Annotated in this window: 48 protein-coding genes and 2 pseudogenes (2 of these 50 cut by a window edge); 20 read left to right on the forward strand and 30 right to left on the reverse strand. The window is 74.2% G+C overall.

The features are described 5' to 3' along the window. Both HD595_RS05725 and HD595_RS05730 read left to right on the forward strand, forming a co-directional pair. Window positions 1–1,058, forward strand: the 3' portion of a protein-coding gene (locus HD595_RS05725) for an NAD(P)/FAD-dependent oxidoreductase (protein WP_253766295.1). Its footprint begins 592 nt before the window's first position; only the last 1,058 of its 1,650 coding nucleotides appear in the window; the start codon falls outside the window, past its left edge; it ends in the stop codon at window positions 1,056–1,058. Next, entirely contained in the window at window positions 1,055–2,494 is a 1,440-nt protein-coding gene (locus HD595_RS05730; RefSeq protein ID WP_253766297.1) for an ATP-binding protein, read from the forward strand. The genes HD595_RS05725 and HD595_RS05730 overlap by 4 nt, the downstream gene beginning before the upstream one ends. Window positions 2,495–2,519: 25 nt before the next feature. Here HD595_RS05730 and HD595_RS05735 read toward each other — a convergent pair whose 3' ends face one another. Continuing rightward, the gene (locus HD595_RS05735; RefSeq protein WP_253766299.1) at window positions 2,520–3,506 is read right to left on the reverse strand and encodes an Lrp/AsnC family transcriptional regulator; all 987 of its coding nucleotides are present in this window, start codon (window positions 3,504–3,506) and stop codon (window positions 2,520–2,522) included. 125 nt (window positions 3,507–3,631) lie between these two features. On the opposite strand from HD595_RS05735, the gene HD595_RS05740 reads away from it, so the two are divergent. The 5 genes from HD595_RS05740 to HD595_RS05760 all read left to right on the forward strand — a co-directional run bounded on the left by HD595_RS05740 (window position 3,632) and on the right by HD595_RS05760 (window position 9,201). Continuing rightward, the gene (locus HD595_RS05740; RefSeq protein ID WP_420540691.1) at window positions 3,632–5,146 is read left to right on the forward strand and encodes an AbgT family transporter; all 1,515 of its coding nucleotides are present in this window, start codon (window positions 3,632–3,634) and stop codon (window positions 5,144–5,146) included. 59 nt (window positions 5,147–5,205) lie between these two features. Continuing rightward, on the forward strand, window positions 5,206–6,300 hold the full coding sequence (locus HD595_RS05745; RefSeq protein ID WP_253781069.1) for a M20 family metallopeptidase: 1,095 nt from the start codon (window positions 5,206–5,208) through the stop codon (window positions 6,298–6,300). Window positions 6,301–6,390: 90 nt separating this feature from the next. After that, window positions 6,391–7,446 carry an LLM class flavin-dependent oxidoreductase gene (locus HD595_RS05750; RefSeq protein WP_253766301.1) on the forward strand — a complete coding sequence of 352 codons (1,056 nt, stop codon included), beginning with the start codon at window positions 6,391–6,393 and terminating at the stop codon, window positions 7,444–7,446. 50 nt (window positions 7,447–7,496) lie between these two features. Continuing rightward, entirely contained in the window at window positions 7,497–8,999 is a 1,503-nt protein-coding gene (locus tag HD595_RS05755; protein WP_253766303.1) for an AMP-binding protein, read from the forward strand. Between the two features lie 58 nt (window positions 9,000–9,057). Next, the gene (locus HD595_RS05760; RefSeq protein ID WP_253766305.1) at window positions 9,058–9,201 is read left to right on the forward strand and encodes a hypothetical protein; all 144 of its coding nucleotides are present in this window, start codon (window positions 9,058–9,060) and stop codon (window positions 9,199–9,201) included. Between the two features lie 63 nt (window positions 9,202–9,264). Here HD595_RS05760 and HD595_RS05765 read toward each other — a convergent pair whose 3' ends face one another. Together HD595_RS05765 and HD595_RS05770 are read right to left on the reverse strand one after the other, a co-directional pair. Then, complete coding sequence (locus tag HD595_RS05765; protein ID WP_253766307.1) at window positions 9,265–9,453, reverse strand: DUF8189 domain-containing protein; 189 nt, start codon at window positions 9,451–9,453, stop codon at window positions 9,265–9,267. A gap of 94 nt (window positions 9,454–9,547) precedes the next feature. Continuing rightward, window positions 9,548–10,459 (reverse strand): cyclase family protein, encoded by a 912-nt coding sequence (locus HD595_RS05770; RefSeq protein ID WP_253766309.1) that lies wholly within the window; start codon window positions 10,457–10,459, stop codon window positions 9,548–9,550. Window positions 10,460–10,498: 39 nt separating this feature from the next. Between HD595_RS05770 and HD595_RS05775 the strand changes: the two genes are divergently transcribed. Beyond that, window positions 10,499–11,797, forward strand: coding sequence for a serine hydrolase domain-containing protein (locus HD595_RS05775; RefSeq protein WP_253766311.1), 1,299 nt, complete (start codon window positions 10,499–10,501; stop codon window positions 11,795–11,797). A gap of 47 nt (window positions 11,798–11,844) precedes the next feature. Here HD595_RS05775 and HD595_RS05780 read toward each other — a convergent pair whose 3' ends face one another. Both HD595_RS05780 and HD595_RS05785 read right to left on the reverse strand, forming a co-directional pair. Beyond that, the gene (locus tag HD595_RS05780; protein ID WP_253781071.1) at window positions 11,845–12,594 is read right to left on the reverse strand and encodes an SDR family NAD(P)-dependent oxidoreductase; all 750 of its coding nucleotides are present in this window, start codon (window positions 12,592–12,594) and stop codon (window positions 11,845–11,847) included. 128 nt (window positions 12,595–12,722) lie between these two features. Further along, a complete protein-coding gene (locus HD595_RS05785) occupies window positions 12,723–13,364 on the reverse strand; it encodes a cysteine hydrolase family protein (RefSeq protein WP_253766313.1) in 642 nt (213 codons plus the stop codon). Between the two features lie 249 nt (window positions 13,365–13,613). Here HD595_RS05785 and HD595_RS05790 point away from each other — a divergent pair, with 249 nt between their 5' ends. Beyond that, the gene (locus tag HD595_RS05790) at window positions 13,614–15,590 is read left to right on the forward strand and encodes a serine/threonine-protein kinase (RefSeq protein ID WP_253766315.1); all 1,977 of its coding nucleotides are present in this window, start codon (window positions 13,614–13,616) and stop codon (window positions 15,588–15,590) included. 224 nt (window positions 15,591–15,814) lie between these two features. Here HD595_RS05790 and HD595_RS05795 read toward each other — a convergent pair whose 3' ends face one another. Next, window positions 15,815–17,353 (reverse strand): aldehyde dehydrogenase (NADP(+)), encoded by a 1,539-nt coding sequence (locus tag HD595_RS05795; protein WP_253766317.1) that lies wholly within the window; start codon window positions 17,351–17,353, stop codon window positions 15,815–15,817. A 34-nt stretch (window positions 17,354–17,387) separates the two neighbouring features. After that, on the reverse strand, window positions 17,388–18,923 hold the full coding sequence (locus HD595_RS46620) for an FAD/NAD(P)-dependent oxidoreductase (protein ID WP_253766319.1): 1,536 nt from the start codon (window positions 18,921–18,923) through the stop codon (window positions 17,388–17,390). Window positions 18,924–18,933: 10 nt separating this feature from the next. Between HD595_RS46620 and HD595_RS05805 the strand changes: the two are divergent. Further along, a pseudogene (locus tag HD595_RS05805) lies at window positions 18,934–19,050 on the forward strand (pentapeptide repeat-containing protein); the annotation flags it as partial. Between the two features lie 120 nt (window positions 19,051–19,170). Here the strand turns inward: HD595_RS05805 and HD595_RS05810 are convergent. From HD595_RS05810 to HD595_RS05870, 13 genes and pseudogenes are all read right to left on the reverse strand, one after another. Next, window positions 19,171–19,329: pseudogene (locus HD595_RS05810) on the reverse strand (2Fe-2S iron-sulfur cluster-binding protein); the annotation flags it as partial. A gap of 8 nt (window positions 19,330–19,337) precedes the next feature. Continuing rightward, window positions 19,338–20,540, reverse strand: a complete 1,203-nt coding sequence (locus HD595_RS05815; RefSeq protein ID WP_253766321.1) for an NAD(P)/FAD-dependent oxidoreductase — start codon at window positions 20,538–20,540, stop codon at window positions 19,338–19,340. After that, complete coding sequence (locus HD595_RS05820; RefSeq protein WP_253766323.1) at window positions 20,537–21,220, reverse strand: GntR family transcriptional regulator; 684 nt, start codon at window positions 21,218–21,220, stop codon at window positions 20,537–20,539. The genes HD595_RS05815 and HD595_RS05820 overlap by 4 nt, the downstream gene beginning before the upstream one ends. Continuing rightward, window positions 21,217–22,170, reverse strand: a complete 954-nt coding sequence (locus HD595_RS05825; protein ID WP_420540751.1) for a proline racemase family protein — start codon at window positions 22,168–22,170, stop codon at window positions 21,217–21,219. Before HD595_RS05825 ends, HD595_RS05820 begins: the two co-directional genes overlap by 4 nt. A gap of 44 nt (window positions 22,171–22,214) precedes the next feature. Further along, window positions 22,215–23,120: a dihydrodipicolinate synthase family protein gene (locus HD595_RS05830; RefSeq protein ID WP_253766327.1), complete on the reverse strand. Its 906-nt coding sequence runs from the start codon at window positions 23,118–23,120 to the stop codon at window positions 22,215–22,217. 35 nt (window positions 23,121–23,155) lie between these two features. Beyond that, window positions 23,156–24,508, reverse strand: a complete 1,353-nt coding sequence (locus tag HD595_RS05835; protein ID WP_253766329.1) for an aminopeptidase P family protein — start codon at window positions 24,506–24,508, stop codon at window positions 23,156–23,158. Further along, window positions 24,501–25,793 carry an alpha/beta fold hydrolase gene (locus HD595_RS05840; RefSeq protein ID WP_253766331.1) on the reverse strand — a complete coding sequence of 431 codons (1,293 nt, stop codon included), beginning with the start codon at window positions 25,791–25,793 and terminating at the stop codon, window positions 24,501–24,503. The genes HD595_RS05835 and HD595_RS05840 overlap by 8 nt, the downstream gene beginning before the upstream one ends. After that, the gene (locus HD595_RS05845; RefSeq protein WP_308211106.1) at window positions 25,790–26,611 is read right to left on the reverse strand and encodes an ABC transporter ATP-binding protein; all 822 of its coding nucleotides are present in this window, start codon (window positions 26,609–26,611) and stop codon (window positions 25,790–25,792) included. Before HD595_RS05845 ends, HD595_RS05840 begins: the two co-directional genes overlap by 4 nt. Continuing rightward, window positions 26,608–27,408, reverse strand: coding sequence for an ABC transporter ATP-binding protein (locus tag HD595_RS05850; RefSeq protein ID WP_253766333.1), 801 nt, complete (start codon window positions 27,406–27,408; stop codon window positions 26,608–26,610). The genes HD595_RS05845 and HD595_RS05850 overlap by 4 nt, the downstream gene beginning before the upstream one ends. Next, window positions 27,405–28,394, reverse strand: a complete 990-nt coding sequence (locus HD595_RS05855) for an ABC transporter permease (RefSeq protein ID WP_253766335.1) — start codon at window positions 28,392–28,394, stop codon at window positions 27,405–27,407. The genes HD595_RS05850 and HD595_RS05855 overlap by 4 nt, the downstream gene beginning before the upstream one ends. Continuing rightward, on the reverse strand, window positions 28,394–29,350 hold the full coding sequence (locus tag HD595_RS05860; RefSeq protein WP_253766337.1) for an ABC transporter permease: 957 nt from the start codon (window positions 29,348–29,350) through the stop codon (window positions 28,394–28,396). The genes HD595_RS05855 and HD595_RS05860 overlap by 1 nt, the downstream gene beginning before the upstream one ends. A 7-nt stretch (window positions 29,351–29,357) precedes the next feature. After that, window positions 29,358–31,043, reverse strand: a complete 1,686-nt coding sequence (locus HD595_RS05865) for an ABC transporter substrate-binding protein (protein ID WP_253766339.1) — start codon at window positions 31,041–31,043, stop codon at window positions 29,358–29,360. A gap of 50 nt (window positions 31,044–31,093) precedes the next feature. Further along, entirely contained in the window at window positions 31,094–32,992 is a 1,899-nt protein-coding gene (locus HD595_RS05870) for a glycoside hydrolase family 127 protein (RefSeq protein ID WP_253766341.1), read from the reverse strand. Between the two features lie 355 nt (window positions 32,993–33,347). Between HD595_RS05870 and HD595_RS05875 the strand changes: the two genes are divergently transcribed. The 5 genes from HD595_RS05875 (at window position 33,348) to HD595_RS05895 (ending at window position 38,676) form a co-directional block, all read left to right on the forward strand. Then, window positions 33,348–33,710, forward strand: coding sequence for a Zn-ribbon domain-containing OB-fold protein (locus tag HD595_RS05875; protein WP_253766343.1), 363 nt, complete (start codon window positions 33,348–33,350; stop codon window positions 33,708–33,710). Then, complete coding sequence (locus HD595_RS05880) at window positions 33,707–34,042, forward strand: VOC family protein (RefSeq protein ID WP_253766345.1); 336 nt, start codon at window positions 33,707–33,709, stop codon at window positions 34,040–34,042. Before HD595_RS05875 ends, HD595_RS05880 begins: the two co-directional genes overlap by 4 nt. A 164-nt stretch (window positions 34,043–34,206) precedes the next feature. After that, complete coding sequence (locus HD595_RS05885; RefSeq protein ID WP_253766347.1) at window positions 34,207–35,766, forward strand: class I adenylate-forming enzyme family protein; 1,560 nt, start codon at window positions 34,207–34,209, stop codon at window positions 35,764–35,766. Window positions 35,767–35,769: 3 nt separating this feature from the next. Beyond that, window positions 35,770–37,875: an acetate--CoA ligase family protein gene (locus tag HD595_RS05890; RefSeq protein WP_253766349.1), complete on the forward strand. Its 2,106-nt coding sequence runs from the start codon at window positions 35,770–35,772 to the stop codon at window positions 37,873–37,875. Between the two features lie 51 nt (window positions 37,876–37,926). Further along, window positions 37,927–38,676, forward strand: a complete 750-nt coding sequence (locus HD595_RS05895; protein WP_253766351.1) for a glucose 1-dehydrogenase — start codon at window positions 37,927–37,929, stop codon at window positions 38,674–38,676. A 70-nt stretch (window positions 38,677–38,746) separates the two neighbouring features. Here the strand turns inward: HD595_RS05895 and HD595_RS05900 are convergent, their stop codons facing one another. Both HD595_RS05900 and pdxR read right to left on the reverse strand, forming a co-directional pair. Further along, window positions 38,747–39,379, reverse strand: coding sequence for a PaaI family thioesterase (locus tag HD595_RS05900; RefSeq protein WP_253766353.1), 633 nt, complete (start codon window positions 39,377–39,379; stop codon window positions 38,747–38,749). A 22-nt stretch (window positions 39,380–39,401) separates the two neighbouring features. Then, window positions 39,402–40,856 (reverse strand): MocR-like pyridoxine biosynthesis transcription factor PdxR, encoded by a 1,455-nt coding sequence (gene pdxR / locus HD595_RS05905; protein WP_253766354.1) that lies wholly within the window; start codon window positions 40,854–40,856, stop codon window positions 39,402–39,404. A 58-nt stretch (window positions 40,857–40,914) separates the two neighbouring features. Here pdxR and HD595_RS05910 point away from each other — a divergent pair, with 58 nt between their 5' ends. The 3 genes from HD595_RS05910 (at window position 40,915) to HD595_RS05920 (ending at window position 46,159) form a co-directional block, all read left to right on the forward strand. Then, window positions 40,915–41,367 (forward strand): carboxymuconolactone decarboxylase family protein, encoded by a 453-nt coding sequence (locus HD595_RS05910; protein WP_253766356.1) that lies wholly within the window; start codon window positions 40,915–40,917, stop codon window positions 41,365–41,367. An 83-nt stretch (window positions 41,368–41,450) separates the two neighbouring features. After that, window positions 41,451–42,686 (forward strand): MFS transporter, encoded by a 1,236-nt coding sequence (locus tag HD595_RS05915; protein ID WP_253766358.1) that lies wholly within the window; start codon window positions 41,451–41,453, stop codon window positions 42,684–42,686. A 308-nt stretch (window positions 42,687–42,994) separates the two neighbouring features. Further along, window positions 42,995–46,159 (forward strand): CHAP domain-containing protein, encoded by a 3,165-nt coding sequence (locus tag HD595_RS05920; protein WP_253766360.1) that lies wholly within the window; start codon window positions 42,995–42,997, stop codon window positions 46,157–46,159. Window positions 46,160–46,274: 115 nt separating this feature from the next. Here HD595_RS05920 and HD595_RS05925 read toward each other — a convergent pair whose 3' ends face one another. The 5 genes from HD595_RS05925 to HD595_RS05945 all read right to left on the reverse strand — a co-directional run bounded on the left by HD595_RS05925 (window position 46,275) and on the right by HD595_RS05945 (window position 51,075). Beyond that, window positions 46,275–47,120: a TIGR03619 family F420-dependent LLM class oxidoreductase gene (locus HD595_RS05925; protein ID WP_253766362.1), complete on the reverse strand. Its 846-nt coding sequence runs from the start codon at window positions 47,118–47,120 to the stop codon at window positions 46,275–46,277. Continuing rightward, the gene (locus tag HD595_RS05930) at window positions 47,117–48,130 is read right to left on the reverse strand and encodes an acyl-CoA dehydrogenase family protein (RefSeq protein ID WP_253766364.1); all 1,014 of its coding nucleotides are present in this window, start codon (window positions 48,128–48,130) and stop codon (window positions 47,117–47,119) included. The genes HD595_RS05925 and HD595_RS05930 overlap by 4 nt, the downstream gene beginning before the upstream one ends. Before the next feature lie 67 nt (window positions 48,131–48,197). Next, on the reverse strand, window positions 48,198–49,298 hold the full coding sequence (locus tag HD595_RS05935) for an acyl-CoA dehydrogenase family protein (RefSeq protein WP_253766366.1): 1,101 nt from the start codon (window positions 49,296–49,298) through the stop codon (window positions 48,198–48,200). A 62-nt stretch (window positions 49,299–49,360) separates the two neighbouring features. Beyond that, window positions 49,361–50,362, reverse strand: coding sequence for an alpha/beta hydrolase (locus HD595_RS05940; RefSeq protein ID WP_253766368.1), 1,002 nt, complete (start codon window positions 50,360–50,362; stop codon window positions 49,361–49,363). Window positions 50,363–50,418: 56 nt separating this feature from the next. Continuing rightward, on the reverse strand, window positions 50,419–51,075 hold the full coding sequence (locus HD595_RS05945) for a type 1 glutamine amidotransferase domain-containing protein (protein ID WP_253766370.1): 657 nt from the start codon (window positions 51,073–51,075) through the stop codon (window positions 50,419–50,421). A 71-nt stretch (window positions 51,076–51,146) separates the two neighbouring features. Here HD595_RS05945 and HD595_RS05950 point away from each other — a divergent pair, with 71 nt between their 5' ends. After that, a complete protein-coding gene (locus HD595_RS05950; protein WP_253766371.1) occupies window positions 51,147–52,010 on the forward strand; it encodes a LysR family transcriptional regulator in 864 nt (287 codons plus the stop codon). A gap of 59 nt (window positions 52,011–52,069) precedes the next feature. Here the strand turns inward: HD595_RS05950 and HD595_RS05955 are convergent, their stop codons facing one another. From HD595_RS05955 to HD595_RS05965, 3 genes are read right to left on the reverse strand one after another with little or no spacing between them, the layout of a single operon-like run. Next, window positions 52,070–52,810, reverse strand: coding sequence for an ABC transporter ATP-binding protein (locus HD595_RS05955; RefSeq protein ID WP_253766373.1), 741 nt, complete (start codon window positions 52,808–52,810; stop codon window positions 52,070–52,072). Then, entirely contained in the window at window positions 52,810–55,467 is a 2,658-nt protein-coding gene (locus HD595_RS05960; RefSeq protein ID WP_253766375.1) for an ABC transporter permease subunit, read from the reverse strand. Before HD595_RS05960 ends, HD595_RS05955 begins: the two co-directional genes overlap by 1 nt. Then, entirely contained in the window at window positions 55,464–56,735 is a 1,272-nt protein-coding gene (locus HD595_RS05965) for an ABC transporter substrate-binding protein (RefSeq protein WP_253766377.1), read from the reverse strand. The genes HD595_RS05960 and HD595_RS05965 overlap by 4 nt, the downstream gene beginning before the upstream one ends. A 171-nt stretch (window positions 56,736–56,906) precedes the next feature. Between HD595_RS05965 and HD595_RS05970 the strand changes: the two genes are divergently transcribed. Beyond that, window positions 56,907–57,214: the 5' end (the start) of an alcohol dehydrogenase catalytic domain-containing protein gene (locus HD595_RS05970; protein WP_253766379.1), read on the forward strand. It continues 781 nt past the right edge of the window; 308 of the gene's 1,089 nt are visible here — the first part of the coding sequence; the start codon lies at window positions 56,907–56,909; its stop codon lies beyond the right edge, outside the window.

A 57,214-nucleotide genomic window follows, 5' to 3' on the forward strand; every position in this document is an offset into this window, starting at 1 on the left:
CCGACGGCACGTCCCTGCAGGCGCCCGAGCCGTCCGCGCTGGCCTCGGCCGTGGGGCTGTCCACGACGCCGGCCACCGACTTCTACGACCTCATCGTGGTCGGCGGCGGCCCGGCCGGGCTCGGGGCGGCGGTCTACGGCGCCTCCGAGGGGCTCAACACGGTCCTGGTGGAGGCGCAGGCGTCCGGCGGCCAGGCCGGTCAGAGCTCACGGATCGAGAACTACCTGGGCTTCCCCGACGGCGTCTCGGGCCAGCAGCTCGCCGACCGGGCCCGCCGGCAGGCGCTGAAGTTCGGCGCCGAGCTGCTGACCGCGCGCAAGGTCACCCACCTGGAGCCGCGCGGCCAGGCCCGCGTGGTCGGCTTCAAGGACGGCGGCGAGATCGCGGCGCACGCGGTGATCCTGGCCACCGGCGTCACCTACCGGCGCCTGGACGCGCCGGGCCTGGACGAGTTCACCGGCCGGGGCGTCTTCTACGGCGCCGCGCTCACCGAGGCGCCGTCGTGCCGCGGCCTGGAGGTCTACATCGTGGGCGCGGCCAACTCGGCCGGGCAGGCCGCGGTCTACCTGTCGGGATTCGCGAGCAAGGTCCATCTGTTGGTGAGAGGTGATGGATTGGAGAGGTCCATGTCCCACTACCTCATCGAGCAGATCGACGCGATCCCCAACATCGAGGTCCACACCCAGACCCAGGTCACCGGCGGTCACGGCGACGGGCACCTGGAGCGGCTCACGCTCAGCACGAAGGGCGAGGAACGCACCGTGGACGCGCAGTGGCTGTTCGTCTTCATCGGCGCCGAGCCGTACACCTCCTGGCTGGGCGACACGGTCGAGCGCGACTCCAAGGGCTTCGTGCTGACGGGGCCCGACCTGCTGCAGGGCGGCCGGCGGCCGCGCAACTGGACGTTGCGCCGCGAGCCGTACTACCTGGAGACCAACGTCCCCGGCGTGCTGGCCGCGGGCGACGTGCGCGCCGAGTCGATCAAGCGGGTCGCCTCGGCCGTCGGGGAGGGCGCGATGGCCGTCGCGCTCGTGCACCGCTACCTGGAGAAGCAGTGACCACCACCACGATCGACATCGACGAGCTGCGCAAGCTGTTCCTGTTCGAGCGGCTCACCGACGAGCAGCTCACCAAGCTGGCCATGAGCGGCCAGGTCCAGTCGTACCAGGCCGACGACCTGGTCATCCGGCAGGGCGACCCCGCCGAGTGCTTCGCGGTGCTCATCGAGGGCGAGATCCAGATGGTCCAGGAGACCGTGAGCGCCGGCACCGTCGCCATGCCCCGCACCTCCCAGCCCGGCGTGTACGGCGGGGCCACCTCCGCCTACCTGGGCGACCGGGCGCCGCAGACCTACCAGCACTCGCTGCGGGTCACGGCGCCGTCCCGGATGTTCCTGCTGCCGGCCAGGAAGTTCGCGCACATCGTGACCGAGTGGTTCCCGATGGCGATGCACCTGCTCGACGGCATGGTGTCGGGCGGCCGGATGCAGCGGGAGGTCATCGACCGCAGGCAGCGGCTGACGGCGCTCGGCACGATCACCGCGGGGCTCACCCACGAGCTGAACAACCCGGCCGCCGCGGCGGTCCGCGCCGTGGGCGAGCTGCGCACGCTGATCAGGTCGTCCCGGATGGAGCTGGCGCAGCTCGCCGAGAACGGCATACCGCCGGAGCGGCTGCGCGCGCTGGTCGAGATGCAGGAGAACTGCACCGAGGCGCTGGGCAAGCTGCCGCCGCGCTCCCCGCTGGAGATCTCCGACGCCGAGGACGAGCTGGGCGAGGCGCTGGAGGAGCTGGGCGTGGACGGCGCCTGGGACCTCGCCCCGGCGCTGGTCCAGGCCGGTTTCGGCCAGGTGCACCTCGACAAGGTGCGCAGGAAGGTGGGCGACGAGCACGCTCCGGCCGCGCTGCGCTGGCTGTCGGAGGCGGTCGAGATCTCGCAGATGCTGGGCGAGGTGACCGAGGCCACCGAGCGCATCGCCTCGCTGATCCGCTCGGCCAAGCAGTACTCCCAGATGGACCGGGCGCCGTTCCAGATCGTGGACGTGCACGACCTGCTGGACAGCACCGTGGCGATCTTCCGCGGGAAGATCCCGCCGGGCATCACCGTGGTCACCGACTACGACCGGACGCTGCCCGCCATCCCGGCGTACGGCGGCGAGCTGAACCAGGTGTGGACCAACCTCATCCACAACGCGCTCGACGCCATGGGTGAGGAGGGCACGCTGACGATCCGCACCGCGCACGACGAGGACGAGGCGATCGTCGAGATCGGCGACACCGGCCCCGGCGTGCCCGACGCGATCAAGGACCGGATCTTCGAGCCGTTCTTCACCACGAAGAGCGTCGGCCAGGGCACCGGGCTCGGGCTGGACATCTCGTACCGGATCGTCGCCGGACGGCACGGCGGCGAGATCAAGGTGCGGTCGGTGCCCGGCGAGACGTGGTTCGAGGTGCGCCTGCCGCTGCGGGAGCCCGCCTCCTCCGCCGCGGAGTGACCTTCGGGCGAGGACGGCCCCCGGCTCAGCCGACCAGGCGGCCGTCCTCGCGGTGGATCCAGTAGCGGCGCAGCACGCGCAGCACCACCGACACGTCGAGCGCGTTGATGCCCGGCAGGTGGGCGAGGTCGCGGGTGAGGAAGTCGCCGAGTTCGTCCTCGTGCCGGAAGACGCCCTGGTGGATGACCGACGTGGTGCCGGCCACGATGCTCACGTAGCGGGCCGAGGGGTGGCGGGCCAGCTCCTCGGCCACCGGCTGGATGGCGCCCGGCGAGGTGGTCAGCGCGACGATGACCTCCAGCGCGTAACCGAGCAGGGCGGGCTCGACCTCCACCCGCGGCCGGACGACGCCGCGCCGCAGCAGCGACTGGATCGCCCGGTAGGCGGTCGACTGGCTCATGCCGAGGGCGCGGGCGGCCTGCGCCGCGGTGATGCGGCCGTCGGCGCGCAGCAGCCGCAGGATGCCGCCCTCCTCGGGGCCGGTGGCGGGGGGCCTTCCGGGAAGCGGTTCCTCGGCCTCGGACAGGGCCTTGACCTGGTCGTCGGCGAGCCGGCGCAGCCGCCAGGAGTCGGCCTTGGTCAGCGCGCGCAGCACCAGCTCCGAGTGGGTGGACACCACGCCGGGCACGGCCGGGATGCGCGTGGTGAGCAGCTCGCGGGCCTGCGCGCGGTCGGCCGGGTGCAGGGCGCAGTAGACGTCGGCCCGGCCGGAGGTCTCGGCCACGAGCTGGGCCTCGGGCAGCTCGGCCAGCGCGGTCGCGACCCGCTCGGTCGCGCCCGGCGCGGTCTTCACCCAGACGTGGCGGGGGTTGCCGTCGGCCCGCACGGACCATGCGGCCTGCCCGATCACGCGCAGGATGCGCTGCTCCTCCAGGCGGCCGAGGCGCCGCCCGACCGTGCTGGGGGACATGCCGAGCACGTCGGCGAGCGCCGCGGCCGAGGCGCGCGGGGCGATCTGGAGGGCGGCGACCAGGTCGAGGTCGGCGTCGTCCAATACAGCGGCGTCCACCACACCGAGACTGTATCGCGCATGGAGGGGTAAAGAAGCGACCGATTCATTCAAGTCGGAGTGGCTGCTTGCCATATTCCGTCATAGTGCGTGTAATGGATGGCCATAAACCGCAGGAGGAGGATCGGGTGGGCACGACCGAGGCGACCTCGGAGTCACGACCGCTGGACCGTATGCTGCGCGCCCTCGGCGGCATCGAACGGCTCGGCAACCGGCTCCCCCACCCGTTCTGGCTGTTCGTCATCCTCAGCGCGGTGCTCGGGCTGGCGAGCTGGGGCCTCGCGGCGGCGGGCGTGTCGGCGGTCAACCCGGCCACCTCCAAGACCGTGGCGGTCAAGAACCTGCTGTCGGCCGACGGCGTGCGCATGATGGTCGGCGACGCGATCGAGAACTTCACCTCCTTCCCGCCGCTCGGCACCATCCTCGTCGTCATGCTCGGCGTCGCGGTCGCCGAGCGGTCCGGGCTGCTGGCCGCCGTGCTGCGCTCCGGCGTGTCGAAGGTGTCGCCGCGCTGGGTGACGTTCGTGCTGGCCTTCACCGGCATGGTGGCGCACGTCGCCTCCGACGCCGCGTACGTGGTGCTCATCCCGCTCGGCGCGCTGGCCTTCCGGGCCGTGGGCCGCAGCCCGGTGCTGGGCGTGGTGGTGGCGTTCGTGTCGGTCTCGGCCGGCTACGACGCGAGCCCTTTGGTCACGCCGGTGGACGCCATCCTGTCCGGGCTGACCACCGCGGCGGCCCACACCGTCGATCCCGCGTACGTCGTCACCCCGCTGGCCAACTACTTCTTCTCCCTCGCCTCCTCGCTCGTGCTGGCCGCCACGATCACGCTGGTGACCGAGAAGCTGCTCGCGCGCCGGGCCGAGGCGCTGCCCGCCGACGAGGACGCCGAGGCGCTGAAGGACGACCTGGGCGAGCTGGCCCTGCGCCCCGAGGAGCGCCGCGGGCTGCGCGCCGCGCTGGTCACGCTCGTCGTGTTCGTCGCGGCCGTGGTGCTGGCGGTGCTCCCCTCCGGCTCGCCGCTGCTCACCTCCATCGCCGTCTTCCTCGCGCTGGCGTTCCTGGCCGTCGGCTGGGCGTACGGCAGGGCGGCCGGCACCGTGACCTCCGGCCGGGACGTGCCCGCGTTCATGGCCCACGGCATGCGCGAGCTGGCCCCGATCCTCGTGCTGTTCTTCGCGATCTCGCAGTTCCTGGCGTACTTCAAGTGGACCGGGATCGGCGAGGTCATCGCCATCGACGGCGCCGGCCTGCTGAAGTCGGCCGGTGTGACCGGCCCGGTCGTCTTCCTGGGCATCCTGGTCGTGGTGACCGTCATCAACCTGGTCGTCACCAGCGGCTCGGCGCAGTGGGCGCTGGTCGGGCCGGTGTTCGTGCCGATGCTGATGCTGCTGGACATCCCGCCGGAGTACACCCAGGCGCTCTACCGCATCGCCGACTCCTGCACCAACGCGATCACGCCGATGAGCCCCTACTTCGTGATGGCGCTCGGCTTCCTGCAGCGCTACCGCCGCTCGGCCGGCATCGGCACGCTCGCCTCGATGACCATTCCGCTGTCCCTGACCCTGCTCGTGGTATGGACGGTGCTGTTCTTCGTGTTCTGGTGGCTCGGCGTCCCGCTGGGCCCCGGCGCACCCGTTCGCTAGCCCCCACAGGAAGGAAACCCGTGTCGATCACCGACTGGACCCGGGAGGCCCTGCCCGCCATGCTCGACGACCTCCGCACGGTCGTCGAGCTGGAGACCCACAGCTCCGACAAGGCCATGCTGACCACCGGGCTCGGCGGCGTGCGCGCCCTCACCGCCGAGCGGCTGGGCCCGCCCGACGCGGTCGCCGTGCACGACGGCGGCGAGTTCGGCGACGTGCTGGAGCTGACCTACCGGGGCACCTCCTCCGGCACCGTGCTCATGGCCAGCCACTACGACACCGTGTGGCCGACGGGCACGCTGGCCGAGTGGCCGTTCACCGTGTCCGGGGGCAAGGCGACCGGGCCGGGCGTGTTCGACATGAAGACGGGCCTGGTGCAGTCGATCTGGGCGGTGCGCGGGCTGCGCGAGCTGGGCCTGCCCCACCCGTCGGTGCGGCTGCTGTTCAACGGCGACGAGGAGATCGGCAGCCCGTTCTCCCGCCCGTACATCGAGGAGGCCAGCGCGGACGCCCTGGCGACGCTGGTGTTCGAGGCGTCGGGCGGCGGCGCGCTGAAGACGGCGCGCAAGGGCGTCGGTCTGTTCGACGTGACCGTCACCGGAATCGAGGCGCACGCGGGGCTCGACCCCGAGGCGGGGGCGAGCGCCATCCACGCGCTGGCCGAGGTCATCACGCAGATCACCGGGGCCGCCGCCCCCGAGCGCGGCACCACGGTCAACGTCGGCCTGGTCAGCGGCGGCACCGGCCGCAACGTCGCGGCGGGACACGCCACGGCGGGCATCGACGTGCGGGTCAGCGAGCCGTCGGAGATGGCCCGGGTCGAGGAGGCGTTCGCCGCGGTCAAGGCCCTCGACCCGCGCGTCACGGTCACTGTGTCGGGCGTGTGGAACCGGCCGCCGATGACGCAGAACCCCGCCTCGCAGCGGCTGTTCAAGGAGGCGCAGGCGGTGGCGGCGGGCTTCGGGATGCCGCTGGAGGAGATCTCGGTGGGCGGCGCCAGCGACGCGAACTTCGTCTCGGCCCTGGGCCGGCCGGTCCTGGACGGCCTGGGCGCGGTGGGCGGCGGCGCGCACGCGCGGCACGAGCACGTGGTCGTCGGCCACATCCCGGAGCGGACCGCACTGACGATGGGGCTGGTCACCGCCCTCGGCTGAGGAAACCTTCGCGCGGCGGGATCTCAAGCGGGAGCAGACCTGATACGCTCCCAAGCGAGCGCTTGGTTTACCCCTCCGAGAGGCCGCCGCATGAAGTTCTCAACCTTCCACCTCTTCCACCGCTTCGACGGGCAGAGCTTCGAGGACGTCTACGCCTACCATCTGGAGCTCATCGAGCTGGCCGAGGAGCTGGGGTTCGACGGCGTGAGGCTGGCCGAGCACCACTTCCGCGACTACGGCGTGGCGCCCAACCTGTTCACCATGCTGGCCCACGCCGCCGCCCGCACCTCACGCCTGCGGCTCGGCACCGGCATCGTGGTGCTCCCGCTGCACAACCCCATCCACGTGGCCGAGGAGGCCGCCCAGGTGGACGTGCTCTCCGGCGGGCGCCTGGACCTCGGCATCGGCCGCGGCTACCAGAGCTACGAGTTCGAGGGCTTCGGCGTGGACCTGGCCGAGGCCCGCGACCGCTTCAACGAGGCGCTGGAGGTGATCCTCGGCCTCTGGACGCGCGAGTCGTTCCAGCACGAGGGCAAGTTCTACCGGACCGGCACCGAGGTGTCGCTGGTCCCCCGCCCCCTCCAGAGGCCGCACCCGCCGCTGCACGTGGCCGCCGTGTCGCCCGAGACCGTCACCATGTACGCCGAGCGCGGGCTGCCCATCCTCGCCGACCCGGTGGCGACGTTCCGCAAGGTCGTCAAGGCGGCCGAGACGTGGCGGGACACCGCGGCCCGCGCCGGGCACGGCACGGAGACCGAGCTGGTCGTGGCGCGCAGCGTCTACGTGGCGCCGACCGCCGAGCAGGCGCGCGAGGACCAGGCCAGGTTCGAGGCGTCCTTCGACCGCTCGCGCATCTTCAACGAGCGCAGCGCGCCCATCGACCCGCGCACCGGCAAGGCCGCGCAGGGCTTCGAGTACTACCAGGACCGCTACCTGAAGGGCGGCAGCCTGTCGCCCGACTTCCGCTGGGAGCAGCTCGACGTGATCGGCGACCCGGCGCGGGTCGTCGAGCAGATCACGCTGCTGCGCGACGCCGGCTTCGCCAACCTGCTCTGCGACTTCGGCAGCACGCGGCCCATGCCGCTGGAGGAGATGAAGAAGGTCATGCGCTTCTTCGCCGCCGAGGTCATGCCCGCCTTCGCCTGACCCCTCGCCGTCCCCCGACCCCCCTCGGCGTTCACCCCCCTGGAGGCGCGATGATCCACAGCCTGACCCTCTCGGACGTCCTCGCCGAGCACGCCCGCAGCCGCCCGGAGACGACGGCGGTCGTGGACGGCGAGGTCCGGCTCACCTATCCCGCCCTCGACGAGCGCGTCTCCCGCCTGGCGGACGCCCTGGCGGCGCGCGGGGTCGCACCGGGCGAGCGCGTGCTCTGGCTCGGGCAGAACTCCCACGCCGTGCTGGAGCTGCTGCTGGCCTGCTCGCGGCTCGGGGCGGTCCTCTGCCCGGCGAACTGGCGGCAGTCGGCCGACGAGCTGCGCTTCGTGGTCGAGGACCTGACGCCGCGCGTGGTGGTCTGGGAGCCGTCGGAGGCGACGACGGCCGTGCAGGAGGTGCTGGGCGCGTCCGACGCCGCGTGGGTGCGGGCGGGGCAGGCGTACGAGGAGCTGGTGGCGGGCGGCTCGGTCCGCGGCTTCCCACAGGTCGCCGACACCGAGCCGGCGCTCGCCCTCTACACCGCCGCCTTCGACGGCCGGCCCAACGCGGCCCTGCTCAGCAGCGCCGCCCTGGTCGCGCACAGCGCGTCGCTGCTCGTGGTCCGGCAGATGGAGCCGGGGTTCACGTTCCTCGCCAGCGGGCCGCTGTTCCACGTGGGCACGATGATGTTCTGCCTGGCCACGCTGCAGATCGGCGGGACGAACGTGTTCACTCCGGCGTTCGACCCCGAGGAGGTCTGCCGGCTGATCGACGCCGAGCGGGTGACGCAGGCGTTCCTGTTCGGGCAGATGATCGACGCCGTGGTGGCGGTGCGGCCGCAGGGCAAGTACGACCTGTCGTCGCTGCGGTTCGTCTCGCACTCGGCGGAGTGGGACGAGCTGATCACCGTGGACGACTCACCGTGGTGCCGGTCCAAGATGGGCGGGTACGGGCAGACCGAGGTGGGCGGCATGCTCACGTTCCTGGGACTGGCTCCGGGGGCGGCGGGGTTCGCGGGGCGGCCGTCGCCGTTCGTCCAGGTGCGGATCCTGGGGCCGGACGGCGCGGAGGTGCCGGCCGGAGAGGTGGGCGAGATCTGTGCGCGCGGCAAGACCCTCTTTTCCGGATATTTCGCCCGGCCGGAGTTGAATGCGGCGAAGTCCGCACATGGGTGGCATCACACGGGCGACCTCGGGCGCCGCGAGCCCGACGGCACGATCACCTTCATCGGCCCGCGCCTCCGCATGATCAAGTCGGGCGCCGAGAACGTCTACCCGGCCGAGGTCGAACGGGCACTCAAGTCGCACCCCGCGGTGGCGGACGCCGCCGTCATCGGCGTCCCGGACGAGCGCTGGCACCAGGCGGTCCGGGCCGTGGTGGTGCTCGCCCCGGACGCCACGGCGACGGCCGAGGAGCTGATCGGCCACGTGAAGGGCCTGCTGGCCTCGTACAAGAAGCCTCGGGACGTGGTGTTCGCCGACGCGATCCCGAAGCGCGGCTTCACGCCCGACTACGACGCCCTCGACCAGGCGCACGGCGGCGGCAACTACCCCGGCACCTGACACCCGCCGCCTCACCTCGGGCACGTAGCAGGCCGAGGTCGCCCTGGAGGCGGGGCAGGTGCGGTGGCTCGGCGCGCAGGAGCACGCGGGGCGGAACATCGGCGGCACCGAGACTCACGCGATCTTCGTCGAGCTCAAGGAGCCGCCGGCGCGTGCCGTCCCCTCCGCGCCGCGCCTCGGGCCCGACCGGCCCGAGGACTGACGCCGGCCCGTTCCCCATCGGGCACGGGCCCTTCCGGCACGCGCCGGGGCGCTCGCGGAACGGTCATAACTCGTGGAACCCCGGCCCCAGGGTGCGCACCTCCCAGGTGTCGAGCCCTTTCGGGCCGCCGAGCCCCTGCCAGTCCGACCAGCCGCCGTCCGGCTGGACCTGCCAGACGTGGAGCGGGATGACGCCGTTGCCGTTGACGGCGAACACCTCCAGGCGGCCGTCGACGTTACGGGCCACGGTCATGATCGCCCCATGTTGCAGTCGTACTGCATCAATGCAGTCATACTGCATTCCATGCCGGGCGCCGTCAAGCGGGAGGCACGCGACGCCCGACCGTTCAGAGGACGGCGAGCGGGTTGACGGCGCTGCCGGTGCCGCCCTCGATCCTGAGCGGCGCCACGACGAACACGAACTCCGTCCGGTCGCGCGCGCTCAGCTCCTCCAGCCACAGCATCTCCACCAGGTGCACGCCGTGCCGGTGCAGCAGGATGAGATGCAGGTCGTCCTCCAGCCCCTCCCCCGCGAGCTGGCGTTCGTCCAGGCCGCCGATCGCCGCGTTGTCCGAGGCCACCACGGCGACGTCGCGCGCCGCCAGCCACCGGCCGGCCTCCGCCGACAGGCCGGGCTGGCCCGACCAGTACTCCTCGCGCGAGCGCCGCCACACCGCCGGCCAGCCCGTACGGATCACCGCGACGTCCCCCGGCCGCGGCTCCGGGCCGCACGCCTCCAGCTCCTCGGGCGTGATCCGGTGCCCGGCCGGCAGGTGGTCCAGGCCCAGCCGGCGGGGCACGTCGAACAGGATGCCCCGCCCCACCACCCCGCCGACCTGCTCGATCCCGCACCGCGTCGCCCCGTAGGAGCGCACTCGGGCGGCCGGGTGGCCGTTGTAGAGCTCGTCGCCGGACCACATGTGGCACAGCGCGTCCATGTGGGTGGTCGTGCCGTGGTGGGACACGATCAGCGCGTCGTCGGCCACGCGCAGACCCGCGCCGACCGGCCGCGCGCCCGCCGCGTAGTCGCCGCCGTCCACCGACATGAAGTGCTGCGGCAACGGCCTGCCCCTCAGGTGCGGCACGGTGCCGGGCGCGGGCGAGGACGTGGAGCCCCTGATCGGCAGGGCCAGGCTGAGCACCTCGCCCGTGACGGCGGTGCGCAGCGCGGCCAGGACCGCCTCGGGGGTGAGGAGGTTGAGCGTGCCACGCTGGTCGGCTGGGCCGAAGCGGCCCCAGTTGTTAGGCTCGGCAACCAAGTAAGCGCTTCCTTTCATGAACGGTGTCTGGAGGTCCTCATGCGGTGCGATCCCCGGTTCTCGCGAGTGCGCGAGGTGTTCGAGCGGCATCTGGCGGACGGGGAGGAGCTGGGCGCCGCGTTCGCGGTGTTCCTGGACGGCGAGCCGGTGGTGGACCTGTGGGGCGGCGTGGCCGACCGCCACAGCGGGCGCCCCTGGGCCGAGGACACGCCCGCCTTCGCGTACTCCTGCACGAAGGCCGTCACCGCGACCGTCCTGCTCCAGCTCGCCGAACGGGGGCTGGTGGACGTGTCGGCGCCGGTCGCGGACGTGTGGCCGGAGTTCGCGGCCGAGGGCAAGGGGGGCGTCACCGTCGAGCACCTGCTGACGCACGCGGCCGGGCTGCCGGTGGTGGAGGACCCGGTGCCGGTGGAGGAGTTCGGCGACCACGCGGCCATCGCGGCCCGCCTCGCCGGGCAGCGCCCGCTGTGGGAGCCCGGCACCGCCCACGGTTACCACGCTCTGTCGTACGGGTTCCTGGTGGGCGAGGTGGTGCGGCGGGTGACCGGCAAGACGGTGGGCGAGCTGGTCGCGGCCGAGATCGCGGGGCCGCTCGGGCTGGACCTGTGGGTGGGCGCGCCCGACCCGGTGATCGCCCGCGCCGCCCGCCTGACCGCCGCCACCGGTACGCCGGAGGGACGGCGGGACGCGCCGGCCACCGACCCGGCACCGCGACCGGCGGCTCCCGCCACGGACCCGCCGGTCACCGGCACCGACTCGTCGGTCACGGACACGGGCGCGCCGGTCGTCGGCACGGCCAGTGGTGAGGGCAACGGTGAGGGCAACGGTGAGGGCAACGGCGATGGCGGCGCGTTCGGCCTGATGGCCAGGGCCGTGCGCGATCCGGACAGCCTCATGAACCGGGCCCTCGGCAACCCCTCCATGCAGCGGCTGAAGGGCGGCGCCAACCACCCCGCCGTCATGCGCGCCGGCTGGCCCGCCGCCGGCGTCGTCACCACGGCCCGCGCCCTGGCCGGCTTCTACCGGTCGCTGCTCGCGGGCGACGTCCTGCGCCCCGGGACCCTCCACGACGCGCTCCGCCCCCGGGTCTCCGGGCCCGACCGGGTCCTGTACGTGGACAGCTCCTTCGGCCTCGGCTACATGCGCCCGGCGATGACGTTCTTCGTCCCGTCGGCCACCGCGTTCGGCCACACGGGGCTCGGCGGTTTCCTCGGCCTCGGCGACCCCGAGCACGGCCTGGCCGTCGGCTACGTCATGAACCGCATGGCCGGCGCCGTCTCCGGCAGCCTGCGCGCGTACCGGCTCACCGAGGCCGTCTACCAGTCCCTCCGACCGTAGCCTCCCCGCCCTCGCCACCCTCGCCGCCATCGCGTCGTCCGGCGAGGTCACTGCATGGTGACCCCGCCGCTCACCGACAGGGTCTGGCCGGTGATGTAGGCGGCGCGGTCGGTGCACAGGTAGGCGACGAGGCCGGCCACGTCGGCGGGCGTGCCGAGGCGGCGCAGCGGGATGCCCCGGGAGATCTTCTCGACCAGCCCCGGCTCGGCGGCGGACACGCGGCGCAGCATCGGGGTGTCCGTGGGGCCGGGGCAGACCACGTTGGAGGTGACGTACGCCCGGGCCGCCTCCCTGGCGAGGGTCTTGGCCAGCCCGAACAGTCCCGCCTTGGTCGCCGCGTACGCGCCCTCGCCGCCCGAGCCGGCCCGCGCCCCGTCGGAGGAGACGAACACCAGCCGGCCCCAGCCGCGCGCGGTCATCCCGGGCAGGAGGAGCTTGGTCATGAGCATGGGGCCGCGCAGGTTCACCAGCCACATGAGGTCCCAGCCCGCCGGGTCGCTCTCGGCGAACGGCTCGACGATCGACAGGCCGGCGTTGTGGACGACGATGTCCGGCTCCAGGCCCCGTTCGCCGAGCTCGTGGCAGAACCGCTCCACCGACTCGGGCGCGGAGAGGTCCACGGCCAGCGGGACGGCGCCGGCCAGCCCGGCGGCGACCGCGTCGGCGCCGTCCGCGTCCACGTCGGCGACGACCACGCGGGCGCCCAAGGCGGTCAGGTCGGCGGCGATGGCGGAGCCGATGGCGCCCGCCGCGCCGGTCACCACGGCGGTCCGCCCGTCCAGCCGCAACCCCTCCATCGTCACAGCCCTCTCTCCCTCGTCACGAACCTCCACGCCACAGGCCCCTCCTGATCACGGGTCCCACCTCGTCGTGGGTCCCACCTCGTCACGGGTCTCACCCCGGCCCTCGCGGGCTCTCTCCCCCGTCACCCGGCGGTGCGGGGCGTGCGGTGCGGACGGTCCTCCCACCGCTCCCCCTCCTTCCAGCGCTCCACCAGGCGGGACGTCGTCACGCGGGTCGCGAGGAGGCTGACCGTGTGCTTGAGCACGGCCCGCGCGTACTCCTCCGGGATCCCGGCGACCGCGTCCGTGACCACCGTGACCCGGTAGCCGCGGTTCACCGCCTCCAGCGCCAGCCCCGGGATGCCCAGGTTCAGCGACACGCCCACGGCGACCACCGACGAGACCCCCAGCGAGCGCAGCGTCATGTCCAGGGACGTGCCGGTGAACGGCGAGAAGCCGTGGTACCGCCGGCTCTCCAGGTCGGCGGGGTCGCGCAGCTCGGGCAGCACCTCGACGGCCGGCGTGCCCTCCAGCATGTGGGCGGGGTCGTCGAGCAGCGACACGATGAACGGGCAGTTGCGGGTGTGGGAGCCGGCCCGGTCGGCGCGGAAGGCGGCGGTGCAGTGGACGACGGGGATCCCGGCGGCCCGGGCGGCGTCGAGGACGGTCGCCGCGTTGGGGACGACGTCGCGGACCCGGCACGCCGTCACAAGGTCCGGAAATTTCGTGAGATCGCCGATGACGCCCCGCTGCATCTCCATGACGAGCACCGCCTCGCGGTTCACCTGGCCTCCAATTAGCCGAGCGCTTGCTTGGGAGCGTGTCAAGCGTACACGAGCCACCCCCGCCGCCCCGAGTGACACCAGCGCAACCTTGGGCGAAATATCGCCAGTCGTGACAACCCGCACCCCGGATGAGACCGTCGAACCCGTAAGACCGGAGCAGCCGGAAAGGCCCGGAGCCGCCCGAAAAGGCGCGAGCACGCTCACGCGACGGCGGCGGGCCCGGGACGGCTCACGTGATGGGGGTTGAACGTGGTCCCTGGGTACCGGGAAGTGCGCCAGCTCGGCGCCGGTCACACCGGTCGCGTGTTCCTCGCCACCTACGAGACCACCGGCGCCTACGTGGCGATCAAGTACCTGAACGCCACCCTGCGCAGGGACGCCGAGTTCATGGAGCGCTTCCGGGCCGACGCCGCGTCCCTCGTCGAGATCGACGACCCCCACGTGGTCCGGCTGCACGAGTACGTCGAGACGCCCGGCCGGGCGGCCCTGGTGATGGAGCTGGTCGACGGCGTCTCGCTGCGCGCCCTGCTGACCGAGCACGGCCACGCGAGCCCGGAGGCCGCGCTGGTCGTGCTCAAGGGCACCCTGCTGGCCCTCGCGGCGGCGCACGAGCGCGGGGTGGCGCACCGGGACGTCAAGCCGGAGAACGTCCTCGTCCAGGCCGACGGCACGGCCAAGCTGGGCGACTTCGGCGTCGTGGTCCACGCCGAGGAGCCGGGCGTGCCCGCCGGGAGCCCGCCGTACATGGCGCCGGAGCTCTGGACACGCGGCGCCGCCGGGCCGCCCGCCGACCTGTACGCGGCGGCGTGCCTGCTGTTCGAGACCGTGAAGGGACGACCGCCGTTCCGGACCGGCGGCGTGACGGAGCTGCGCGGTGTGGCGGAGCCCGGCGGCGTGGCGGGGCCGGGCGGCGTGGCGGGGCCGGGCGGTGTGGCGGCGCTGCGCGGGCTGCACCTGGAGGAGCCGGTGCCGCTGGAGGTCGTGCCGGACGCGCTGCGCGGCCTGCTGCGGCGCGGTCTGGCCAAGGACCCGGCCGAGAGGTACGCGTCGGCGCGGCGGTTCGCGGCCGAGCTGGAGCAGGACGCGGTCGCGGGCTACGGCCCGGACTGGGAGCAGCGGGGCCGCCGCCACCTCGCGGAACTGGCCACGCTGCTGGCGCTCCGTTTCCCGCTGGCCCCCTCCGGCGCCGCCACCGGGTCCCGCACATCGCTGCGGGACCGGCTGCTCCGCGACCGGCTGCTGAGGGTGCCGAAGCTGCCGCCCCACCTGTGGATCGCGGGCGCGGCCGTGACCGCCATGGCCGTCGCGATCGTGGTGTCGGGCGGCCGGCTGGACCGCGATCCGGGCACGGTGCTGATGCCTCAGCCGCAGGAACCGGGACGGTCCGCCGCCGGCGACCCCACGAACCCGCGACGATCCACGACCGGGGACCCCGCGAACCCGCGACGGTCCACGACCGGGGACCCCACGGACCCGGCGCGCCCGGGCGCGACCGCCACGCGCGGCCCGGCCGCGCCCGCCTCCTCGCGCCCGGCCACGTCGGGTCCCGTCGCGCCCGTCCCGGCCTCCTCGAAGCCCGTCCCCTCCGGGTGGGTCTCCTCGGGGCCGCCCGCGCCGACCTCGTCGTCCGCCGTCACCGCGCCGACGGGCCGCCAAGGGGCGGGTTCGCCGGTGGTCCGCTCCGCCGGCATCGTGCGGTGGAGCGGGTCGGCGGGATCGGTTCGGGTCTCGGCCGACGGCACGGGGCCCGTACGGCTGCGCATCGCGTACACGCGGCGCGACGGGGACGGGCCGGCCCGTACGATCGCCCGGGAGACGCGCACGCTGACCGGCGGCACCGTGTACACCAGCGGGGTGCTGCGCGACCTCGGCGACGTGCCGTGCGGCACGCGGGCGCACTTCGGCCTCATGGTGGCGACCGAGCCCGCGGCCGACAACGGGCCGCAGATCAGCGAGGTGGAGGTGGACGGCGGCCCCTGCCTGTCGCCGACGCCCACCCCGCCCGCCACGACGGGAGCTCCGACGCCGACATCCGGCCCGGCCGCCGCGCCGCCGAGCCCGCACGTCGGCGTCCGCACGGAGCCGGACGTCGGCGTCCCGGCGGAGCCGGACGGCCTCGTCACCGAGGACGCGGGCCGCCCAGCCGAGCCACCCCGCCCCCTCACCGACGAGCCCGCCGAGCCGGACGGGCCCGGCGACCTGGGCGACCCCGGTGACTTCACCTAGCCACCCCGCCCCCTCACCGACGAACCCTCCGGTTCTTCCGAACCCGACGTTCCCGGCGACTTCACCCGACCGACCAGCCTCCTGACCGGCGACTCCGCCGGCGTCGAGGGCTCCTCTCCGGCGATCCACCCGTCCTGGAGCCCCCGCCCGTCCCGCGCGAGGTGCGCGTGCTCCCGATCAGGCGAGGACAGGACGGTCGAAGAAGGGAGCCCCCGAGGGGTCGCCTACGCCGGCACGTGGACGCCGTCGACCGTGCGGGGAACGCCCAGCGGGTTGGCTTCGCGCAGCTCCGGCGGAAGCAGGGCGTCCGGGGTGTTCTGGAAGCAGACCGGCCGCAGCCAGCGCTCGATCGCGGTGCTGCCCACCGACGTGGAGGCGCTGGTCGAGGCCGGGTAGGGGCCGCCGTGCTGCATGGCCGGGGCGACCGTCACGCCCGTGGGCCAGCCGTCCACGACGACGCGCCCGGCCAGCCCGCTCAACCTGGCCACCAGGTGGGCCGCGTCCCCGTCCTCGCCCTCGTCCGCCGCGAGGTGCGCGGTGGCCGTGAGGTTGCCGGGCAGGGCGTCCAGCACCGCGTCACGCTCCTCGGCCGAGCCGTAGCGGGCCAGGACGGTGACCGGCCCGAAGCACTCCTCCAGCAGCTCCTCGTGCTCCCCGCCGCCGGCGAGCAGCGCCGCGCCCACGGTCAGCATGCCGGGCCGCACCGCGAGCGGCGCCTCCCCGTCGCCGTCCGCCTCGCCGGCCGCCAGGACCTCCCGTACGCCGGGCAGCGCGGCCCGCTCGCGGACCCCGGCCAGGAACGCCTCCCGCATGCGCGGGTCGAGCAGCGGACCGGAAGGCACCGCGGCCGACACGGCGGCCTCGACGACGGCGTCGCCCGCCGGGCCCTCGGGGAGGAGCACGAGGCCGGGCTTGACGCAGAACTGGCCGAACCCCAGGGTGTAGGCGGCGGCCAGGCCCGCCCCGATCTCCGCGGCCCGTGTCTCGGCCGCGCGCTCCGTCACCACCACCGGGTTGAGGCTGCCCAGCTCGCCGTGGAACGGGATCGGCCGGGGCCGCGAGCAGGCGATGTCGTACAGGGCCCGGCCGCCGCGCACCGACCCGGTGAAGCCCACCGCCGCCGTCAGCGGGTGGCGTACCAGCTCGGGCCCGGCGTCGAAGCCGTGGACCAGGCCCACCACGTCCTCCGGCAGCCCGGCCTTGACCGCCGCCGCGCGCAGGAGCCGGGCGCACAGGACGCTGGTGGCCGGATGGTCCGGGTGCGCCTTGACCACGACGGGGCAGCCCGCGGCCAGCGCGCTCGCGGTGTCGCCGCCGGGCACGCTGAAGGCCAGCGGGAAGTTGCTCGCGGCGAAGACCGCGACCACGCCCAGCGGCACCTTGTAGCGCCGCAGGTCGGGCCTGGGCGCGGGCTTGGCGTCCGGGTCGGCGTGGTCGATGATCACGTCGAGGTGGGCGCCGGACTCGGCCACGTCCGCGAAGGCACGCAACTGGTAGCAGGTGCGCGCGAGCTCGCCGGTCAGGCGCGGACGGCCGAGCGCGGACTCCGCGTCGGCGGTCGCGACGATCTCCTCGGCGGCGTCCTCCAGGAGCGCGGCGGCGGTGCGGAGCAGGGCGGCGCGCGCGGCGCGGTCCGCGAGGGCCTCCGTCGCGGCGGCCGCCGCGCGCACCGCCCGGTCGACGTCCTGGGGTGTCGACTCCGTCGCGACGCGCTCGCGGGGCTCCCCGGTACGCGGGTCCACGCTCAGCACGGCGTTGGCCATCTCGTCCTCTTTCCTGGTCTGTCGTGTCGCTGTGTCACTGATCGGGTGAGAGGTGTGAGCGGTCGAGCGCGGCCAGCTCGCCCAGGGTCACCGGGGCCGCCAGGCTGCGGCTGGACAGCGGGCGCAGGTCCTCGGCGGTGGTCTCGCGGCGGTTCAGGCAGGCCGCGATGCCCGCGGTGGCGAAGCCGCACACCCGTCCCTGGCACCAGCCCATGCCCGGCCTGGCCAGCATCTTCAGGGTGCGCGGGTCGTGGGCGCCGAGCTCGTCGTGCGCCCGGCGGAGGTCGCCGTAGGAGACCTCCTCGCACCGGCAGACGAGCGTGCGCTCCTCCAGCCATTCCGTCCAGGCGCCCGGCACGGGGTACGTCCGGTGCATGGCCGCCGCGAACCGGCGTCCGCGGCCGATCGCCGCCCGCAGCCGGCCCATCAGGCCCGGTACGGCCGGGCGGCCGAGCGAGCGCGCGAGGGCGAGGGCGCTGAGGCGGCCCTCCTGCGTGGCCAGGACGGCGCCGCCCACCCCGGTCGCCTCCCCGGCGACGTACACGCCTTCGACGCTGCTGCGCTGGAAGCCGTCCACGGCCACGACGAGGGAGCCGTCGACGTCCTTCCTGGTGTCGGCGCCGAGCATGAGCGCGAGTTCGAGCGACGGGGTGAAGCCCCAGCCGAGGGCGACGAGGTCGGCCGCGATCTCCTTGACCGGTCCGGCCGGGCGGCCGTCCCGGTCGACGCGGCTGATCCGCACCGCCTCGACCCTGTCCTGGCCGAGGATCCGGGTGACCACGGTCCTGGTGCGGTACGGGATGCGATGGCGGGCCATCAGCGCCGCGTACTGCGCCGCCTCGACGGCCTTGCCCGGGACGGAGGCGGCCCCCACAGGGTCGCGCAGCCAGCCGAGCGTGCCGTTGGCCTCGGCGACGGCCTCGACGGACGCCCCGGCCCGCGCGAGGCCGGTGGCGACCGGCAGCAGGAACGGCCCGGTGCCGGCGACCACGGCGCGCCTGCCCGCGAGCACGCGATGACCCTTGAGCAGGGCCTGCACTCCCCCGGCGGTCATCACGCCGGGCAGGTCCCAGCCGGGCACGGGCAGTTGCCGGTCGTACCCGCCGGTGCAGAGGATCAGCGCCCGGGCCGTGATCTCCCCGGCCGCGTCCGGCGCGGAGCCGCCCGAGGCCGAGGAGGTCGCGAAGGTCTTCGAGGATTCACCCGCGCCGGAGGCCGAGGTGGTCTCCGGGGTTTCACCCGCGCCGGAGGGCGTGGTGCGGAGGGTGAACGTGCCGGACTCGTCCCGGGTGACCAGGTAGACCTGGCGGCCGGGCAGGTAGCGGATGCGGCCGGCTGCGCGAGCCGCGCGCAGGCGCTCGCGGAGCCCGGCGAACACCGGCCAGCCGTGGTGGCCGGCCCGGTCGTCCGGCCGGGCGTGCCGCTCGTCGTAGTGCCGCCAGTACTGGCCGCCGGGCTGTGCGGCGCCGTCCACCAGCGCCACCTGGAGCCCGGCCTCGGCCGCCTCGACGGCGGCGGCCAGACCCGCCGGACCGGCGCCGACCACGGCGACGTCATGCGTCTGCGCCACGGTCACCTCCTTGAGAAGCGTCACGCGAGCCGCCGCCCCGCGACTCGTCGCCCTGCGGGGAGCCGTCCTGCGGGGAGCCGTCCTGCGGGGAGCCGTCCTGCGGGGAGCCGTCCTGCGGGGAGCCGTCCTGCGGGGAGCCGTCCTGCGGGGAGCCGTCCTGCGGGGAGCCGTCCTGCGGGGAGTCGCCGAGTCGCATGCCGTCGGCGGCCGGGACCAGGCAGGCGCGCCGGTCCGGCACCCCGTCGATCGTGATCAGGCAGTCGAAGCAGACGCCGATGCCGCAGAACAGCCCGCGCGGCCGGCCCTCCTTGCGGGTGGTGCGCCAGTCGAGGATCCCCGCCGCGACCAGGGCGGCGCCGACGCTCTGGCCGGGCTCCGCGGTGACGGCGGCCCCTCGGAAGGTCATCCGGTACGTCACCGGGGCACCTCCTCTGTGTCCGGACCGGCGTCCGGGAAGCGGTCGGGGGCGAACGGCTTGAGGTCGAGGTCGGGGGCGCGCCCCGTGAGGGCCTGCGCGACCAGCTTGCCGGTGCCGGCGGACAGCCCGATGCCGGCGCCCTCGTGGCCGCAGGCGTGCCACAGGCCGGGCGCGCGCGGGTCGGGCCCGATGACGGGCAGGTGGTCCGGGCAGTACGGCCGGAAGCCGAGGTAGGTGCGCATGGCGCGGACCTCGCGCAGCATCGGGAACAGCGCGATCGCCTTGGCGGCGAGGGCGCTGATCGCCTCGACGGACACCGTGCGGTCGAAGCCGACGCGCTCCCGGGAGGCGCCGATGAGGATCGTGCCGCTGTCGGTGCCCTCGACCACGGGTGAGGTCTGGAGGGCGGCGTCGGAGCTGGCCACGTCGCCCACGTACTCGGCGGCGTACACCTTGTGCCGGATCGTGCGAGGCGGCATGGGCTGGGTGACCAGGATGAACCCGCGCCGGGGCAGCACGGGGACGCGCACGCCGGCCAGGCCGGCCACGGCGCCGGCCCACGTGCCGGCCGCGTTGAGCACGGCCCCGGAGGGGAGGTCGCCGCCGGTGGTGCGCACGCCGGTCACCCGGTCGCCGTCGCGCAGGAACCCCGTCACCTCGGTGCCGGTGCGCACCTCCGCCCCGAGGCCCCGGGCCAGGCGGAGCAGATGGGCCACCACCAGCATGGGCTGGACCTGGGCGTCCTGCGGGTAGAAGGCCGCCCCGGCGAGCTCCGGCGACAGGTGCGGCTCGTAGTCGCGCAGCTCGTCGCGCCCGACGTCGCGCACCTCGACGCCGTGCCGGCGCTGGTGGTCGCCGAGCCCGCGCAGCGCCGCCACGGTCGGCTCCGAGGCGGCGACGACCAGGCCGCCCTTGGCCTCGAACTCCCACAGCGCGGCGTGCTCGGCGAGGTCCTCGCGCCACACCCGCTGCGAGTACAGGGCCAGGTCGAGCTCGGGGCCGGCCTCCTTGTCGGAGACGAGCAGGTTGCCCTCCCCGGCGCTGGAGGTGCCCCCGGCGATGGCGCCGCGCTCGACGACGACCACCCGCAGCCCGGCGAGGGCGGCGAAGTAGGCGCTCGCCGCTCCGACCACGCCGGCGCCGACGACGACGAGGTCGGCGCCGGCGGAGTGCCCGGACCGCCCGGCCGCCGGGGTCATGTCGTCCCCTCGGAGCCGCCCGCCCACAGTCCGCGGACGTGGCCGATGTGGCGGTGCATCATCAGCTCGGCCCCGACCGGGTCGCGGGCCTGGATGAAGTCGAGCAGCTCGTGGTGCTCGGCGGCCGAGCGGCCCAGCCGGCCGCTCTGCAGCAGCGGGGTCAGGCCGAGCAGCCGGGTCCGCGAGCGCAGGCCGGACACGACCTCGACCAGCACCGGGTTGCCGCTGTAGCCGAGCAGGGTCAGGTGGAAGACGTGGTCCGCCTCGACGTAGCCGACCAGGTCGCCGCGCTCGGCGGCGTCCACGATGTCCTGGGCGAGCCCGCGCAGCGCGGGGAGGTCGTCGTCCGGGATGGCGCGCACGCTCTCCCGCACCGCCGGCGGCTCGATCAGCAGCCGTACGGCGGCCAGGTTGTCGAGGTCCTCCTCCGATACCTCCGTCACCCGGAATCCCTTGTTCGGCTGCGGGACGACCAGCCCCTCCTTGACGAGGTCGAGCATGGCCTCCCGCACGGGTGTGGCCGAGACGCCGAACTGCGTGCCGAGCGCCGGCGCCGAGTAGACGACGCCGGGCTCCAGCTCGCCGGAGATGATCGCGGCGCGCAGCGCGGCCCGGATCCGGTCCCGGAGGTTCTCTCGGGGACCGACGCCGGGCAGCTCCGGGACCGGGGACAGGCTCACAGCAGGAACCCCGCGGGGAACGGGTCGGAGGGGTCGAGGTGGAACTGCGAGGTGCCGGTGACCCAGGCGCGGCCGGTGATCGACGGCAGCACCGCGGGCAGACCGCCGACCGTGGTCTCGCCGAGCAGCCGGCCGGTGAAGCGCGTGCCGATGAACGACTCGTTGACGAAGTCCTCGCCGATCGCCAGCTCGCCCCGCGCGTGGAGCTGCGCCATGCGGGCGCTGGTGCCGGTGCCGCACGGCGAGCGGTCGAACCAGCCGGGGTGGATCGCCATGGCGTGCCGGGACAGCTTCGCCGTGGAGCCGGGCGCCTTGAGGTAGACGTGGTGGCACCCGTTGATGTCGGCGCGCTCGGGGTGGACCGGGCGGTCGTGCTCGTTGACGGCGTCCATGACGGCGAGCCCGGCGGCCAGCAGGTCGCCCGCGCGCGAGCGGTCGAACGGCAGGCCGAGGTCCGCCAGCTCGACGACGGCGTAGAAGTTGCCGCCGAAGGCGAGGTCGTAGCCCACCTCGCCGTAGCCGGGGACCTCGACCTTGCGGTCCAGCGCGTACGAGAACGACGGCACGTTCTCGATGGTGACCGAGGTCGCCGCGCCGTCCTCGACCGCCACGGACGCGACGACGAGCCCGGCCGGGGTGTCGAGCCTGATCGTGGTGACCGGCTCCACCACGGGCACCATGCCGGTCTCGACCAGGACGGTGGCGACGCCGATGGTGCCGTGCCCGCACATCGGCAGCAGCCCGGAGACCTCGATGAACAGCACGCCGTAGTCGGCGTCGGGGCGGGTGGGCGGCTGCAGGATCGCCCCGCTCATCGCGCCGTGGCCGCGCGGCTCGTACATGAGCAGCGTGCGCACGTCGTCGCTGTTGTCCATGAACCACTGCCGGCGCTCGGCCATGGTGGCGCCGGGGATCACGCCCACGCCGCCGACGATCACCCGGGTGGGCATGCCCTCCGTGTGGGAGTCGACGGCGTGGAAGGTGCGGCGGGATCTCACTTGTAGCCCTTGCGGATGACCGCCTCGGTGTCGGCGGTGATGCGGGCGGTCAGCTCGGGCGACAGCGGCAGGCGCGGCGGCCGGCAGACGCCGCCCTTGAGCCCGGCGAGGTCCATCGACAGCTTGATCGACTGGACGAACTCGGTCTTGGAGTCCCAGCGCAGCAGCGGGTGCAGGTCGCGGTAGATCCGCCCGGCCTCGGCCAGGTCGGCGGGGTCGCCGGAGGTGGCCAGCCGGTAGAGGCGGACCGTGGCCTCGGGGATCATGTTCGGGTAGCCGGCGATCCAGCCGACCGCCCCGGCGATGCCCAGTTCGAGCAGCACGTCGTCGGCGCCGACGAGCAGGTCCAGGCCGGGCGCGAGCTCGGCGATCTGGTAGGCCCTGCGCACGTCGCCGGTGAACTCCTTGACCGCGACGATCAGGCCCTCGTGGAACAGCTCGGCCAGCAGGTCGGGGGCCAGGTCGACCTTGGTGTCGATGGGGTTGTTGTAGGCGACGACGGGCAGCCCGGCCTTGGCGACCTCGCGGTAGTGGTGGACCACGGCCTCGCGCTCGGCCCGGTAGGCGTTCGGCGGGAGCAGGAGCACGGAGGTGGCCCCGGCCTCGGCCGCCTGCTCGGCCCAGCGGCGGGCCTCCAGCGCGCCGTACGCGGCGACGCCCGGCATGACGCCGAACCCGGCGGGGGCGGCCTGGACGGCGGTCTCGACGACGCGGGCCCGCTCCTCGGCGGTGAGGGTCTGGTACTCGCCGAGCGACCCGTTGGGCGTCACGCCGTCGCAGCCGCCGGCGGCGAGGAAGCGCACGTGGTCGGCGAACGCGTCGTAGTCGACGGACAAATCGTCGGTGAAGGGCAGGGCCGACGCGACGTGGATGCCGCGCCAGGGCGTGGCGGCGGTGGTCATGCTGAGGTCTCCTCTGTCGGGGGATTCCGAGATTATCAGTGCAATGTCACATTTTCTACCACGGCCGCCATCCATTTCTCCAGCTCACCGGCGGCGAGGGGCAGCGCGCCTGACAACACCTCGGCGCCCGTCTCCGTCACCAGGAGGTCGTCCTCGATGCGCACGCCGATGCCGCGCAGCTCGGGCGGCACGGTCAGGTCGTGGGCGTGGAAGTACAGCCCCGGCTCGACGGTGAGGACCATGCCGGGGGCCATGGCCGCGTCCTGGTAGGCCTCGGGGGTGGAGCGGGCGCAGTCGTGGACGTCGAGGCCGAGGTGGTGGCCGATGCCGCACACCAGGTAGCGGCGGTGGTGCTGGCCGGTGTCGGACAGCGCCTCGTCCACGGAGACGGGCAGCAGCCCCCAGTCGGCCAGGCCGTGCGCGATGACCTCCATGGCGGCGTGGTGGAAGTCGGTGAAGCGGCGGCCGGGGGCCACGGCCGCGAGCCCGGCGCGGTGCGCCCGCTCCACGAGGTCGTGCACCTGCCGCTGGACCGGGGAGAACGTCCCGGAGGCCGGGAAGGTCCTGGTCACGTCGGCGGTGTAGTAGGAGGTGGTCTCCACGCCCATGTCGAGCAGCAGCAGCTCGTCGGGCAGCACGGGGCCGTCGCAGCGCACCCAGTGCAGGGTGGGCGCGTGCCGGCCGCTGCCGACGATGGTGGCGTAGCCGGGGCCGTTGCCGTAGGCGCGGGCGTGACGGTCGAAGGTGCCCTGAAGCCACCGCTCGCCGGGCCCCGCCACGGCCGCGGGAATCTCGCGGATGACGGCGGCGAACCCCTCGACCGTGCGATCCACCGCCTCGCGGAGCTGCCCGACCTCCCACTCGTCCTTGTACATGCGCAGCTCGGCCAGCGTGCGGCCGGTCTCCTCGTCCAGGCCCGCCGGGTCCAGGCCGAGCTCCGCGAGCTCGGCCAGCGGCCGGACCGGGACGCCGAGGGCCCGCGCCCAGTCGTCGAGGCCCGGCGCGGCCCCGACCCACAGCTCGCCGTACCTGGCGTCGGTGAAGAACGCCGGGTCGCCCGGGTAGGCGGGCGGCGGCAGGTAGAGGGTGGCGTCGGCGCCGCGCAGCACCACCACGGCGTTCTCGACCGGGCAGCCGGTCAGCCAGAAGAAGTCGCTGTCCGGCCGGAAGTCGTAGGCCGTGTCGTTGCTGCGGACGGGCGCCTCGCCCGCGCCCAGCACGAGGGTCCGGCCGGGCAGCGCCTCGGCCAGCCTGGCCCGGTGCTCGGCCGCGGCCCGGGCGGCGCCCGGGACGACCGGCGGGGTCCGGTCGGGGGTGCCCCAGCCGGTGTCCATGTACGCGGTGAACGCGGGGACCTCGGAAAGCTTCGGGGGCCTGCCGTCACGCATCGGTGATCTCTCCTCCCATGTCGCGGATCATCTCGCCCAGCCGGTCGAAGACGCGGGGGTCGGAGATGCCGTCGTGTTCGTACTCGTTGGTGATCCAGCAGCGGGTGTTGCCGGTCCGGGAGGCCGTGTCCAGTTGCAGGCCGGCGTCCACGAACATGTCGTCGTGGTAGACGGCCGCGGCGACCGGCACCTCGTTGGCGGCCAGCCGGTCGGGGTCGTACAGCGGCGGCCACTCCTCGCGGGCGGCCATCACCTCGGCCGCGCCCCGGAACGGGCGCAGCTCGGCGATCTCCTCGAACATCCAGGGGTAGATCATCTCGCCGGTGAACAGCAGCGGCCTGGCGTCCTCGGCGAAGGCCGGGTGCCGGGGCCGCTCGGCCTGCGCGGCCCACGCGGTCGCGCCCGGGCCGTGCCCGTAGATGCTCTCCTGCAGCGCCGCGAACAGCGGGTTGTCGCTGTAGGAGGTGCGCGCCAGCACCTGGTGCAGGAACGTCGCCGACAGCTCGCCGCCGTTGAACGCCTCGTCGAGCAGGTAGTGCAGGCGCTCGTAGCCGGGCTTCATGCCGAGGTCGATGCCGAGCGACTGGAAGCGCCGCACGGTGAGCGCGTCGCCGTCGGGGAGCCGCACGTCGCCGGCCGCGAGCCGGTCGGCGACGCGGCCGGCGAGTTCGACGTGCTGCGGGTAGCGCCGGTAGAACTCCCTGTTCTTGGCCTCGACCCGGGGATAGGTCCGCCGGTACACCTCGGCCGCCGACGGGTCGAGCCCGGGCAGCCCGCCCGTGACGCGGCAGGAGCGCAGGGCCTCCGGCGCGGCCGACAGGTACGTCAGCGTGAGGAAGCCGCCGTACGACTGGCCGATCGTGCTCCAGCGCCGGCCGCCGTAGACGCTCCCGCGCACGTGCTCGTGGTCGGCCACGATGGAGTCGGCGCGGAAGCAGGCGAGGAAGTCCGCGCCCTCCTCGGCGGTGGCGAACGCGCTCATGCGGCGGCCGTCGACGCGGGTGCTGCGGCCGGTGCCGCGCTGGTCCATCATGACGACCCGGTGCGTCTTCAGCGCCTGGCCGATCCACCCGTCGGGGGCGAGCGGGCGCGGGCCCTTCCCGCCCGGGCCGCCCTGCAGGTAGACCAGGCACGGCAGGTCCTCGCGGGCGCGGGCGGGATCGGTGATCTCGCGGAAGAAGACCTGGATCTCGCCGCGACCGGGGTCGGACCAGTCGAGCGGCACGGGGACGACGTGCTCGCGCACGTGCATGCCGGGGATGGTGTACGTCGCGGTGATGCTCACCGGGCGGCCCTCCTTCTGCGGTCCCATTCGGGGTTGATGCGGGGGATCGCGGCCAGCAGCGTCCTGGTGTAGGGGTCCTCCGGGGCCTTGAAGACCTCGTCGCACGGTCCCTGCTCCACGATCCTGCCCTTGTTCATGACGGCGACCCGCTGGGCGAGCTGCCGGACCACGGCCAGGTCGTGGGCGATGAAGATGTAGCTGAAGCCGCTCTCCCGCTGGAGCCGGCGCAGCAGCTCGATGATCTGCGCCTGGACGGAGACGTCGAGCGCCGAGACGGCCTCGTCGCAGATCACCAGCTTGGGGTCGACGGCCAGGGCGCGGGCGATGCCGATGCGCTGCGCCTGCCCGCCGGAGAACTGCGCCGGGTAGCGGTGCGCGTGGTCGGGGTTGAGGCCGACCCGTTCCATCAGCTCGCGGGTGTACGCCCGGCGGCCGCCCTTCGGCGCGATGCCCTGGTAGTCCAGCGGCGCCATGAGGATGCGCTCGACGGTGTGCCGCGGGTTGAGCGAGGAGAACGGGTCCTGGAAGACGACCTGCACCTTGGCGCGGTAGCGGGCGAGCCGGGCACCGGCGGCGTGCGTGATGTCCTCGCCGTCGAACTCCAGGGTGCCGGAGGTCGGCTCCATGAGCCTGGCGACGATGCGCGCGCTGGTGGACTTGCCGCACCCGGACTCGCCCACGACGGCCAGCGTCTCGCCGAGCCGCACGTCGAAGCTGACGCCGTCCACCGCGGTGAACTCGTTCCTGCGCCGGTACGGCCCGCGCGTGGTGAACCGCTTGGTCAGGTCGCGCACGCGCAGCAGGACGTCGTCACTCACAGGACCACCTCGTCGTCGATGCGCGGGATGCTCTCCAGCAGCATCCGCGTGTAGTCGTGGCGCGGGGCGGCGAAGACCTGCTCGGCCTCGCCGTACTCGACCTGCTCGCCGCGGCACATGACGAGCACGCGGGTGGCGATCGAGCTGATCACCGCCAGGTCGTGGGTGACGAACACCATGCCGGTGCCGCTGTCGCGCTGCAGGCCGGCCAGCAGGGTGAGGATCTGCGCCTGCACGGTCACGTCCAGGGCGGTGGTCGGCTCGTCGGCGATGAGCAGCGCCGGCGAGCACACCAGCGCCATCGCGATCATGACGCGCTGCCGCTGGCCGCCGGAGAACTGGTGGGGGTAGTAGCCGGCCCGCCGCTCGGGCTCGGGGATGCCGACCTGCGTCAGCGCCTCGACCACGACCCGGCGGGCCTCCTTGCGCGAGCACCGGCGGTGGGCCCGGTACATCTCCTCGATCTGCAGGCCGACCGTGTAGTACGGGTTCAGCGACGACAGCGGGTCCTGGAAGATCATCGAAGCCTGCTCGCCCCGGACCCGGCGCAGCTCCCGGTCCGGACGGCCGAGCAGCTCGACGCCGTCCAGCCGGATGCTGCCCTTCGTCGTGGCGCCGGGCGGCAGCAGGCCCATGACGGCCAGGCTGGTCATCGACTTGCCGGAGCCGGACTCGCCGACGATGCCGACGGTCTCGTTGCGTCCCACCGTGAACGACACGTCCTTGACCACGTCCACGGGGCCGCGGGTGGTCGGGAAGGTGACCGTGAGGTCCTCCACGACGAGCAGCTCGCTCATGACACCCTCACTCTCGGGTCGAGACCGGTGTAGAGGAGGTCCACGACGACGTTGCCGGCCATCACGAAGAACGCGGCCAGCAGGGTGACCGCCATGATGACCGGCTGGTCGTTCTTGGCGATCGAGTCGGCCGCCATCTTGCCGATGCCGTTGAGCCCGAACACGGTCTCGGTGATCAGCGCGCCGCCGAGCAGCGCGGCGAAGTCCATGCCGAAGATGGTGACGATCGGGGTCAGCGCGGGCCGCAGCGCGTGGCGGCGCATCGTGAGCGCCGGGCTCAGGCCCTTGGACCGCGCGGTGCGCATGAAGTTCTGCGCCAGCGTGTCGATGACGTTCGCCCTGGTCAGGCGGGCGTACAGGCAGGCGTAGCCGGTGGCGAGCACCAGCCACGGCATCAGGTACGACTGGAACCACAGGAGCGGGTCCTCGGAGAACGGCACCGCCGAGGGGAACGGCAGGATCTGCAGCTTGACCACGAGCACGTACTGCAGGGTCAGCGCGAGCACGTAGTTGGGGATGCTGGCGCCGCCGAGGGCCAGGCCCATGGCGGCGCGGTCCCACCAGGAGCCCTCCTTGACCGCGCTGAGCAGCCCGGCGGCGATGCCGACGATCAGCCACAGGACCGCCGCGCCCACCGCGACCGTGGCGCTGACCGGCAGCCGGTCCACGATCATCTGCGTCACCGACTGGCTGCTCTGGAACGAGTAGCCGAGGCAGGGCGCCGGGCAGTGGACGAGGTTCGGGCCGCTGCCGTAGTCGCGGCCGGCGACGAGCCCGCTCAGGTAGTCCCCCAACTGCGTGAGGAACGGCCGGTCGAGCCCCAGGGAGGCGCGGATCTGCGCGACGCGGTCGGGGGTGCAGGTCTTGCCGCAGATCATCAGCGCCGGGTCCGGCGACAGCTTGAAGAAGATCAGGTACGTGAACACGCAGACGAGCAGCAGCAGGACGACGAGCCCGGCCAGCCGGCCGGCGACGTAGCGGGCCATCAGGACGCCTCCCCCGCGTCCGACGCGGCCCGGATCCGGTCCCCGAGCACGGTCAGCGACAGCACCGTGAGGAACAGGAACAGTCCGGGCACCGCGAAGTACATGGGGTCGGTCGCGTACCAGCTCACCGCGCTGGAGATCATCTGCCCCCACGAGGGTGTCGGCGGGGTGACGCCCACCCCGAGGAACGACAGGCCGGCCTCGGTGCCGATGTAGCCGGGCACGGCCAGCGTCGTCATGACGATCAGCGAGTTGCGCAGGTTGGGCAGGATCTCCTTGAACACGATGGCGCCGGTGGAGGCGCCGGACGCGCGGGCGGCCTCGACGAACTCGCGGTTGACCAGCGTGAGCGTCTGCCCGCGCACCACGCGGGCGAGGTACGGCCACCCGAACACGGTGATCACCGTGACCAGCAGGACCGAGCGGTCACCCGTCGGCAGGGACGACAGGATCGCGATCATGAAGATCAGCGCGGGGAAGGCCATGAGGAAGTCCATGATCCGGGAGATGACCTGGTCGACCCAGCCCTGGTAGAACCCGGCGAGCAGGCCGAGCACCACGCCGAGCAGGGTGGTCAGCACGGTCGCCGAGATCGCGATCAGGAACGACACGCGGGCGCCGTAGGCGATGCGGGCCAGGATGTCGCGGCCGTTCTGCGGCTCCACGCCGAGCAGGTGGTCGGCGCTGACGCCGCCGAACGAGCCGCGCGGCAGGCCGCCGAGGTTGGTGTCGACGGCGGCGGGGTCGAAGTCGTTCGGCCCGTGCCCGGTGACGGCGGAGATCAGCGGCGCGCAGATCGCCATCAGCACGACCAGGCCGAGGAACACCGTGCTGAGGACGGCGCCCCGGTCGCGCAGCAGGGCGCGCGCGATCCGGCGCCCCTCCGTGGCGGGCGCGTCTCCCGCGCCCGCCAGGGGGTCCGCCATCGCTTCGTGCGAGGGTGCGGCGGTGGTCATGGTCGTCCTACTTGCTCGGGTCCTTGAGCGCGACCGAGACCAGGTCGATCCCGCCGGAGTACGAGTCGTGGAGGTAGGCGCCCGCGACGTTCTCGCCGATGACGGTCACGTTCTTCTCGTAGAGCAGGGGCACGACGGGGGCCTTCTCCATGATCTGCTTGTCGAGCCGGCCGTAGGCGGCGTTGGCGGCGTTGACGTCGGTCATCGCGGCGATCTCGTCGATCTTCTCGTTGATGGCCTCGTCGTTGATCTGGGCGAGGTTGGTGTTGCCCTTCTGGGCGATGTTGCGGCCGTCGAACAGCGGCGGCAGGAAGGTGGCGCCGGACGACCAGTCGGGGCACCAGCCGGTGAGGGCCGCGTCGTGCTGCCGGGCGGGCGTGCCGATCACCTCGTAGAAGGTGGACGTGTCCATGTTGTTGATCTTGACGTTGATGCCCAGCGGCTTCAGCGACTCCTGGATGGCGACGGCCATGCCCTGCTGGCGGGGCACCGGGCGCACGTCGAGGGTCAGGTCGAAGCCCTTGCCCTGGCCCGCCTCGGCGAGCAGCGCCTTGGCCTTGGCCGGGTCCGTCGGGTACGGGTCGTAGTCCAGCCGGCCGACGATGGTCGGCGGCTGGATCGCGCCGCCCTTGGTGGCCAGCGTCGTGCCGCCGTCGCCGGCGACCACGTTGTCCTTGTTGATCGCGTAGTTGATCGCCTGGCGGACCTTCACGTCGTCGAGCGGCTTCTTGGTGGTGTTCAGGCTCATGTACGTGGTGCAGCCCATGTAGCCGGACAGCGTGCGCGCCTTGTAGCGCGGGTCCTGGATGCGGGCCACGGTGGCCGGCTGGATCGCGCCCGCGATCGCGCTGGCGTCGGCGCCCTGCCCGGCGAGCATGCGCTCGTCGATGGTCGCGCCGTCGATCCCGAAGGTGATCTCGTAGGAGTCCGGCTTGGCGGCGCGGACGGTGTCGGTCGCGGCCTTCCAGTGCGGGTTGCGCACCAGCTTCAGCTTCGCGCCGCGCTGGTAGCTCTCCACCTTGTACGGGCCGGACGCGATCGGCTTGGCGTCGAACGCTCCGCCCGCGCCCGTGCCCTTGGGGAACGGCACGAAGTTGGGCTGCACGAGCGCGCTGGCGAAGTCGGCGAACGGCTTCTTCAGGTGGAAGACGATCGTCTTGGGGTCAGGGGTCTCGATCGTGTCGAGGTCGCCCGTGACGTACGGACCCTTGTAGTCCTTGGGCGCGTCGATGAGCAGCTTGGCGTAGGGCGAGCCGATGCCGGCGTCCGGGTCCCAGGCCCGCTCGACGCCGAACTTCATCGCCTCACTGGTGATCGGCGTGCCGTCCTCGAAGAAGATGTCGTCCTTGAGGGTGAACGTCCAGGTCTTGTTGCCGTCGGACGGGGTGCCGGTGCTGGTCGCGAGGTCGGGGACGACCTTCGTGCCCTCCTTGCCGGGACCCGCGCCGAACGTGGTCAGGCCCCGGTAGATGAGCCGGTAGAAGTTGTTGACGCCGCCGTCCCAGCCCCGGACCGGGTCCAGGTGGGAGTAGTCGGCGGTCTGCAGGACGTGGACGGTGCCGCCGGAGGCGGCGGCCTTGGCCTCGGAGCCCGAGGCCGCGGTGCCCTTCCCGCCGCTCCCGCCGCCGCCACACGCCGCGACCGCCAACGTGGTGAGCACCGAGACGCCGGCGAGGGCGGCCGATCTCCTCATTTCGCCTTCTTTCCTCTTGTTGCAGTTGCGGCGGCGGCCTGGGGCTGCCGTCACCGCGACCTGACCCACACGCGCATGGCCTCGGGCCTGCGGTTGCCCCACAGGAAGTAGGGGACGAGGGCGGCGCAGAGGTCCGCCGCCGGGCTGGCAGGAGGCTGCGCGTCGTACTCCGGGTACAGCTCCGCCGGCGGCTGCTCGGCGACGCCCGCCGGCACCCGGAGGACGACGGCTCCCGGCAGTTCCTCGGACCCGCCGATGTTTGCGCTAACAACATCGGCCGGGGACAGTACGAGGTCGTCCACGGAGGCCGGCACGTCCTGCTGCTCGACGCAGTAGACCAGCGGCCCGCGGGCGACGGCGACCGCGCCGCGGGCCGCGTCCACGTACGGGTGCGGCACGTGGGCGCGCACCGGCATCGGCAGGCGCAGGCGCAGGACGTCCCCCTCGGCCCAGCGGCGCTCGACGGTCAGCCAGCCGTCCTCCGCCGCCACGGGCTCGCCGTCCAGCGTCGCGCCGCGCGCCCACGCGGGGATCCGCAGCCGCAGGGCGTACGGACGCCCGGGGGCGCGCTCGATCGTGACGCGGACATCGCCGTCCCAGGGGTAGGCCGTCTCGACGGTCAGCGCGACGTCGCCGGTCTCGACGCGGGACTCGGCGTACTGGGCGAGGTAGAGCACGCCGTCGCGCTCGGCCGCCATGTAGTCGCCGAGCTGGGCCATCCATCGCACGATGTTCGGCGGGCAGCACGGGCAGCCGAACCACGAGCGGCGCAGCTCCTCGCCGCCGGTCTCGGCGCCGCTGCGCTGCTGGTGGTCGGGGCGGCGCTGGAGCGGGTTGTCGTAGAAGAACGCCCTGCCGTCGGCGGACAGGCCCACCGCGTAGGCGTTGTAGAGCACGCGCTCGAAGACGTCGAGGTGTCGGGCGCTCCCCGTGGCCAGGAACATGCGCCAGCCCCACTGCATCGTGGCGATGGCGGCGCAGGTCTCGCTGTAGGCGCGCTCGGACGGCAGCTCGTAGCGGTCGCCGATGGCCTCGTCGGAGTGCCGGCTGCCGAGCCCGCCGGTGATGTAGAGCTTGGTGGCGACCATGTCGTCCCAGAGGCGCTCCAGCGCGTCGAGGAGCGTGCGGTCGCCGGTCTCGACGGCGACGTCGGCCGCCCCGGCGGCGAGGTAGGCCATGCGCACCGCGTGCCCGGTGACCGACGGCAGCTCGCGCAGCGGCACGTGGTCCTGGAAGTACTCCGGCGGGAAGATGCTGTGCCTGAGCCGGCCCCGGCCGCGCCGCTCGACGAACAGCGCGGCCTGTGTCAGGTAGTCGCGCTCGCCGGTCTCCCGGTAGAGCTCGACGAGCGCCATCTCCACCTCGGGGTGGCCGCAGACGGCCTCCTCGCGGCCCTCGCCGAAGCGCCGTACGACGAGGTCGGCGAACCTGACCGCCACGGCGAGCAGCCGGTCGTCGCCCATCCGGCGCGAGGCGGCGACGGCGGCCTGGATGAGGTGGCCGAGGTTGTACATCTCGTGCCCCCAGGCGAGGTCCTCCCACGGCTTCTTGGCCGCGGCGGGGTCCTGGAAGAACGAGTTGAGGTAGCCGTCCTCGGCCTGGACCCGCTCCAGCAGGCCCACGACCTCGTCGAAGAACTCCCGCTCGGCCTCGCCCGCCGCGCCCCGGCCGATCTCGTACGCCAGACCTTCGAGGGTCTTGTACAGGTCGGTGTCGAGGAACGGGTAGCGGCCCCGGTAGGGCGGCGCGTCGTCCTCGGTCAGCCGGCGCAGGTTGGCGACGTTGCCGGCGGCCCGGAGCTGCTCGACGGTGTGCGGGATCGTCGCGCGCCGGTTGCGCTCCTGCCAGTCACGAAGCAGGCCACCGGTGATGCGGACGCCCGCGACCGGGGAGACGGCCCCCGCCCCGGTCCGTACGGCTCCGGCCGGTGACGTCGACTTCAGGGGCATGCGGGCGGCTCCTCCGGTATGTGTGCCATTGCACTTGTGCTGTGTGGCATTGCACTGCACCCTAGAGCTGTGGCTGATGGCCGCCAAGAGGCCATCGACAAAGTGCGCAATTCGTTATAAAACCCCATAGAGCATGAATTTTCGCCGCATTTCCCCTGCGTGTGGGGGGTGCGGCGGGCAGCCGGCGGCTTCCAGGCCGCCGGGCGATGACCTGTGCCCCAAGCCGCCCTCCGCACCGCGAGCGGCGGCGCCGGACAGAGCAATTGCACACGGCGCATCCTCCGCTGTGCGGAGCCGTGCCCACGTGCGCACGCGCCCTTGTCCGCTAACCAAGCGTGCGCTAGCTTGGCAATCGATGACCGGTGACACCTCCGCCTACTGGGCCGCCTGCAGGCGCGGCGAGCTGGTCGTCCAGCGCTGTACGGACTGCGGCCGGCGGGTCCACCTCCCCGAGGCGGCCTGCCCCTGGTGCGGCGGAGGCGGGCTCGTCTTCGAGCCGGTCTCCGGCGACGGCGTGGTGCACACCTACACCGTCGTGCACCGGTCCTTCGCCCCCGGCTACCGGGGACGCGAGCCGTACGTGCTGGCCTGGGTGGACCTGCCGGAAGGGGCCCGCGTGTTCGGGCAGGTCGTGGGCTGCGCGCCGGATGAGGTCCGCATCGGCATGCCGGTGCGGGTGACGTTCGTGGACGACCTACCGCATTGGAGACCCCTGTGAGCGTGCTCGGCAAGCTCGGCAACGTGCTCATCCCCGTCGCCGACCTCGACCAGGCGATCGCCTTCTACGGGCTGCCGGTGAAGTTCCGCGACGGCGACAGGTTCGCCGCGCTGGACGGCGGCGGCGTGACCGTGGCGCTGGCCGGCCCCGCCGAGCAGGTCGCCGACACGGCGGCGCCCTCGTACAAGGTGGACGACGTGGCGCGGGCCGTGCGCGAGCTGGCGGCGCGCGGCGGCGAGGTGGTGCGCGCCCCCGAGGAGGGGCCGCACGAGACGCGCGCCGTCCTGCGCGACCCGTCGGGCAACGTCTTCGTCCTGTACGCGCCTCTCTGACGCCGCGCCCTTCTGACGCCGCGCCTCTCCGACGCCGCGCCGCTCCCGTCCGGTGAGCGCCCCGCCGACCCGCCGCACCCGACCCCGGCCACCCGCCGGCCCCTGCTCCGCTCCTCCCGCCGGCCCCTGCTCCGCCAGCCCGACCGCCTGATCCGGAGGCCCCCATGGCGCGATCCCCCTACGGCAACTACGGCCACGCGATCCTGACCGCCGGGGCGATGCGCACCCCGGACCGCGAGGCGCTCACCTACTGCGGCGAGCGCCGCTTCACCTACGACCGGCTCAACCGGCTCGTCAACCGCCGCGCCCACGCCCTCCTCGCCGCCGGCATCACCCCCGGTCAGCGGGTCGGCGCGCTGCTCAACGAGACCCTGCACGTCGCCGAGGTCTACCTCGCCCAGGCCAAGACGGGCGTCGTCACCGCCGCGCTGAACCCGTACTGGCCGGTCGACACGCTGCGCGCGGTCGTCGAGCAGTCGGGCTGCACGGCGTTCGTGTACGACGCGACCGTGGAGGCGGCCGTGGCGGAGATCCGGCCCGCGCTCCCGGGCGTGACCACCTGGATGAAGGTGGGCGGGCCCGGCGACGGCGCGGTGGACCTCGACGCGCTGGCCGCCGAGGCGTCCGAGGAGGAGCCGCCGATCGCGGGCGGCCACGACGACCCGCTCGCCCTCTACTACACCTCCGGCACGACCGGGCTGCCGAAGGCGGTCGTCCACACGCACGCCTCGTCGCTGGCCACGGCCCAGATCTGGCTGGACGTGCCGCGCGGGCCCGAGTCGGTGTTCGGCACCGGCGCCATCATCTGGGGCATCGGGTTCCCGGCCATCGTGGGGCCGGCCCTGTACGCGGGCATGCGGCTGGTGCTGGAGCAGGACTGGGGCCCCGCCAACTTCCTGCGCGTCGTGCCGCGCGAACGCGTCACCCACGTGTCGCAGATCCCGTCGTTCTACGCGGCGCTGCTCGGCTCGGCCGGGCACGAGGGCGTGGACCTGTCGTCCGTCGAGGTCATCATGCTGGGCGGCGAGCCGCTGACCGCCACCATGCTCGACCGCATCAAGCAGCGCCTGCCCGGCGCCGCCGTCTACTCCTACTACGGCCAGACCGAGGCCCCGTACACCTGCATGGGCCGCGTCGACGACGGCTCGATCCCGCTCGGCTCGTCGGGACGGGCCCGCACCGGCAACGCGGTCCGCGTGACCGGCCCCACCGGCGAGCGGGTGGTCGGCCGGACCGGCGAGATCAACCTCGCCGGCCCGCACGTGATGGCCGGCTACGACGGGCTGCCGGACCGGACGGCCGAGGTGCTGCGCGGCGGCTGGTACGTCGGCGGCGACCTCGGCACGGTGTCCGAGGACGGGGTGCTGCGGGTGCTCGGGCGGCGCGAGGACGCGATACTCAAGGGCGGCGTGTGGAGCCAGCCGGTGGCCGTCGAGGAGGCGGCCGCGGCGCTGGACGGCGTCGCCGAGGCGGGCGCGGTGGGCGTCCCGGCGCACGTGGAGGGCCAGGAGGCCGTGGAGCAGGAGATCCTGCTGGCCGTGGTGCCCCGCGCCGGTCACACCCTCGACCCGTCCAAGCTGGCGCTGGCCCTGGCCGACACGCTGCCGGCGCACCAGCGGCCCGACCACATCGTGGTGGCGGACGAGCTGCCGCACTTCCAGGACGCCTCGGGCGGGCCGGGCAAGCTGCTGCGGCGGGAACTGCACCGGCTGCTGGAGCGCTGAGGGATGGCGGTCGGCGGCGGCGAGAGCGGGCCCGTTCCCGGGGTCGTCTTCGAGCACGAGGCCAAGGCGCTGCTGCGGGAGGCCGGGGTGCCGGTGCCGCGCGGCGTCGTGATCACCGGGCCCGCGCCGGACTTCGGGGCGGTCGGCGGGCTGTCCGAGCCGGTGGTGCTCAAGGCGTTCGGGCCGGGGCTCGTCCACAAGTCCGACTCCGGCGCGGTGCGGCTCGGGCTGCGGCTCGCCGAGGTGGCGGACGCGGCCGGGCGGATGCGCGAGGCGCTGGCCGCGCGCGGGATCGCGCCGAGCGGGTTTCTCGTGGAGGAGCAGGCCGCGGCCGGGGTCGAGCTGATCGCCGGGCTGGTGCGCGATCCCGGGTTCGGGCCGGTGCTGCTGACGGGGCTCGGCGGGGTGTGGGCGGAGGCGCTGCGCGACACGGCCCTCGCCCTGTGCCCGGTCTCGGAGGACGACGTCCGCCGCATGCTCGGCTCGCTGCGCGGGTCGGCGCTGCTCCACGGGTACCGGGGCGGGGCCGGGGTGGACGTCGGCGCGGTGGTCAAGCTCCTCATGACGCTGGGCGGGCCCGGCGGGCTGTGGGAACGGCTGGAGCTGGGCGAGTTCGAGGCCAACCCGGTGATCGCCACGCCGTCGGGCGTGGTCGCCGTGGACGCCCGCTACCTGCCGTCCGCGTCCCCGACGGGACGCGCGACCGGCGGCGGTGACTTCCGGAAGCTGTTCGAGCCGCGCTCCGTGGCCGTGGTCGGCGCCTCCACCACCCGCCCGAACTTCGGCAACATGTTCCTCGACTTCTACCGGGCCGCCGGGATGCCCGTGGTGGCGGTGCACCCCGAGGCCGCCGAGGTCGCCGGGGTCCCGGCCGTGCCGTCGCTGGCGGCGGCGGGCGCCGACTACGCGCTGGTCGCGGTCCCCGCCGAACGCTGCGCGGACGTCGTGCGGCAGGCGACCGGCGTGGCGTACACGCAGGTCATGAGCGGAGGGTTCGGCGAGGCGGGACGCCCCGAGCTGGAGGCGGACCTGGTGGAGGCGGCGCGCGCGGCCGGCACGCGGCTGCTCGGGCCCAACTGCATGGGCGTGTACTGCCCGCGGGGCCGCCAGACGTTCACCGGCGGCGGCCTCGGCCCGCCCGGGACGGTGGCGCTGATCTCGCAGAGCGGCGGCCTCGCCGGCGAGGTGATCAAGGTCGGCGAGCGGCGCGGCCTGGCCTTCAGCCGGGTCGCCACCGTGGGCAACGCCGCCGACGTCACGCCCGCCGAGCTGCTGCGCTGGCTGTCGCACGACCCCGAGACGCGGGCCGTGGGCCTGTACCTGGAGGACCCGCGCGAAGGGCGGGCCCTGTACGAGGCGCTGGCCGCGACCACGCTGCCCGTGGCGCTGCTGGTCGGCGGGCGCAGCGCGCAGGGCCGCCGGGCGGCGGCCTCCCACACCGGCGGGCTGGTCGGTGACGGGCGGATCTGGCGGGCGCTGGCCGAGCAGACCGGCGCCGCGCTGGTGGGCAGCCAGGACGACCTGATCGGCGTGCTGTCGTTCTTCCAGGCGCACGGGGCGCGGCCCGCGTCCGGCGACGGGGCGCTGGTGATCGGGCCGAGCGGCGGGGCGAGCGTCCTCGCGGCCGACGCGTTCGACCAGGCCGGGGTAGGGCTGGAGCCGCTGCCCGGCGACGCCCTGCCCGACCTGCGCGGGCTCGGCCTCGGGGCGGGCAGCACGCTGGCCAACCCCCTGGAGGTGCCCGTCGGGCCACGCGGCCGCCCCGAGCTGGTGCGGCGCGCCGTCGCCGCGATCCTGCGGCGCCGGCCGTACCGGGACGTGGTGGCGCACGTCAACGTGCAGAGCTTCTTCACCTACGGCACGTCGGCCGAGCCGCTGCTGGAGTACGCCCGGGCCCTCGGCGGGGCGCAGGAGGAGCTGGCCGGGACCAGGTTCACGCTGGTCACGCGCAACGGCGAGTGCGCGCCGGCGGGCGTGGAGGACGAGGTGCGGAGGATCGCCGGGCGGGCGGGCGTCCCGGTGTACCGGTCGATGGAGGCGGCGGCGGTGGCGGTCGCGGCCGGCCGGACCCTCGACCGCCTCGCCTTGGACGGGCGGGCGGGATCGTGAAGGCCGGCGCCGGAGCGGCCGGCGTTGGCGTGGGAGCGGCGGGAGGTCGCGGTGGGACTGCTTGACGGCAAGGTGGCGCTGGTCACGGGCGGCGCGCGGGGCATGGGCGAGGCGCACGTGCGGCTGTTCCGCGAGGAGGGCGCCGAGGTGGTCTTCGGCGACGTGCTCGACGAGGAGGGCAAGGCGCTGGCGGAGGAGACGGGCGCGACCTTCGTGCACCACGACGTGACGGACCGGGAGGAGTGGGCGCGGGCCGTGGGGACCGCGGTGTCGCTGCACGGCCGCCTGAACGTCCTGGTCAACAACGCCGGGATCCTGAAATTTCGGCGTATCGCGGATATGGAGCCGGAGGAGTTCGACCGCGTGATCGAGGTGAACCTCAAGGGCACGTGGCTCGGCGTCAAGTCGGTCATCGAGCCCATGAAGGCGGCCGGGCGCGGCTCGATCGTGAACATCTCCTCGATCGAGGGCTTCGTCGGCGCCGAGGGACTGTCGGCGTACGCGGCCTCGAAGTTCGCGGTGCGCGGCGTGACCAAGTCGGCGGCGCGGGAGCTGGCCCCCTTCAAGATCCGCGTCAACTCCGTGCACCCCGGCGCCATCAACACGTCCATGGCCATGAACCCGGACATGATGGACGAGGTCGACGCCGAGGCGTTCGTGCGGGCCATGGTGATCAAGCGGTTCGCCAAGCCGGTGGAGGTGTCGCACGTGGTGGCGTTCCTGGCCTCGGACCGGTCGAGCTACTGCACGGGCGGCGAGTTCACGGTGGACGGGGGCCTGACCACCGGAGCCGGCTACTGAGGACGCCGGCGAGACGGGGCGGGCGCTCGGGACCGGACGGGTACGCGCGGCGAGGCGGGGGCTTCAGCGGTCAGGTGACCTTGAGGCCCACCCACTCGGCCGGCGTGATGAACAGGCCGGTCGCCTCCACCAGGACGGTGCCGTCCGGCAGGGCGATGCGTCCGTCGGCCCACGACTTGCGGCCCTCCGACCGGGTGTGCTCGGCGGTGGCGACGAGCGGCCGACCGTACGGGACGGTCGCCCGGTAGCGGACGGTCAGCGTGCCGGTGAGCCCGGCCACCCCGGCGGCGGCGACCGCCTGGCCGAGCACGTGGTCGAGGATCATCGCGCTGATGCCGCCGTGGACGGCGGAGGGCGGCCCCTCGTGCAGGGGCCGGAAGGCGATGTCGGCCCGCACGCCGCGCTCGGGGTCGCGCTCGACCACGAGCGGGAGCGCGTGCGGGTTGGCCGCGCCCGTGACGGCGTTGCCGAGGTGCCGCACAGTGCCGTCCGCGCCGATCTCCAGCGGCTGCGGCGTCTCCCGCGCGGCCGCGCGCAGGCGGGCGGTCAGGGCGGCCAGCTCGGCGGCGACGGCGGCGATCTCGCTCCCACCCACCTCGGTGAGGGCCACGGCGTCCATGAAGTCCCTGGTCTCCTGGGCGAGGGCGCAGAGGGCTTCGAGGCGGGCGTCCTGGGCGTCTTGGGCGGCGACGTCGATCGTCATGGAACGCATTCTAGAACATGTTCTAGAGACGGTGATCGGCGCGTTCCTCCCGTGGGTCGGGCAGGGCGAGGCAGAGGGCGTCCAGGGCGGCCGCGACCGCGTGTTCGGGTGGTGTGCCGTAGCCGATGACCAGGCCGTCGCGCGGTGGCATCGTGCTGTCGGGGTGCCGGTAGGGGCTCAGGCCGTCCAGGGCCAGGCCGAGGCGGCGGGCGGCGCGGAGTGCCGCCCGCTCGGTGCCCGGGGGAAGGTCGAGGACGGCGTGCAGGCCCGCGGCGATGCCGCTCACGGTGATGTGCGGAGCGCGTTCGGCGAGCGTGGCCGTGAGCAGGTCACGACGACGCCGGTAGATCCTGCGCATGCGGCGCAGCTGGCGGTCGTAGGCGCCGCCGGCGATGAAGTCGGCGAGGGTGAGCTGGTCGGTGACGCCGGACGAGAGTTCGCGCGGTCCTTTGGCGGCGAGGACGTCGTCCACCAGCCGGCCGGGCAGCGCCATCCAGCCGAGCCGGAGCGCGGGTGACAGGCTCTTGCTCGTGGAGCCGAAGTAGACGACGCGGTCGGGGTCGAGGCCCTGGATGGCGCCGACCGGTTCGCGGTCGTAGCGGAACTCGCCGTCGTAGTCGTCCTCCAGCAGCAGACCGCCGGTCGCGCGGGCCCAGTCGAGGACGGCGGCCCGGCGGCGCGGGTGCAGCGCGCCTCCCGTGGGGTACTGGTGCGCGGGCGTCAGCAGGACGGCTCGCGCGTCGGTGTCCGGCAGCCGCTCGACGCGCGCGCCGCCGCCGTCCACGGTGAGCGGCACGGTCTTCAGCCCCGCCTCCATGAGGATGGAGCGGTGGAAGTCGAGCCCGTACGACTCGACCGCGACCGGACCGCGCAGGACCTGGCACACCAGCCGCAGCCCGTGCGCGAAGCCCGAGCAGATCACCATGTGCTCCGCCTTCGTGCGCACGCCCCGGGTACGCGCCAGGTACTCCACCAGCGCCTCGCGCAACTCCGGCCGGCCCCGGGGGTCGCCGACGCCGAAGGCGTCGTTGGGCGCCTTCGCGAGCGCGCGGCGGGCGGAGGCGATCCAGGACGCCCGCGGGAAGGCGGCCGCGTCGGGGGAACTGGGCATCAGATCGTGCACGACCCGCACGCGGGACGGACGCGCGGGGGAACGCCGGTCGCCGGGCTCCAGGGGCGCGACGCGGCGCGCGACCTGCGTGCCCGACCCCTGACGGGAGGTGAGCCAGCCTTCCTCCACGAGCTCCGAGTACGCCGCGGCGACGGTGTTGCGAGCGATCCCCAGGTCGAGGGCGAGGGCGCGGTAGGGCGGCAGCCGGGTGCCGGGCGCCAGCCGCCCCGAGCGGATCGCCTCGCGCAAGGCCCGCGTCAGCCGCACGCGCGCGCCGCCGCCGCCGGCGAGTTCCAGGTGCAGGTCGCTGCCGCCGTCCGCCGGCGGGCCGCTCACCGCCACGTCCGGTGCCGGAAATTGACCCACGAAATGTCCACGAAAATGCACCATAGCGTGGGCCGATCCCGCTTCTAGGGTCGGGAGCATGACGAACGTCGCCATTCCCCCACGCATGAACATGTCCGTTGTCGCGCCCAGGATCTTCAGGGCCGTGCTGGCCCTGGACGCGGCGGCCCGCGAAGGGCTGGACCAGGTCCTGGTCGAGCTGGTGCAGATCCGCGCCTCCCAGATCAACCGGTGCGCGTACTGCATCGACTACCACACCGGCGACGCCCGCCGGGCGGGCGAGAGCGAGGCGCGCATCCACCAGCTGAGCGCGTGGCAGGAATCCAGCCTCTACACCGCGAAGGAGCGCGCCGCCCTGGCGCTGACCGAGGCGGTCACCCTGCTGCCCCAGGGCGTCGAGGACGAGGTGTACGACGAGGCCGCGCGGCATTTCGACGACAAGGAGTTGGCGCGGCTGATCGCGTTGATCTTCACGGTCAACGCCTGGAACCGCATGAACGTGACCACGCGCAAGACGCCCGGCACCGAGTAGCGGCACCTCCGTCCGCTCCACCGGTGGCGGCCGCCTCGCCGTGGCCGCCACCTCGTCATGACCGCATCGGAAAGGCCGACACCGTGACCTCCACCGACGTGCCGCCCCCGCGCCCGGCCCGGGACACCGTCCCCGCACCGGTCCGGGGCTGGCTCGCGATCCTTGCCGTGACGCTGGGGATCTTCGCCCTGATGACGTCCGAGCTGCTGCCCGTCGGGCTTCTCACGCCGATCGGGGCCGCGCTGGACGTCTCCGAGGGCACCACCGCGCTCATGGTGACCGTGCCCGGGCTGGTCGCCGCCGTCGCGGCGCCGATCGTCACCGTGGCCACCGCCCGGATCGACCGCCGGCTGGTGCTGGCCCTGCTGATCGGGACGGTGGGCGCGGCCAACCTCGCCTCCGCCTTCGCCACCGGCTTCGCCGTCGTCCTCCTCGCCCGGTTCCTCATCGGCGTCAGCGTCGGCGGCTTCTGGTCGCTGGCCGGGGGCATCGCCCTGCGCCTGGTGCCCCGGCACCACGTCGCGCGTGCGACCGCCGTCGTCTTCGGCGGCGTCGAGACCGCCTCCGTCCTCGGCGTGCCCGCCGGCACCCTGGTCGGCGACCTCAGCGGCTGGCGCACCGCGTTCGCGGCCGTGGGCGTGCTCGGCCTGGTCTCGCTCGCCTGCATGGTCGTCGTGATGCCGAGGGTGGCGCCGGAGCGCACGATGACGTTCGCGGACCTGCCGAAGGTGTTCCGGACACACCTCGCGCTGCGCGTGGGCATCGCCATGACCTTCCTGGCCGTCACCGGGCATTTCACCGCCTACACGTTCGTCCGGCCGATCCTCCAGGACGACGGCGTGTCCGACGGCCTGATCAGCGTGCTGCTGCTGGTCTTCGGCGTCGCCGGCATCTGCGGCAACTTCGTCGCCGGCGCCCTGGTCACCACACGCCTGCGGCAGGCCGTGTGCGGCATCGCCGTGCTCCTCACGGCGTCCATGGCCGCCCTCGCCATGACCGATCACAGCGCTGTTTCGGCGGCCGTGGTCCTCGTCGTCTGGAGGCTGGGGTACGGCGCCGTCCCGGTCACCTTCCAGACCTGGATCCTGAACGCCGCGCCGGCCGCCACCGAGGCCGCGTCCTCCCTGTACGTGTCGATGTTCAACCTGTCCATCGCCCTCGGCGCCCTCGTCGGAGGTCTGGCCGTGGACGCGCTCTCGACGGTGAGCGCGCTGTGGATCGGGGGCGCGCTGGCCGTTCTGGTGCTGCCGGTCGCCGGCCTGCCGGTCGCCCGCGGGATGGCCGGCCGCACGGCTTCCGGCTCGGGGCCGGCCGAGTGAGCGCGTGGCGACTCACCGTGATGCGCAACGATCCGCCCGGCGCAACAAGCTAGATCTTTTACCTATAAACGACACGTTCTTTGGACAAATCTGGCAAGCTCTTGACCTGCACCTTCACCTCCGCCACCAGCGCGACACGCGCGTGACGGATGCTTTACCTGCCTTTTTGTCACGGTAGCCTCCGATCGTCACGAAAACTACAGGCCTCCGGATCTGTCACACGTGTCCCGGGTACCCCGTGTACCCCAGACTGTGCGGATGAATCCGGTCTTGCCCGGAAGGTTTCTCTGCACTACATGACGCCAGAGATGCGGAAGTTCATCGACCTTCTCGAGAGCCAGCTCGGCTACTCGGAGAGGGGCGGTGCGTACACCAAGTTCGGCGACTGGTACGGCAAGAACGTCGAGTTCGACGCCGACTACACCTCAGCGCCGTGGTGCGACATGATGCTCTCGTGGGCCGCGCACAAGCTCGGCTACGAGGAGTGGATGGGCCAGTTCGCCTGGACCGTCAGTCACGCCAAGTGGTTCCGCAAGCACGACGCCTGGGGACACAAGCCCGAGCCCGGAGCCTTCGTCTTCTACGACTGGAGCGGCTCCAACAGCCTCGACCGGATCGACCACGTGGGCATCGTGACCCGGGTCGAGGGCAACACGATCCACACGATCGAGGGCAACATCGACGGCGGCGTCCTCAAGCGCAAGGAACGTGACACGAGCAAGGTCGTCGGCTACGGCTACCCGTGGCGGATCAAGGAGCGTCTCGACCGCGAGAACCGCGTCGACCCCGTCCTGCCGCCGGCCAACACCGACACCGGGCTGCTCCAGCAGACCGACAGCACGCTCGGGGCGCTGATCCCGTACTCCGAGGTCACCATCGTCCAGCCGCCGCTGGCCGCCCGCGCCCAGCCCACCGCGAAGCCCACCAACGGCGCCCAGCAGGCGACCGGCCCCACGCCCACCACCCGGACGCAGCCGGTCCAGCCGCAGACCCAGCCCCAGGCCCAGCCTCAGGCGCGACCGCAGGCCACCAGCTCGGCCGCCACGAACACCGACAAGGCCGCCAAGAAGGGCAAGCACGCCAAGCCCGCCACGGCCGACACCAAGGCCGTCACCAGCGAGCCGCTGGCGCCGCTCGGGGACGCCTCGGCCACGCACCCGTCCCCGGCGCTGGAGTCACCGACACTGGTGGGCTCCGCGCTGGTGGCCGCCCTCGCGCTGCTCGCCGTGGCCAAGACCCGGCACATGCGCGCCCGGCCCGCTCTGACCGCCGCCGCTCCGGCCGCTCCCGGCCGTCGCCGCCACCGCCGTCCCCGCCGCCCGGCCTTCGCCTCGGCCGCCGAGAGCGCGCCGGTCAAGGCCACGATGGTGCGCCGTACGACGGCGGACGCCACGCTGACGACCCGCGCCACCGCCGCGGCCCGCGCCACGGCGGGAGCGGCCCTGGCGGCGGGCGCCACGGCCACGGCAGGCGCGACCCTGGTGGCGATCGCCACGGCCCGCGGCACGACGGCGCCGGCGGGCGGCACCGCGGTGAACGGCCGTGAGGCGGCGGCACTGGCGGGCGGCACCGCGGTGAACGGCCGTGAGGCGGCGGCACTGGCGGGCGGCACCACCGCTGCCGCCGGGGCGGGGCGTTCCGCCCACCCGGCCGCGGACGCCCTGCTGGAGACGGTCGAGCCGGTCAGCACGTCGCGCTCGGCGGCCCTTGGCGGCTCCTCCGCCGCGTCCCGCTCCGGTTCCGGCTACGGCGTCGCTACCTGGTACGGCGCCGATTCCGGGTACGGCGCCGGTGCCGCGTCCGCCGCGGACTTCTTCCCGGTGGACCCGGCCTCCACGGGCCCCATGCCCCTGCACCCGGACATCCTGGCCGGCCTCTCGGAGGACGCGTCCGCCGCTCCGCTGGAGCCCACGGCCATCCACCAGGGAACGCCGCTGGAGGCCCTCGGCGCCCGCCGCATCGTCCCGGTCGAGACCTCGCCGGACCCGGCGGCCACCGGCCGCAGGTTCGTCACGCTGGAGACCGCCGCGGCGCGGCGGGGGCTCTCCCTGGAGGCGCTCGCCGCGCGCCTGGCGCTGCCGCCGGGCACGTTCGCGATCCCGGAGGCGACGAGCCGGTTCGACGCGTTCGGCCCCCGCGCGGCCTCCGCCGCCGACCGGCCGACCGGCCGTATCCCCGAGACGGCCACCGGCCCCGGCGCCACCCGCGCTGCGCAGACGCCTCACGCGCCCGTCTCCGTCCGCACCTCCGAGGCGTCTCAAGCGCCCGTCGCCGCCCGGGCCACGCGGTACGTGCCCGCGGAGCCGTGGCCGGCCGCCGAGTCCCTGCCGCCGGACGTCGCGCTCCTGGTGCGCGACGCCCAGACCCTCCTGCGCGACGCCCAGGGCCTGCCGCGCGAGGAGGAGGCGTGGGACGCCTTCGGCCGCCGCCCCCGCCCCAGGGGCTCCGGCGACTCCTCTGACGGCCCGTACGCCCGTCTGGACGGCCACGCCCACGCGGGAAGCCCTCAGGGACGGTACGGGGTCGTGGACGGCCTCCAGGGCGGCCACACCCGCACGAACGGCGCTCAGGGCCGATCCGGGCGCCAGGACGTCCCGACGCGGCCCGGGCGGCAGGACCTCCCCGCGCGTTCCGGACGGCAGGACCTTCCGGGGCGGCCCGGGCGGCAGGAGTTCGCCGGGCGGTCAGGGCGGCAGGACGCCTCCATCGGCGGATACCGGGGGCGGAGGCGCCGCAGCGGGCACCCCGTCGAGGAGCCGGCCACGTTCTCGCCCGACGCCGCCCCGCGCGGCCGCCGCCACCGCGGGATGGCCCAGTACCGCACCGAGCAGCCGCACCACATGGACGCCCGCCGGATCGACCCCTACTGGATCCACCCGCAGCCCGCCCCGCTCCACCGCGCGGACACGCTCGCGGGCGAGGCCCAGCCCGGCGACGGCCGGCCCGGCTCGCACGACGGCGGCACCCACGGACCCGCCGCCCGTCGCAACGACGCCCACGGACCCGACGCCCATCGCGGCGACGCCCAGCGGGCCGGTGGCCGCTGGGACGTGCGCCAGTTGGAGCCCCGCTGGTCCGACCAGTTCGCCCAGGACGGGCCGCTCCGAGGCCGCCGCCACCGCTCCCCCGCCCACGCCGCCGCGGAGTCCGCTCCCCATCGCGCCGGGTCGTCCTCCACGCCGCCCCTCTCGGCTCCGCTCATCTCGGACGTGTCCCTCCAGGGACCGCCCGTCACGGGCCTGTCCCTCGCGGCGCCGTCCGTCCCGGGAACGCCGATGGAGGGACGGGTCTCACCGGCGTCCCCGAGCGCCACGAGTGCGAGCAGTGCGACGAGTGCGACCGCGGCAAGTGCGGCAAGTGCGGCGAACCGCCCGGCCGCCGTTCCGGGTGCCGGAGACGCTTCCCCAAGCGCCCCCAGCACGGACTCCCCCGCACGCGAGAGCCGCCGCAGAAGGGGCCGCCACCGCGCCTGACGAGCCGCCCAGCGAGAGGGCCGGGGTGAGGGCCCGGTGAGAGGGGCCGGTGAGGATCCGGGTGAGGGCCCGGTGAGAGAGCCCCGGTGAGGGTCGGCGTCTCAGCCGCCGGCCGTCACCCCCGTACCGGCTCCCACGCGGGCGTGACCCCGTACCGGGCCGCGAAGGACTCCAGACCCGCCACCGCGTCCCTGCTCCGCGTCCACGGACGGACGATGAGCCGGTTCACCCCCAGCGCCGCCCAGGACGGCACCTCGTCCGGCGACCCCAGCTCGTACGCGTGGACCGTCACCGACCTCGTCCCCCCGAGCGCCGCGAGCCGGTCGAGCTGGGGCCGGATCGACTCCAGCGTGTGCGGCATGCTGATCCAGCCGTCGCACAGCCGTGCGGCCCGGCGCAGCGCGGCGGGCGACTCGCCGCCGCACAGGATCGGCAGCCGGTGCTGTACGGGCTTCGGCTCGAACGCCACCTCCGGGAACGAGTAGAACGTCCCGGAGTGCGCCACCACGGGCTCGCTCCACAGCCGCCGGGTCACCTCGATGACCTCGTCCAGCCGGGCTCCCCGGTCCGCGAACGGCACCCCGGCCGCGTCCCATTCGCCCCGGTACCACCCGGCGCCCACCCCGCAGATCGCCCGGCCGGACGACACCACGTCCAGCGTGGCGAAGGCGCGCGCCGACACGAACGGGTGCCGCAGCGCCAGCAGGTGCACGGCCGTGCCCAGCCGGACGCGCGTGGTGAGCGCGGCCAGCCAGCACAGGTACGCCGGGGCGTCGAAGAGCGGTGTGGACGGCTTGATGCCCGGGTTCGAGGTGCCCGGGTAGGCGGCCGACGACAGGTCGGTGGTGAACACCAGGTGCTCGGGCAGCCACACCGACTCGAACCCGAGCCGGTCGGCCGCCACCGCGACGTCCTTCCACGCGGCCGGGTGGATGAGGCCCAGGGGCACGCCGTACTTCACGGGTACCGCCGCAGGTCGCCGCCCGCCAGGGCCTCGCGGATCCTGGCCCGGTGCTCGGCCGCGCCGCCGTACGCGGCCGACAGCGACCACGCGCGGGCCAGCCAGAACCTCAGGTCGAGCTCCTCGGTGTAGCCGATCGCGCCGTGGGTCTGGAGCGCGGCGCGCGCGGCGAGGTCGGCGGCCTCGCCCGCCGCCGCCTTGGCGGCGCTCACGTCCCGATCCACGTCCGGCACACCTCCGTCCGGCACACCTCTATCCGGCACACCGGCATCCGGTACGGCCGCCTCCACCGCGAGGGCGGCCCGGTGGACCAGCGGCGCGGCGAACGCGATGCCGACCGCCACGTCCGCCAGCCGGTGCTTGACCGCCTGGAACGACCCGATCGGCGCCCCGAACTGCCTCCTGACCCGCGCGTAGGACACGGAGACCTCCAGCAGCCGCCGCGCCACCCCGATGAGCTGGGCGGCGGTCGCCACGGTGGCCGCGCGCAGCGCCGGGCCGAGCGGCCGGTCCAGGGGCGTGGCGTCCGTGTACGACACCTCGGACAACCGGCGGCACGGGTCCGGCCCCGGCAGGGGTCGCAGCCGCGCCGCCTCGCGTCCCACCACCACCGCACCACCGTCGCTCCCCCTCGAGACCACGATGAGGTCGGCGAGGTCCGCGTCCGGCGCGCCGGCGCCGCCCGGCGGCACCACGCTCACCCGTACGGCCCCGGAGGCCAGCTTGGGCACCCAAGGCAGCAGGTACGGCGCGACGACGGCCGTCTCCACGACCGGCCCCGGCAGGCACGCCCTGCCGGTCTCCTCAAGGGCGGGTAGGGCGTCCACCAGGCGGAGTCCCAGCCCGTCGGCCTCGGGGGGCACGAGCAGCCCGAAGAACCCCACGGCGGCGAGCCGGTCCCACGCGGGCAGCCGCTCGGCGCGCAACGCCTTGGGCGGGCAGTGCTCCGTCAGGACGTCTCGTACGGTCTCGGCCAGCGCGAGCTGGTCCGGGGTGAAGGCGAAGTCCATCGAGGGGACCTCCCGGCTCGGCACGGACAGGACTCGCGAGGAAGCGGGACACACGAGGCACGCGGCGTCACCGGGGCAGCCCCAGGACGCGCTCGGCGATGATCGTGCGCTGGATCTCGTTGGTGCCCGCGTAGATGGGCCCCGCCAGCGCGAACAGGAACCCGTCGAGCCACGGCGTCGTCCCCGCCCGCTCGCCCAGCAGTTCCATGGCCAGGCCGTGCATCCGCAGGTCCAGCTCCGACCAGAAGACCTTGCCCATGCTCGACGCGGGCCCGATCGACTCCCCGGCCGCGATGCGGCGGGCGGTGTGGAAGGTGTGCAGCCGGTACGCCTCGGCGTCGCTCCAGCATCGGGCGGCCCGGTCGGCGAGCGCCGGGTCGGCGTCGCGGGCCAGGGCGACGAGCCGGTCGGCGGTGGCCAGGAAGCGGCCGGGGCTGCGCAGGGTGAGGCCGCGCTCGGAGGAGGTGGCGGCCATGGCGATGCGCCATCCGTCGCCCGGTTCGCCGATCACCATCGCGTCGGGCACGTACACGCCGTCGAAGAACAGCTCCGCGAACCCGGGCAGCCCGTCGAGCTGGGCGACGGGCCGCACGCCGACGTCCTCCAGCGGGAACATGAGGTAGGTCAGCCCCTTGTGCCGCGCCCCGGAGGTGCGGAACAGGCCGAACCCGTGCGAGGCGTACGCGGCCCGGGAGCTCCACGTCTTCTGCCCGTACAGCCGCCAGCCGCCGTCGGCCCGCTCGGCGCGGGAGGTGAGCGCGGCCAGGTCGCTGCCCGCCTCGGGCTCGGACCACGCCTGCGCCCAGACCTGGTCGGCGCGCGCCATGCCGGGCAGCCAGGCGCGCCGCTGCTCCTCGGTGCCGAACGCCATCAGGGTCGGGGCGAGCAGGAAGACGCCGTTCTGGCTGACCCGGCCGGGAGCGCCGGCGGCCCAGTACTCCTCCTCGAAGATCAGCCATTCGACGAGCGACGCGCCGCGCCCGCCGTACTCCTCGGGCCAGGAGACGGCGGAGAGGCGGGCGGAGGCGAGCAGCGCCTCCCAGGCGCGGTGCGCCTCGAAGCCCTCGGGGGTGTCCATCGACGGCAGCCGGTCGGGTACGTGCCCGGCCAGCCAGTCGCGGACCTCGGCGCGGAAGTCCCGCTCGGCCCTGGTGAAGTCGAGATCCACGGACACCAACCTAGCGCACGCTTGGTCAACTGGCCAGGCGCGGCCGGGCGATCCGGAGCGGTTCATCCGGCCGATGGCCCGGCGGCCCCGGTCCGGAAGGCGCGGCGCAGGGCGGCGAGCCGGGCCGCGGAGACGGCCCGGCCCAGCTCGGTGTCCGGCAGCAGCACCTCGAACCCGTGGAAGCCGCCCGGATAGAGGTGGAACTCCGTCGAGACCCCCGCCTCGGCGAGCCGCCGGGCGTAGTCGAGCGCCTCGTCCCGGAAGATCTCCAGCTCCGTCACGTCCACGAACGCCGGCGGCAGCCCGGCCAGGTCCGTCGCCCGGGCGGGCGCCGCGTACGGGGAGACGTCCGCGCCGCCCGCCCGCTCGCCGAGCAGGGACCGCCAGCCGAAGGCGTTGGCCGCGCCGTCCCACAGCGGGGCGTCGGCGAGGCGGCTGGACGGGGTGACGCCGCGGTCGTCGAGCATCGGGCCGGCCAGGAGCTGGAACGCCACGGGCGGGCCGCCCCGGTCGCGGGCCAGCAGGGTCGTGGCCGCGGCCAGGCCGCCGCCCGCGCTCATCCCGGCGACGGCCAGCCGGGACGGGTCGGCACCGAGCACAGCGGCGTTCGCGGCGGTCCACACCAGGCCGGCGTAGCAGTCCTCGACGGGCGCCGGGTGCGGGTGCTCGGGCGCGAGCCGGTAGTCGACGGAGACGGCGACGCAGCCGAGCCGCTCCACGTACCCGGCGAGCAGGCCGTCGTCCATCTCGGGCCGGCCGAAGACCATGCCCCCGCCGTGGATCCAGTACAGACACGGCCTCCCCGCCGGAGCTGAGGACGGAGCCGGGGGCGGGGCCGCCGGGAGGTGGACGCGCAGGCGCACGTCGCCTCCGGGGCCGGGCGCGCGCCGCTCCTCGACCACCACCCCCGGCCCGGGCGGCGGCATGAGCGCTAGCAGGGCGTCCAGCTCGGCCCGGTGCCGCGCGACGGCCTCGGGCGTGAGCGTCGCCGCCTCCAGCATGTGCAGCGGCGCCCGTTCCAGGGCCTCGCGCAGTTCCGGGTCGAGGTTGGGGTGCAGCGTCATGCCCCAAGTCCTTCCTCGGAACGGGCCCCCGTACCCCTGAAGGCCCGGACGGGCGCCTACGCGAGGAGTTCGACGACGCGCTCGGCCAGCGGGGCGGCGCTGGCGGGGTTCTGGCCGGTGGCGAGGCGGCCGTCGACGACCACCTGGGCCTGCCAGTCCGGCGCACCCTCGTGCCGCGCGCCCCGCTCCACCAGCGCGTCGGCCAGCAGGAACGGCACGACGGTGTCCACTCCGGCGGCCTTCTCCTCGCTGTCGGTGAACGCGGCGACCCGCTTGCCCGCCACCAGGTGGGTGCCGTCGGACAGCGTGAGGTTCACCAGCGCGGACGGCCCGTGGCAGACGGCGGCCACCACGCCGCCGCGCTCGTAGACCTCCCTGCCGACGCGGGCGACGTCGGGGTCGGTCGGGAAGTCCCACATGGTGCCGTGGCCGCCGGCGTAGAAGACGGCGTCGTAGGCGGAGCCGTCCACGTCGGCCAGCCTGGCGGTGTCACGGGCCGCCTGCGTGGCGAGGAAGGCGTTCTGTACCTCGTCGGACGGGTCATGGCCGTCCTGGGGCGGCTCGCCGCCGCGCACGCTGGCCACGTCCACGTCGAACCCGGCCGCGCGGAACACCTCCCACGGATGCGCCGCCTCGGACACGTAGTAGCCCGTCGGGCGTACGCCGCCGAGGTCGTCGTGGCTGGTCAGTGCGATGAGAATGCGCTTGGTCATGCCCCCAGGATGGCGCGCGTAGCCATCAGCCACAAATAGCGCGAAGCCCGACGAGCCATCAGAATACTGATATGCCGGTATCGCTGGATCTGCTCAGGACCTTCCTCGCCGTGTACCGCACCGGGTCGATCACGGCGGCGGCCCAGACGCTCCGCCTGTCGCAGCCCGCCGTCACCGCCCAGGTCAAGTCGCTGGAGGCGGCCCTGGAACGGCCGCTGTTCGACCGGATGCCGCGCGGGGTGACGCCCACGGCCGCCGCGGACGAGCTGGCCCGCCGGGTGGCCGCCTCCCTCGACACGCTGGACGCCGTCGTGGGGGCGCGGCTGCCGGTCGAGCGCGCGGTGCACCTGGGCGGGCCGGCGGAGTTCCTGTCGGAGCAGGTGGTGCCGATGCTCGCGCCGCTGGTGAGCGACGGGCTGCGGGTGCGCCTCACGTTCGGCCTGTCCGACGACCTGCTCGCCGACCTCGCCGCCGGGCGGCTCGACCTGGTCGTCTCCACGATCCGGCCGCGCCACCGCGGCATCCAGGCCGAGCCGGTGTACGACGAGGAGTTCGTGCTGGTCGCCGCCCCGGCCGTGGCGGGGCGATGGCCGGGCGAGCTGCCGCTGATCGCGTACGCGGAGGACCTGCCGATCGTGCGGCGCTACTGGCGCACGGTCTTCGGCCGCCGCCCGTCGGCGGACGCCCGGCTGGTGATCCCCGACCTGCGGGGCGTCCTGAACGCGGTGCTGGCCGGGATGGGGTGCTCGGTGCTGCCCGCGTACCTGTGCCGGGCGCACCTGGCGTCCGGGGCGCTGGTGGCGCTGACCGAGCCGGAGGTGCCGCCGATCAACACCGGCTACCTCGCGGTCCGCTCGGGCGGCCTGTCCGCCGAGCCGGTCGCCCGCGTCCACGCCCACCTGCTCGCGGCGATCCGCGCCGTCCCGTCCTTCTGACCGCCCCGGACCCGGAGCAGCGGTCAGCCCAGGTACGCCGCCCCGATCCGGAGGGGCGGTCAGCCCAGGTACGCCGCCCGCACCACCGGGTCCTCCCGCACCTCCTCCGGCGGGCCCGTGGCGATGACCCGGCCGAGGTCGAGCACCACCAGCCGGTCGCAGGCGTCCATGACGAAACCCATGTCGTGCTCGACGAGCAGCACCGTGGTGTCCAGCGCCGCGACCACCGCGCGCAGCCGGTCGCCCTGCTCCGCGTCGAGCCCGGAGGTGGGCTCGTCGAGCAGCAGCAGCCTCGGCCGGTCGGCCAGGGCGCGGGCCAGCTCCACCATCCGCCGCTGCCCCACCGGCAGCGCCGCCGCGTACGCGTCGCGCAGCGCGGTCAGCCCGCACAGCTCCAGCACCTCGTCCACGCGCGCCCGCCGCTCGCGCTCCAGCCGCCGCCGCGCGGGCCGGCCCACCAGGTCGGCGACCAGGCCGCCCCCGCCGCCGTGCCAGTCGAGGGCCGCCAGCACGTTGCCGGCCACCGTGAGCCGCCCGAACACCTGCGTGCGCTGGAACGTGCGCCGCAGCCCGCGCCGGGCGCGCCGCACCGCGGAGGCCCGGGTCAGGTCCTCCCCCGCCACACTCACCCGCCCCGCGCCCGGCCGGCGCAGCCCCGACACCACGTCGAACAGCGTCGTCTTGCCCGCGCCGTTCGGCCCGATGACCCCGCACACCTGCCCTTCCGGCACCTCGAACGACACCCCGTCCAGGGCCTTGACCCCGCCGAAGGACACGGACACGTCGCTCACCCGCAGCATCACGACACCCCCAGGTAGGCGGCGGTCAGCCGGTCGGCGTCCACCTCGGAGCGCGGCCCGGTCCAGGTGATGCGGCCGAGCCGCATGAACGCCACGCGGTCGGCCACGGCCAGCGCCTCGGTGGCCTTCTCCTCGACCAGCAGCAGGGCCACCCCGCGCTCGCGCAGCTCGGCGAACACCTCGAACACCTGCCGGACCACGAGCGGGGCCAGCCCCAGCGACGGCTCGTCGGCGATGAGCACCCGGGGCGGCCTGACGAGCGCGGGAGCCAGGGTGAGGAGCTGCTGCTCGCCGCCGGACAGCGCCCCGGCGGGCACGCCGCGGCGGGCGGCGAGCTGCGGCATCCGCTCGTACGCGGGGGCGGGGTCGTCGAGCCAGGTGCGCAGGTTCTCGTCCACGGTGAGGCCCGGGAAGACGCCCCGGCCCTCGGGCGCCAGCAGCACCCCGGCCCGGGCCCTGCGGTGCGCGGGCCACGCCGTGACGTCCCGGCCGTCGAGCAGCACCCGGCCGGCGGCCACGGGCAGGTCACCGGCGGCGACGGCGCAGGCGGTGGACTTGCCGGCGCCGTTCGCGCCGAGCAGCGCGACCACCTCGCCGGGCCGTACGGACAGCTCGACCCCGCGCAGCACCGTGCAGTCGGCGTAGCCCGCCACCACGTTCTCCAGCCGGAACAGGACGGGCTCCTCCCTCTCGACGGCGGGAGACGCTCTGTCGGCGGGCTCCTCCACGACGAGGGAAGCAGCAGGTGAAGGGGTGGCGGGGCGCTCGCGCTCCTGGCGGCGCAGCCGGCGCCGGTGGCGGGACTCGGCGAACTGCGCCAGCACCCCGTCCGGATGCCGGGCCAGGACCACGCCGCCCGCGCCGAACAGGATGGCCCCCACGTGCGCCGACAGGCCCCACGTGGCCAGCAGCTCGGGCATGGCGGCGGCGACCAGCCCGCCGAGCACCGCGCCGCCGACCCGGCGCACCCCCTGGAGCACCACCACGGCCAGCCACACGAATCCGGAGAAGGCCGGCAGGTCGGTCGCCGTGATCGACTCCTTGGAGACGGCGAACAGCACGCCGCCCAGCCCGGCGATCCCCGACGCCAGCACGAACAGCGTGATCTTGGCGCGGGGCGCGGACAGCCCCGAGGTGGCGGCGGCGGCCGGCGCGGAGCGGACCGCGAGGACGGCCCGCCCGGAGGCCGAGCGTTCGAGGTTGCGCACCAGCAGCCCGGCCAGCCCGACCAGCGCGAGCAGCAGCACCACCCGCACCCGGGGGTCGGAGGTGTCGGCGAACCCGAGGGACAGCGCGGGCAGCGGCCAGCCGATCGTGCCGTTGCTGAAGGCGTCCACCTGGAACAGCACCTGGTCGGCGAGCAGCGCGAGGGCCAGCGTGGCCAGCGTCAGCACCCGTCCGCCGAGCCGCAGCGCGGGCAGCGCCACCAGCAGGCCGACCGCGCACGCCGCGAGCACCCCGAGCAGGATCGCGGCGAAGAACGGCAGCCCCGACGCGTACGCCCACCCGCAGGCCAGCGCCGCCATCGCGGCGAACGACGCCTGGGCCAGGTTGACCATGCCGCCGATCCCGGTGACCACCACGAACGAGCAGAAGATCAGCGCCAGCACCAGCCCGTTGGCCGCGACGCCCACGTAGTACTCCGGGCCCGCGGCGGTGAAGGCGAGCAGCGCGGCCAGGGCCAGCGCCCACGGCAGGCGCCGCCGCCACAGCGGCACCGCGGCCAGGTGGTCGGGCGGCGGCGCGTCCTCGGCCGTGCTGCCCGCCACCCGCTCGCGCGAGCGGTTGAGCAGCACGAGCCCGGCGAACAGCAGGATCACCGGCACGGCGGTCCGCAGCCCGGTGACCTCCTCGAGGAAGTCGGTGTACCCGGCGACCAGGTTCTGCACGACGCCCAGCCCGAGCCCGGCGGCGAACGTCCACGGCACCGACCGCAGCCGCCCGAACACCGCCGCCGTGGCCGAGGCGAACAGCAGCACCGTGTACGCGGTGGCGTCGAGCCCGATCACCGGCACGGCCAGCACCCCGGCGAGCCCGGCCAGGCCGGAGCCGAGCATCCAGGCCAGGGCGGAGGTGGCGTCCACGTCCACGCCGCGCAGCGTGGCCAGGCGCCGCCGGTCCACGGAGGCGCGCATGCGCAGCCCGTACGGGGTGTGCCGGAGGAACGCCCACAGGCCGGCGGCGGTGAGGGCGGAGAGCGCGAAGGTGATGAGCTGGTCGGTGTCGAGGCGGACGCCGAGCACGTCGAGAGCGGCGGCCGGGTGCGGGCCGACGCCGCGCGGCAGGGCGGTGGCGTCGGCGGGCGGCAGGCCGAGCAGGTCCACGGCGAGCAGGCCGAGGGCGGGCAGCGCGATCGTCAGCCCGATGGTGGCGACGATCTGCGCGGTCTCCCCGGCCCGGGCCAGGCCGCGGAACATGGCGCGGTGCAGCAGGTAACCGAGCGCGGGCGCGAAGAGGCCGACCGCGAGCAGCGCCGACAGCCACGGGGGCAGCCCGGCCCGGTCGCACTGGTAGAACAGCAGGGCCGCCATGAAGCCGACGGCGCCGTGGGCGAAGTTGAACACGCCGGTGGCCGCGTACGACAGGGTGAGACCCGCCCCCATGACGGCGAAGACGGCGCCGGTGACCAGCCCGCTGAGGATGTATCCGGCGATCATCTGAGCGGCACGTTGTCGAAGCACTTCATGCTCTTGGCCACCTTGAACGCGCCGCCCTCCAGCTTGACCAGGGCGCCGCAGCCGTTCGGCTCGGTGTGGTCCTGGGGGAAGCGGATGCGGCCGAATCCGGCGTTCTCGTAGGAGTAGCCGCCGTTGGCGGTGGCCAGGAACTTCTCGCGGGTGAGGTCCTTGCCGGTCTTGGCGAGCAGGTCGAGGAAGATGTCGGCGGCCCAGTAGCCGATCGCCATGTGCTGGGTGAGCGTGGCCCCGGGCGCGACCTTCTCGACGTCCGCCTTGAACGCGGCGATCTCGGGGGCGGTCGACTCGAACGGCTCGAACATCGGCGCGGCGACGACGCCCTCCATCGCCTGCGCGCTGGCCGGGTCCTTGAGGATGGCGGCGTCGTAGCTGGTGGCGTCCGTGAGCACGCCCCGGTAGCCGGCCCGCTTGAGCGCGGAGTAGAGGCCGACGTTGAACTTGGTGCCGGCGATGACCGAGACGACGACGTCGGGCGCCTTGCCGCCGTCCGAGGTCATGATCTTGTTGACGTACGGGAGCCAGTCGGGGGGCGGCGCGGCGGCGGGCAGGCCGGAGTTCACGCCGGCCAGCTCGAACCCGGCCGCGGCGAACGACTGGGAGATCGTCGTCCCGCCGTACTTGCTGCCGCTGGAGTCGGTGGTCTGGACGTAGACGCTCTTGCCCTGCGCACCCCCGAGCAGGTCGGCCATCTGCCTGCCCCACCAGGTCTGCGAGCCGGCCCCCTTCCTGGGCGCCAGGCAGCCGTTGTAGCCGAATCCGGTCCGCGTCCCGCACCACTGCGGACCGGTGGCCCAGCCGAACCACGGCACGCCCTGCTGCTCCAGGAACGCCGCGCCGCCGAAGTTGGGCGCGTGCACGGGCACCAGGGCGAACACCTGGTCCTTCTGCACGAGTTTCCTGGCCGCCGCGTCGCCCTTGGCCGCGTCCTGGCCGTCGTCCTCGGCGCCGACGAACTCGATCTTCCGTCCGTTGACGCCGCCCTCGGCGTTGGCCCGCTCGAACCTGGCCCTGGCGCCGATCTCGGCGTCCTTGGTGGAGTAGCCGCTGGCGCTGGTCTTGGTCAGCACGCCGCCGACCTTGACGGTGGTCGCGGTGACGCCGGGCGCGGCGCCGCCGGTCGCGGCGGGCGTCCTGCGCTCGGCGGCGCAGCCGGCCAGCAGCAGCGTCACGGCCAGCGCGCCCGACAGGGCCGCCGCGCTCCGCCGCACCTCGTGATGTCGTCGCACCATCGCCTTCACCTCTTGGGTACGGCGTGCGCCATGCCCTCTTCTTGGCCTAGCGCTCGCTTGGTTTCGGCCAGCGTAAATTCGGCCCCAGAAGGTGTCAACGGACCCCGGGGCAAGAAGGATCTTGCCGAGCAATCGCTTGCTCACGTCGCACGGCCGGGCTAGCGTGAGCGCATGCTCATGCGCGCCGCCGTGCTGACCGCCTTCGACCGGCCGATGGAGATCCGCGAGGTCGAGATCGCCGATCCGGGCCCCGGCGAGGTACGGGTCCAGATCAAGGCGTCCGGGGTGTGCGGCTCCGACCTCAAGGCCATCGACGGCAAGAGCCCGGTCGTCGCGCGGCTGCCGTACATCCTCGGCCACGAGAGCGCCGGCGTCGTCGAGAGCGTCGGACCGGGCGTGACCACGGTCCGGTCCGGCGACCACGTCATCGTGTCGATGAGCGGACCCTGCGGCACATGCCGCCACTGCGGGGCCGGCCG

The sequence above is a fragment of the Nonomuraea roseoviolacea subsp. carminata genome (assembly GCF_024172185.1).
Taxonomy (GTDB): Bacteria; Actinomycetota; Actinomycetes; order Streptosporangiales; family Streptosporangiaceae; genus Nonomuraea; species Nonomuraea roseoviolacea.

Bases quoted from the DNA above. Each gene is read 5' to 3' on its own strand.
- HD595_RS05825 (WP_420540751.1), bottom strand. From the start codon at position 22,170: ATGCCCACCCGGGTGATCGTCGGCGGCGTGGGCGTGATCCCCGGCGCC.
- HD595_RS05910 (WP_253766356.1), top strand. From the start codon at position 40,915: ATGACGAACGTCGCCATTCCCCCACGCATGAACATGTCCGTTGTCGCG.
- HD595_RS05875 (WP_253766343.1), top strand. From the start codon at position 33,348: ATGACCGGTGACACCTCCGCCTACTGGGCCGCCTGCAGGCGCGGCGAG.
- HD595_RS05855 (WP_253766335.1), bottom strand. From the start codon at position 28,394: ATGGCCCGCTACGTCGCCGGCCGGCTGGCCGGGCTCGTCGTCCTGCTG.
- HD595_RS05765 (WP_253766307.1), bottom strand. From the start codon at position 9,453: ATGACCGTGGCCCGTAACGTCGACGGCCGCCTGGAGGTGTTCGCCGTC.
- HD595_RS05960 (WP_253766375.1), bottom strand. From the start codon at position 55,467: ATGATCGCCGGATACATCCTCAGCGGGCTGGTCACCGGCGCCGTCTTC.
- HD595_RS05830 (WP_253766327.1), bottom strand. From the start codon at position 23,120: ATGACCACCGCCGCCACGCCCTGGCGCGGCATCCACGTCGCGTCGGCC.
- HD595_RS05945 (WP_253766370.1), bottom strand. From the start codon at position 51,075: ATGACCAAGCGCATTCTCATCGCACTGACCAGCCACGACGACCTCGGC.
- HD595_RS05795 (WP_253766317.1), bottom strand. From the start codon at position 17,353: ATGGCCAACGCCGTGCTGAGCGTGGACCCGCGTACCGGGGAGCCCCGC.
- HD595_RS05920 (WP_253766360.1), top strand. From the start codon at position 42,995: ATGCGGAAGTTCATCGACCTTCTCGAGAGCCAGCTCGGCTACTCGGAG.
- HD595_RS05965 (WP_253766377.1), bottom strand. From the start codon at position 56,735: ATGGTGCGACGACATCACGAGGTGCGGCGGAGCGCGGCGGCCCTGTCG.
- HD595_RS05815 (WP_253766321.1), bottom strand. From the start codon at position 20,540: ATGACCCCGGCGGCCGGGCGGTCCGGGCACTCCGCCGGCGCCGACCTC.
- HD595_RS05860 (WP_253766337.1), bottom strand. From the start codon at position 29,350: ATGACCACCGCCGCACCCTCGCACGAAGCGATGGCGGACCCCCTGGCG.
- HD595_RS05930 (WP_253766364.1), bottom strand. From the start codon at position 48,130: ATGGACTTCGCCTTCACCCCGGACCAGCTCGCGCTGGCCGAGACCGTA.
- HD595_RS05940 (WP_253766368.1), bottom strand. From the start codon at position 50,362: ATGACGCTGCACCCCAACCTCGACCCGGAACTGCGCGAGGCCCTGGAA.
- HD595_RS05870 (WP_253766341.1), bottom strand. From the start codon at position 32,992: ATGCCCCTGAAGTCGACGTCACCGGCCGGAGCCGTACGGACCGGGGCG.
- HD595_RS05890 (WP_253766349.1), top strand. From the start codon at position 35,770: ATGGCGGTCGGCGGCGGCGAGAGCGGGCCCGTTCCCGGGGTCGTCTTC.
- HD595_RS05750 (WP_253766301.1), top strand. From the start codon at position 6,391: ATGAAGTTCTCAACCTTCCACCTCTTCCACCGCTTCGACGGGCAGAGC.
- HD595_RS05955 (WP_253766373.1), bottom strand. From the start codon at position 52,810: ATGCTGCGGGTGAGCGACGTGTCCGTGTCCTTCGGCGGGGTCAAGGCC.
- HD595_RS05950 (WP_253766371.1), top strand. From the start codon at position 51,147: ATGCCGGTATCGCTGGATCTGCTCAGGACCTTCCTCGCCGTGTACCGC.
- HD595_RS05835 (WP_253766329.1), bottom strand. From the start codon at position 24,508: ATGCGTGACGGCAGGCCCCCGAAGCTTTCCGAGGTCCCCGCGTTCACC.
- HD595_RS05755 (WP_253766303.1), top strand. From the start codon at position 7,497: ATGATCCACAGCCTGACCCTCTCGGACGTCCTCGCCGAGCACGCCCGC.
- HD595_RS05900 (WP_253766353.1), bottom strand. From the start codon at position 39,379: ATGACGATCGACGTCGCCGCCCAAGACGCCCAGGACGCCCGCCTCGAA.
- HD595_RS05780 (WP_253781071.1), bottom strand. From the start codon at position 12,594: ATGGAGGGGTTGCGGCTGGACGGGCGGACCGCCGTGGTGACCGGCGCG.
- HD595_RS05745 (WP_253781069.1), top strand. From the start codon at position 5,206: ATGCTCGACGACCTCCGCACGGTCGTCGAGCTGGAGACCCACAGCTCC.
- HD595_RS05885 (WP_253766347.1), top strand. From the start codon at position 34,207: ATGGCGCGATCCCCCTACGGCAACTACGGCCACGCGATCCTGACCGCC.
- HD595_RS05865 (WP_253766339.1), bottom strand. From the start codon at position 31,043: ATGAGGAGATCGGCCGCCCTCGCCGGCGTCTCGGTGCTCACCACGTTG.
- HD595_RS05775 (WP_253766311.1), top strand. From the start codon at position 10,499: ATGCGGTGCGATCCCCGGTTCTCGCGAGTGCGCGAGGTGTTCGAGCGG.
- HD595_RS05850 (WP_253766333.1), bottom strand. From the start codon at position 27,408: ATGAGCGAGCTGCTCGTCGTGGAGGACCTCACGGTCACCTTCCCGACC.